Source organism: Sorangium sp. So ce726 (genome assembly GCF_051521405.1).
In the GTDB taxonomy this organism is placed as follows: domain Bacteria; phylum Myxococcota_A; class Polyangia; order Polyangiales; family Polyangiaceae; genus Sorangium.
In genome coordinates this window covers 5661170-5718102 of sequence record NZ_CP150349.1, presented here as the reverse complement: position 1 = coordinate 5718102, position 56933 = coordinate 5661170, and the positions used below count along the sequence as shown (strand labels likewise).

Below are 56933 nucleotides of genomic sequence, written 5' to 3'. Positions count from 1 at the left end.
GTGATCGAGCTCAGGGATCACCCGCTCTTCCTGCTCCCGGTGCGAGAGCGGCGGGCGCTCATCCTGAAGCTCTACCAGGACGCCGGCGCGACGGAGCCGCCGCCCGAGTGGCTGATGAGCGGCAAGCTGTCCCACAAGAACCAGCAGGTCTTCGAGGCGCTCCTCGTGGCGAGCGGCGGCTCGCTCGTCGAGACGTTGCGGCACGTCCAGGTCGAGCGCTACTTCATCTCGCGCCGCTACCGCGTCGGCGCCGTCACGATCGGCCCGGAGCTCTCGGTCGACGCCGGCGAGCGGCAGATCACGGCAGATCGTTCGCTCGCCTCGCTCCCGACCTCGCTCCAGGCGACGACGCTCTTCGAGGCGCACGGTGAGCTCATCGAGGCCGCCGGGGGCGTGCTCGAGTTCAGCGATCTCCTCAAGCGACCGCTCGACGCCTTCCGGTACCTCCAGCTCACGCTGGAGACGGGGGAGGTCAGCCTGCCGCAGCAGACGGTGCAGACGAACGTCGTGATGATCGGCAGCGCCAACGACGTGCACCTCAACGCCTTCCGGGAGCACCCGGAGTTCCCGAGCTTCCGCGGGCGGTTCGAGCTCCTGCGCGCGCCCTACCTCCGGAGCTACCCCGACGAGCAGGCGATCTACGACACCCAGATCGTCCCGTTCGTGACCCGCCACGTCGCCCCGCACGCGACGCGCGTCGCCGCGCAGTTCGCCGTGCTCACCCGGATGCGGCAGCCGGAGGCGAAGCGGTACCCCGACGCGCTCGCGCCGCTCGTCTCGAGCCTCACGGCCGTCGAGAAGATGGAGCTGTTCGCGACGGGCACGGCGCCGGAGCGGTTTGACGCTGAGGCGCAGAAGGTCCTGCGCGCGGGCATCGAGGCGATCTACCACGAGAGCGACGCATCCGTAGATTTCGAGGGGCGCCTCGGCGTCTCGCCGCGGGAGGTGCGGACGCTCCTGCTCGACGCGGCGCAGAGCGAGGATCACGCGTGCCTCTCTCCGTTCGCCGTGCTCTCGGAGCTCGACGCGCTCTGCAAGCGGCAGGCGGAGTACGACTGGCTCAAGGAGAAGCAGCTCGCGGGCGGCTACCACGATCACCGGCTCTTCCGCGAGGTCGTGCGCACGCGTCTGCTCGACACGACCGAGGAGGAGATGCGGACGGCCAGCGGCCTCGTCGACGAGACGCGCTACGCCGAGCTGTTCGATCGGTACGTCTCCCACGTCGGCGTCTGGGTGAAGGGGGAGAAGATCAGGAACCCGCACACGGGCGACTTCGAGAACCCAGACGAGCGCATGATGCGCGAGGTGGAGGCGCTCCTCGGGGTCCGCACGAAGCACGACGATCACCGGCGCGGCCTGATCTCGGCCATCGCGGCGTGGGCTATCGATCACCCTGGCCAGAAGATCGTCAACGCGGTCGTGTTCCCGCAGCAGATCCGCAAGCTGCGGGAGGCGGTCTTCACGGAGCGGCGCAAGGGCGTGGCGCTCCTGGTTCGCGATCTCGTCGCGCTCCTCCGCGACGCGCAGAGCGACGGCAAGTCCGAGAAGGGCTGGGGCGAGCTGCGCGAAGAGGAGCGCAGGAACGCGACGCGCGCGCTCGAGCGGCTGCGCGGGATGGGCTACTGCGACCGCTGCGCGCTCGACGCTGCGAGCGCGCTGCTCCGCGCGCGCTTCGCGGAGCTCGTCACCTGAAGCGAAGCATGCTCATCGACTCCCATTGCCACGTCGATCCGCGTCATTTCCGCGAGGGAGCGGACGTCGTTCTGGACCGCGCGCGGGCTGCCGGCGTGGACGCGTTCGTGGTCGTCGGCGTCGACGCGGATCTCTCCGCGGCGCGCTTCGCCGCGGAGCTCGCGGCGCGGCGCGCTGACGTGCACGCCGCGGTCGGCGTCCATCCGCACGATGCCTCCGCCTTGGACGACCGGATGCTCGCGGAGCTCGAGGTCCTCGCGCGCCGGCCCGAGGTCGTGGCCGTCGGCGAGATCGGCCTCGACTACCACTACATGCACTCGCCGAAGGACACACAGCAGCGCGTCTTCGCCGACCTCGTCGCCCTCGCTCGGAGGGTGGAGAAGCCCATCGTCATCCACACGCGCGAGGCGCCGGAGGACACGCTCGCGATCCTGGAGCGCGCCCAGGCGAGCGACGTGGGGGGCATCATCCATTGCTTCTCCGAGGATCGCGCGTTCGCCGAGCGGGCGCTCGCGCTCGATTTCGACCTCTCGTTCTCGGGCATCGTGACCTTCAAGACCGCGCGCGCGATCCAGGAGGTCGCCGCCTGGGCTCCGGGGGATCGGATCCTGGTTGAGACGGACAGCCCTTACCTCGCGCCGGTGCCGTTCCGGGGGAAACGGTGCGAGCCAGGGCACGTGCTGCACACAGCGCGCTTCGTCGCGGAGCTCCGGGGCGAGCCCTTCGAGGCGCTGGCCGCGCGCACCGCAGAGAACACCCGCAGGCGGCTGCGGCTTCCGCAGGACGGCGCGCTCACCGGCTGACACGAGCGCGCGCAGTCTGCGCCTGCGGGCTCGCCCCAGGCCCGTTTCGAGGCATAGTGACAGCACGATGGCGCAGAGGTCTCGCGACGGCCGCCGGATCGCATCCGCGTGGGTGCTCTCCGTCGCAGCCCACGCAGGGCTGGTGGGCGCAGGCGCGCTGGTCGTCGCACGCTCGCTGTCGGCACGGGAGGTAGCGCGCGCACGGACGGTCGGGTCGCCAGCCGCGATGAGCGCGCCGATCGAGATCGAGCTGCCCGTCGTCTCGGACGGCACGCTCGACCGCGCGGCGGCGATCGTGCCCGAGCTGACGGTCCGCCTTTCGCGCGGCGGAGGGGAAGACGCACCGCGGCCGGACACGGGGACGAGCGGGCGCGGCGGTACCGACGCGGCGGAGCTGCCGGCGTTGAACCTCGCCGACAGGGACGACGCGACCTTTCTGTCTCCAGAGATCCGCTCGCGCCTCGACAGGAGCCAGATCCAGCGCATCCGCTCGTCGTCCCAGCGCGCATCGCGCGAGGACTGGCGAGCCAGCCGAGAGCCCATGGAGCTCACGTTCCTCGCGGGGGGGCGGGTCGGCCGTCGGGCCGAGCGACGCACGTCGGCCGAGCGCGATCCATCGCTCGGGGCGCGCGACGGTGGTGCGCCCCAGCGTCGCGGCGGCGTGCTCGGCGCTGCGGCCCAGCCTCCAGGCATCGACGGCGCGAACGACGTGTCCGCTGCGCGGGACGCGACGATTTCCCTGGGGGCGAGCCCGCGCGCCGCCGGCGGCGCCGTCGAGGGAGTCGAGCGCGCATCCGCGGGGCTGGGCGTTCGCGACGGGCGGCCCGGCGAGGATCACCGCGAGAGCGCGGCGGTTCCGCTGGCGCGGCCGATGGTCGCGGTGGGCACGCCATCCGTCCCCGCCGACGCCGTGGGGCACCCGAACGACACGGTGGACAGCGAGCAGGAGGTGGCGACGGCCATCCAGTCGCTCGTTCACGCCAGCTCGGCCGGAGGGGTGCATGGGTTCGGGCCAGGCGGGCAAACAGGACCGGGTGCGACCGGCGCGGGTGGCGTGGCGGGCCGCGGTGCGCGTTCCAGCGCGCTCGGTTCAGGGCGCGGCCGGCTGCTCGACAACGATCCGCTCGATCGCAGGCGCAGCCACTACATGAGGCAGGTCATGGCCAAGCTGCACCCGCTGTGGGCCGACGCGTTTCCCAAGTGGGCCGCAGGCGAGGGGCTTCAGGGGACCGTGATCGTGACCTTCGTGATCCGCGCGGATGGGACCGTGGGGAGCGCGTCGGTGACGCGGCCGAGCGGCATCCCCGAGTTCGATGAGAACTGCCGGCGTGCCGTGCTGCGCGGTTCGCCGTACCCGCCGGTGCCGCACGAGCTCGGCGAGAGCTTCCGGTGGTCGATGCCGTTCGAGGCGAGGAACCCCGCGGTCCTGCCGAAGCACCGCGAGCGCGAACGGTGATCCTGAGCAATCGTCGGGGATGACTGTGATGAGCGGGATGACCGGGATGACCGAGAAGGCAGGATGAGCGTGACGATCGCGCATCGCAACGCGCACGACCTTGCTTGACAGAGCGGAGACGTGGCGGTACTAGTCCGCCCTCACTTTTGCCGAAGTAGCTCAGCTGGCTAGAGCAGGCGTTTCATACGCGCCGGGTCGGGGGTTCGATTCCCTCCTTCGGCACCAGCAGTGGTGACAGTCGGCCGCTGGCCTCCCTTGGAGGGCCAGCGGTGGCTGCGTGAACATCAAGGCCGCACGTGAACGAGGGTTCCTTCCTCCTCGTTGCTGTACACAGCGTGCCAGCCTTCGGGGAGCTCCGGCTCGGCCCACAGGAAGATGCGCCGCGCATCGATGGGCGTCAGCGCGATGTCGTGGAAGCCTTGCGCTTCGCCGACCCCGGCGCCCCAGTACATGCCGGTGATCGCCTGGCCCGGCGCGAGGTCCATCACCCACGGGGCGTCGGTGACGTCGAAGGTGTCGGCGACCTCGCGCGGATCGATGTTGCGCGTGACGTGCTTGCTCCGCACGCGGAAAGTGCCGCGCGCGGTGGACGCGCTCGATTCAGGGTCGCGCAGCTGGTCGCGTCCGGACGAGATCAGCGTCGCATAGATGGGCTTCTGCCCCTCGTAGGCCGTCAGCGTCTGGTTCACCAGGCTGACGTCGAGCCAGCGCTGCGAGCCTTTGGCGAAGTCGGGGAGCTTGGTGCGACGCACGACGACGACAAGGTCCTGCGCGCGCAGCCAGAAGCCGTCGCGCGCCTCCTCGAAGCGGACGCCGTCCACCGTCCTGAACCTGCCCGTGAGCGGCACGCCCGTGTGACGCTCGAGCTCCTCGTCGTTCGCGTTCGCCTTGCCCCGGCCGAGCGCCCACGTGTGAACGTCGTGGCGATGGACGAACGCCACAGGCAGCCCGAGCTTCTCGACATCGAGGCCGTGCCACGGTGATCCAAGCGCGGCCTGGAGCCGGTCGGTCGGGATGAGCCGTCCTTCCGGCGTCACGCCGAACCTGCGTCCGTCGGTCGCTCCCGCCGTGAACGTGCGGGTGATCGCGACCCCGCTGCCTTTGCGCAGCGCCACCGTCTTCAGCGCGGCGCGCAGATCGACGTGAGCGCCGTCCTTTCCGCCGATGTCGATGCCGAGCGCGGCGATGGGCGGGAGCGGCGCGATCGCATCGGCGAGCGGGAAGAGGAAGTATCCGGCCTGGGTCCTGCGCCCGTCCTCGCCGATACCGTCGCCGCGCGGCAGCAGCACCGGGGGCCCGGCGGCGACGCCGCGCGCGTCCAGCGGGACGTCGTTGGCTGACGCGCCGAGCTGCGCGTCGCTGCGCTGCACACGCTCGAGATGGCGATCGAGATCCGGCTCGGCGTGCTGCAGCTCCTCGCGGCTGGGCACCCCGAAATACACCGGGGAGCCCTGGGTTCGCGCGCGACCATAGCGATAGGGGAGGGGCCGCGACACGTCGGGCGGCGCCGGCAAGAGCGCGAGCACCTCGGTGTTCAGCGTCGCGCCGTCGCCTGCGCAGACGAACCCGCGGGGGCGGACCGCATACCATCCGCCGCTGCACCCCGCGCGTCCGTACGGCTCCGTGGACCTCACAACGGCGGCGCCAGGATAGAGCTCGCCGAGCTTGCGTGCGCCCGCCTGCGGACGCGCGAGCACGGGCGTCCCCGCGCGAAGCGCGACGAGCTTGGGGCCGTCCGCGGGCAGCGCGGCGACCTCGAGCGCACCGTCGCTCGCTCCCTCCTTCGACAGCTCCACCGCCGCGCCTGTCGGCTTGCATCCGCACACCGTCAGCGCGACGAGCAAGCTTGCGAGCCGCCCATCGACAAGTAGCGAGCGTGGGATGCCGTCAGGGCGCCGTGGCGCGCAGGGCAGCGGCGTCCGGAGGCGCGGAGGCGAGACCGAGCGGGTGAGATCCGTCGGCATGGAAGCGGGCGGCATCGGCCGACGCATGCCCGGTTCGCGCGCGCTGGGCCAAGTTCCGTGGCGTCGTCGGCGCATCGTCGGTGCGCTCGGTGCGCGTGTCATGGGCGCGCATCATCGGCGCGCGTGCCGCCCGGCCGCTGGCACGACGCCAGCGTCGACGCCATGAGGTGCGCGTGCGCCTTCGCCCTGCGCTGGTGTTCCTCCTGCTCGCGCCGTATGCCCTCGTTTTCTATGCATTCCTGGCGTTGCGCCGCGCCTCCGCGTCGCTCCGGCCGCGGCACCCGTGGCGCACGTGGGTGAGCCCGAACCTCCTGATCGGGGGGTTCCTTCTCCCAGGCGACGTCGTCGAGCTTCGTCGCCTCGGCGTCCGCGCCGTGATCAACGTGTCGCGCGAGCTGTACGATCCGGTGCTCGCGCTGCGCGCGGCGGGGGTCGAGTACCTGCGCATCCCCTGCTGGGACATGTGCGCTCCCACGCTCGAGGAGGCCGCGCGCGGCGTGGCGTTCCTCGAGCGGCATATCGTCGCTGGCCACCGTGTCCACGTCCACTGCGCGAGCGGCGTGGGCAGGAGCGTCACGCTCGCGCTCTGCTACCTCGCCACCCGCGGCGGCATCGAGGTGGGCGAGGCGCTCGCCCTGATCGCGCGACGGCGCCCGCGCGTCGCGCTGCGCCCCGTGCAGCGCGCGTTCGTCGAGCGCTACGTCGCGTGGCACCGGGCGCGCACGGAGGGCCGTGCGCGCGCGGCGCCGCCCATGATCATCTCCGACGGAGGAGGGACTTCAGGCTGAAGAGCCCGAGCGCGGGCGCAGCAACGGCGAAGGCGCCGCCGCACGCAGCGAGGATGAGCGCGGCGCCCCACGGCGCCGCGGCCACGGCCTCGGGCAGCGCCGCCTTCAACGCGGCGCCGCAGCCGACCGATATCGCGGCGAGCAACGCCACGCGGACGATCCGGATCTGATCCAGCCCGAGCCCGCCGATCTCGCGCCGCACGCGGTGCCCGAGGGCGATCGCCTCGACCCATCCTGCGATGACGGCGCCGAGCACCACGCCGAGCACGTCGAGCCACCGCATCAGGAGGAGCGCGACGGCGGTGCTGACGACCACGCGATAGAGCGCGTAGCGGGCCGGGGTCCTCGTGTCCCCCAGCGCGAACGAGGCGGTGATCAGCACGCGTCCGGCGGCGTTCCCGAGCAGCGCGAGCCCGTAGGCGCACACGAGCGGCTCGACCCGCGCAGTCGACGCCTGGTCGAACGTCCCGGTCTGCAGCAGCAGCGTGATGAGCTCCCGCCCGAGCACGATGAACACGGCCGCGGCCGGCACGGTCAGCACCGTGATCCGCGCGAGCGACGCCCCGAGTCGGCGCGACAGCGCCTCGTTGCGCCGCGCGACGTCCGCTTCGGCCGTGTCGCGCGCCATCTCGGGCAACGCGACCGCCGCCTCGCCGACGCCGAGGATGCTCATCGGCAGGAGGTAGACCGTCTGTGCGTAGTTGAAGGCCGCGTTCGCGCCGGCGCCGAGGAAGCTCACGAGGAGCGTGTCGACGAGCCCGGACACCTGGATGATCCCGCGGCCGAGCAGCGCGGCGGGCAGCTTCCGACCGGCCTCTCGGACGCTCGGGTCGCTCGTGTCGAGGCGCGGCGTGAGCCTGCCGAGCAGCGAGCGCGCCGATGGGAGCAAGAGCGAAAGCTGCAGCGCCGCGCCCACGAGCGCGCTCCACGCGAGCGCCTCGGCCAGCGGCTCCCCGCGCATGCCGAGCCACGCGCCGCACGCGAGCAGCCCCGCGATCTGGGCGGCGCTCCACGCGACCGGCGCGGCGTAGGGGAGGAAGAACCGCCGGTGCGCGTTCAGCACGCCGAGCCCCCACGCCGAGAGCACGAGCAGGCCGGTCATCGGGAAGATGATCCGGACGATCCGGGTCGTGCTGGCGAGCTTGTCGTCGTTGAAGCCTGCCGCGACCAGGAAGGACAGCCACGGGGCTGCGAGCACGCCGGCGAGCGACGCGACCGCCGCGGCGACGAGCAGTAGCCCGAGGGCGGAGAGCGCAAAGTGCGCCGCGCGTCGCGTGTCGCCGGCCGCGCGGAGGCGCGCGTAGACGGGGATGAAGGTCGCGGAGAGCGTCCCCTCGCCAAGCAGGTTCTGGGTGATGTTCCCCGCACGGAACGCCGCGGCGAGCACGTCAGCGAGCTCGGATGTCCCGAAGAAGTGCGCCGTCACCCGCTGGCGGAGCAGCCCGACGAGCCGCGAGAGGATGATCCCAGCGGTGACCATCGCCGACGAGCGCGCCGCGCTGGTCGCCGTCTCCTGCCCGGCCGCCGGCGGGCCTGCGCTGGCGGCCTGGGGCGCGCCCGGGGCTGCGCTCGCCGGCGTGGTCCCTGCCTGTAGGGCGGCGGGCGGATTGAGATCGGGCGGCACGGCGGCGCTTCTATCAGACCTCCCGCCCCCGGGCGACCTCGGCGCCGGCTGGCCGGCGCCTCAGTCCCTGAGCCTCGCGGCGCCGAGCCGCTCCGCGTGCGCCAGCACCCGCCGGGCGATGGCCGGACCCTCGCCCCGGCGGTCGAGGTGCCGCGGGATGAGCCCGCGCTCCGCGGCCTCCCACAGCTCCGGATGGGAGATCCCGGGCTCGGCGCGCGAGCGCAGCCGCGACAGGGAGACGTCCATCTCGGGCAGCAGGATCGGCTCCTGAGGATCGCTGAGGAGCGCCGGATCGATGCAGCACGAGAGATCGTTCGCGCCGGCGGAGCGCGCGTTCAGCGAGGGGAGATCGAAGCGCGCTTCCAGCGTACGGATCACCGACGCGTGGTCGAGCACGGTGCTCACCGCGCAGCCCCTCCGGACGAACGGGCCCGCGACGAGCGACGGCACCCGGAACCCGAGCTGGGTGAACAGGGGATCGCCGTCCGTCGTCGTCGGCGGCGCGACGTGGTCGAAGAAGCCCCCGTGCTCGTCGTAGGTGATCACGAGGAGGCACTGGCCCCACTGGGGGCTCTTCGCCAGCGCGTTGTAGATGCTGGCGATGAGCACCTGTCCGAGCTGCACGTCGTGGTCCGGGTGATCGTCGTTCGCGGTGGCGCCGAAGAACTGGGGATCGATGACGGAGAACGAGGGGAGGAGCCCCGCGGCCGCGTCCTCGAAGAAGCGCTCGATCCCGGAGACGCCCTTGAATTTGAAGTACGCACCCGAGCACCACGGGACGTCGTGGAAGTAGTTCCTGCTCGAGATCCCTGCGTCGCTCAGCAGCTCGAACACGCTCGTGAAGCCGGTGACCGGCACGTTCCGCGAGACGCCCCTCGACGTGGCGCCGTGCAGGAAGAACCGGTTCGGCCAGGTCGGGCCGAGCACCGAGGAGAACCAGCGCTCGCAGATCGCCGACGCGTCTGCGAGCGCGTAGAGGACCGGCAGCTGCTCCCGCACGTGATAGCCCATGACGTCGCGCTGGTCCGGCCCTGCGTGCGCGATGACGAACCCGTCGTTCCTCCCTTGATTCCACTGCGTGTGGGCTGCGTCCCAGCTGTGCGGCGGGTCGGCGGGCGTGAAGTTGTCGAGCTGGAAGGGCGAGATCTGCGTCCCATCGAGCGCTCGGTTCGACTCTGTGCCTGTCAGACCGTCGATCTGCCGGCCCTCTTTCAGCAGCAACGAGCCGAGATAGTGGTCGAAGGAGCGGTTTTCCATACAGAGAACGACGATGGTATTGATGGGCGCCAGCAGCTCCGCCGGGCTCAGACCTCCCGTCTCTGCGCAGCGATCCGGAGCGCCGCCGGCATCGCCACCTTCCGGCTGTCCCGAGCTGACTGCTTCTCCTGAGCCACCCGCACCACCGGCGCCTTCGCTCTCGTCCGCGCTGCCTGAGCTCGGCGGGGCGTCGCCGAGCAACATCGCGCCCTCTGGGGTGCTGCATCCGAAGGCCGAGGCGCCGAGCGCAGCGCCGAGCCCGGTCAGCACATGGCGGCGGGTCAGAGGATCACGCGTCGAACCATTCCGTTTGTTCATCACGCACAGGATTCCCACGAACGCGGTTCCGAGGAAGGAATTTTGGCCTCCTCCAGAGGTGACGAATCGTCCGCTGCGTAATCGATGTAGCGGACGTAGCGGACGTAACTGAAGCTGATGTAACCGCTGTAATGGACATAACTGATGTGATGGGCATAACAAGCGCAACGAATGTGAGCGGATGTGACGGATGTGGTCGACCTAAAGGGATCAGCCGATGAAGTCGAAGTAGCGGGAGCAGCCGGCGTAACGGGCGTAGCGGGCGTAACTGGCGTAACGAGCGTACCGGAGAAAACCATTCTTTTCGCGAGGTCGGCAGGGTGGTATGGGTAAAAAACGCGGGGGTCTACGTCTACAAACTGTCACCTTCCGATGAGCTCCAATCCACTTCCACCTACTCCCGGCCGGCAAGCTACCGTCGCGAACGGCCGGCCGCTGCGGTTGTGCATCGTGGACATGAACAATGGCCACGTGAACCAGGCGATGCGCTGTCTACGCGGGCTCGCCGCGGGCTTCTTCGAACGCGTTCAGGCGCGCAATCCGGGCCTATCCTGCGAGGTCGTCGAGGTGTCTCCCAGAGACACCAACGCACCCATCCCTACGGACTGCGATCTGTACCTCGCGTCAGGGGGGCCCGGCTCTCCCTTTGATGGGGAGGGCGAGCCCTGGACGCGAGATTTGGGGCGCTTCGTGGACGGCGTCGTCGAGTCGGCGATCCAGGGAGGCGCGCAGCGGCGTGCTCTCTTCGCGATCTGCTACTCGTTCGAGCTCGTCGTCCATCACTACAAGCTGGCCGACGTCGTGCCGCGCGCCGATCGCAAGTTCGGCGTCATGCCGATCTACACGACCCCCGTCGGCCAGCAACACCCGCTGCTGGCGCCGTTTGGGGACCGTCTCTTCGCGTTCGAGCACCGCAACTGGGAGGCGGTGAACCTCGACGAGCGCCGGCTGAGCTCCCTCGGCGGTCAGCTCCTCGCCCGCGAGAGCCGTGACGGCATCTCCAAGGGTCGGGCGATCCTCGGGCTGGAGGTCGCGCCCGGCGTCGAGGCGGTCCAGTTCCACCCAGAAGCGGATCGCGCCGGCGTCATGAGCTGGTTGGCGCGCCCTGAGCAGGCGGCTGCCTTCAAGGCGACCTATGGAGAAGTGACCTACCTTGCGATGCTGCGCACGCTGGACGATCCTCGACGGCTTGCGCGCACCTACGCGCTCGTCATTCCGGGCTGGCTCGGGCGCTGCTTCAACGAGATCGCCGGTCCCCGTGGCTATGCGGAGCTCCCATCGCTCGAGGACCTCCCGTGCTCGCGCTTCAACGCGCACTGCAGCGCCGAGGAGTCGTCCGCGCCGCCCGCGCGATCGCTCGGCTCTGGCGAGCGCGTTGTGCGCGAGATCTGAGCGGAGCGCTGAGGCAGCCTGCAGAAGTATGCGTCCGGGGACTACACCGTAGAAACGAGAGAGAAAGAACTGGGACGTAGAGGCAGCCGAGGCGAAGTCAACAGGACCGTGAGGGAGAGAGGAAGAGAGGGAGAGAAGAAAGGAGAGGAAACAAAGCGGTAAGAGGAAGAGAAGGGAGAGAAGGGGTGGAGAGCAGTGCGGCTCAGTGGGCCGCGTGCCGCATGATGCGATGCGATGCGATGCGATGCGTGCGCGTGGCGCGTGGCGCTAACCGTCGCAGCGCCGACGAAGTGCTGCTCGCGCCTTGCGCGCCGGGCAACCTCTGCCTTATGGTCATAGGATAACGGGACGAGCGCGAGCAGGGCTCGCGGGCCAACATTTGGAGCCGGAGGCTCCTCGGGCACGCATGAGAGAGAACGCATGAATCACTCGCGTCCGGCCGCTCCGACGAGTCTATCTTCGCCGGACGTCCGCCAGCCGGGCGCGTCTGAGGAAGGCCACGCTGGCGTCGACTTGCCTGTGGAGACCAAGGTCGCACGGCCATCCATGCAGCACGACGACCTCGGAGCACAGGACGTCCAGGTTGAGTCGCAGCTGGGCGTGACGGACCCGATCGCCATGTCGCAGGTCCGTGATGCGTTGACGCAACTGAGCCGCGAGCGCGGGACGCAGCCGCACGTGCTGCTCATCATCTACCACCGGCAGGGCGCCGAGACGGTGCGGCTGACGGAGGGGGTCGGCGTCGTCATCGGCCGCGATCCAAGCGCCGATGTCGCGATCCCCGAGCGCAGCCTGTCGCGACGCCACGCGCGCTTCACGTTCCAGCGCGGCGACGTGCTGATCCAGGATCTCGGCTCCACGAACGGCACCTTCCTGAGCGGGCAGCGCGTCGAGCACGGCGTCTTGAAGCCCGGCGACGAGGTGATGCTCGGGGAGATCACGGCGTCGCTGCGCGTGATCGCGAGCGCCGAATTGCCGGTGCTGAACCTCGACGCGCTGGACGGGCGTCGTGGCGTCCCGGAGCGGAGAAAGATGCCGAGCATCGAGAACCTCGTGGGCGGACCCACGCCGGTGGGCGGGTTGCGCACGGTCGGCGACGAGGGGCTCGTGATGCGCAGCCCCGCGATGCGCCCGGTGCTCGAGACCGCCATGCGCCTCGCGCGCTCGTCCGCGCCTGTGCTGCTCCAGGGCGAGACGGGGACCGGCAAGGACGTGCTCGCGCGGCTGATCCACGAGGCGGGCCCCCGTCACAAGATGCAGATGATCCGCGTCGGATGCAGCGGCGTGCCCGCCCAGCTCCTCGAGAGCACGCTCTTCGGTCACGAGGCCGACGCCTTCCCCGGCGCGAGCCACGCGCAAGAGGGCGTCTTCGAGGCGTGCGCGGGCGGCACCGTGGTGCTCGACGAGGTCGGCGACCTCCCGCCCTCCTGCCAGGCCGCGCTGCTGCACGTCCTCGACACCGGTCGCATGGTCCGCGTCGGCTCGACCAAGGAGATCGAGGTGGACGTGCGGATCGTCGCGACCACGTACCGCGATCTCGAGGCGATGTGCGAGGCGGGCACGTTCCGTTCGGATCTGCTCTACCGGCTCAACGCGGTGCCGCTGCGCATCCCGCCGCTCTGCGAGCGGCGCGAGGACATCGGACCGCTGGCGCAGCGCTTCCTCCGGCAGGCGAGCGAGGTGCACCGCAGAAACGTGCGCTCGCTCGATCCGGAGACGCTCGCGCTCCTGGAGCAGTACCCCTGGCCGGGCAACGTACGCGAGCTGCGTAGCGCCATCGAGCGCGCCGTCGTCATCGCGCGGGGGCATGTCATCACCCCGCTCGACCTGCCGGAGAGCATCCACTCCCTCTCGGCGCCCAAACGCTCCACGCCGCTGCCGGATCGGACTCCTGTCGAGCTCGCAGGGCCGCCCAGCTCGGCGCCGGCGATCGGGCTCAAGGCGCAGATGGACCGTCTGGAGACGGAGATCATCCTCGATGCCCTCCGCGGCACCAACGGCAACCTGGCGATGGCCGCCCGGCGGCTCAGGATGCCGCTGCGCACGCTCCAGGAGAAGATCGCGAGCCACGGCCTGAAGCGCTCCGACTACCGGGACGGCCCGTCGTCGCGGTCGAAGTAGCGAAGCGCGGCGCCTTTGGAGCGGGGTGCAGGTTCGTGTGATGCGGGCTCAGCCGCTAGGCAGGCGAGTGAGGCGTACAAAAGTACGCCGCAGCGAGCCGAACGACGCGGCTGAGCCCGCAGCGCACGAAGATGCGCCCCGCGCTAGCCTTCGTCCTCCAGCACCGCCAGGGCTGCATTGCGCCCGCACGCGCCGTGCACCCCGGCGCCGGGGTGCGCATAGGACGAGCCCAGGTAGAGGCCGCGGACCGGCGTGCGGTAGCGGAAATAGGGGAACACCGGCCGGAAGATGAGCTGGTGCCGGATGTCGGCCGAGCCTCCGCCGAGGTCGCCGCCGATGAGGTTTGCATCCATGGCCTCGAGATCGTCCGGCGCCCAGATGGTCCGGGCGATGATCCTCTGCCGGAAGCCGGGGGCGAGCTCCTCGATCCGCGCCTCGATGCGATCGGCGAAGCGCTCGCGCGAGTCCGCCCAGCCGCCCTCGATGGAGGAGGGGACGCGAGAGTAAGCCCACAGGGTGTGGCGGCCGGCCGGCGCGCGCGTCGGATCGACCAGCGACTGCTGCCCGATCACGAGATAGGGGTGCTCGGGGAGCGCCCCTGCGCGCACCTGCCGCGTGAAGGCAGAGAGATCGTCGAGGCTGTCGCCCGCGTGCACGACCGCCGCGCGCGCGGGGTCCTCGTGGGACCACGGCGTCGGGCCATCGAGCGCCCAGTCCATCTTGAAGGTGCCGAACCCTTGGCGAAACCGGCGCATGGCGCGCTGCACCCGCTCAGGAACCAGCTCAGACGCGAGCAGGCGGAGGTAGAGCGTCGGCGCGGCGAGGTCGGCGACGATCGCGCGGCGGGCGCGGATCTCCTGGCCGTCCTCGAGCCGGACCGCGACCGCCCGTCCCTGGCTGGCGATGATCTGGTCGACGCGGGCGCCGCAGCGGAGGACGCCCCCGCGCTCCTCGACGCGCCTGAGCAGGGCGCTCGTGATCGCGCCGGCGCCGCCCTCGGGCACCGCGAAGCCGCCGCTCGATGCGAGCACGGTGAGCATGAAGCCGACGATCGCTCCGCAGGGATCATCCGGGCCCACGTCGGTGTGGAGGGCGAGCCCGGGGACGACGCGCCGGGCCGCCTCTGTCCGGAAGGTGCGCGTCGCGAAGCCACGTCCGCTCGAGAGGGCCACCTGCGCGAGGCGGAGCAGGTTGAGGGGCCCGAGCCGGAGCAGCGGCCCGAGTGCGGGCGGCGTGGACAGGAGCGCGTTCAGCAGCCGCTCGCGGGTGGCCGCGTGCCAGCCGGCGATCCGGCGCCACGCAGGGCCGTCTTCGCCGAGCGACCGCGCCGTCGCCTCGACGTCCCGCGCGATCGAGGCGCACGTCCCGTCGGGCGCCGGGTGAGCGCTGTCGATCGGCGCGTGCCGCCACACGAGGCCGGCCCCCGGCAAATCGAGCGGCACCAGCGCCGGGCTCGTCTGCCCGAAGGGGAAGAACGCCGCGCCGAGATCGTGGCGGAACCCCGGGAGCGTCACCTCGCGCGTGCGGACCGCGCCTCCCGGCTCTCGCTCGGCTTCCAGCACGAGCACCGAGAAGCCCGCGCGGGCGAGGTACGCCGCCGCCGTGAGGCCGTTCGGCCCCGCGCCCACCACGATCGCATCAGGGTCTCCACTCTGCATCGTCGTCTGCGGCTCCTCAGCCCACGAGCTGCGCGCTTGCCATGGTGCGGTTCGAGGCGATCGCCTGGCCGCTCCGCCCCACCACGAGCACGCCGACGGCGAGCACGTCGGGGAACATCGCGACGCCGCGCTGCGCGGCGCGAGCGGGCGCGACGCCATCGGCGAGCCAGTCATAGACGGTCCGCGCGAGGAAGCGGCGCGCGATCTCCTCGCCCATGCCGGTCGCCGCCACGGCGCCGTGGGGGCCGGCGTAGATCCCTGCCCCCAGGAGCGGCACGTCCCCGACGCGGCCGCGGAGCGCGTAGGTCGACCCGCCCGTCGACGCCGCGGCGGCGAACCGGCCGTGCGTGTCGCGCACGACGGCCCCGACGGTGTCGCACTCGATCGGCTCGGCGTCGAAGTTCCAGAACCGCGTCGCCGTGAGCGCATGGAAGCGCGCCGCGTCGTTCGTGGTTTCGTCGTCACCGCCCTCGCCGCGCAGCGCCGCGAGGGCGCGGGCGTGCTTTCGGCGCGCCTCCTCGGTGACCGGATCGTGATCGGCGAACCCCAGCCGGCGAGCGAACGCCGTCGCGCCGGCGCCTGCGAGGAGCAGGTGCGGCGTCTCCATCACCTTTGCGGCGACCAGGACGGGGTTCTTCACCCGCTCGATGCACGCCACTGCGCCGAACCGTCCATCGCTGGCCATGACGGCCGCATCCATCTCGATCGTCCGCCCGTCGAGGCGGAGGTTCGAGCCCGTCCCGGCATTGAAGCGTGGGTCGTCCTCGAGGCGCGCGGTCGCCCCGATCGCCGCGGTGAGCGCATCTCCGCCCGCGTCCAGCGCGCGGCGCGCCTCGTCGGCGGCCCTGGCGCAGCTCTCCGAGCCGCTCTGCGGCGCGGTCACCCCGCCGTGCGTGAGGATGACGTAGTTCACGTCGTTCTCCTGCGCGTACCACGACGGCGCGCCCGCCGCGAAGGCAGCCTGGCGCGCGGCGGCCGGTGGGGCGAGCGGCTTCGCTCCAGCCAGCGGGAGGGCCGCGCAGCTCCGGAGCTGGGACCGCTGCGCTCGACACCCTGCCGCGCTCCTGATACGTCGCGCGCTCAGCCCGGAGCGGGGCCGGCGCCAGCCGACCGTCCGCAGCGGGACGAAGGCGGCCCGGTCGAAGGCCGCCGGCCAAGCCGCCCATCGAGGAGAGCAGAGACCGTGGCCAAGAACGAAGCGCCCAAGACCGCCATTACGCCCACCCGCAACGAGGACTACCCGGAGTGGTACCAGCAGGTCGTGCGCGCGGCCGACCTCGCGGAGAGCTCCCCGGTCCGCGGCTGCATGGTCATCAAGCCGTGGGGCTACGCGATCTGGGAGAACATCCAGCGCGAGCTCGACAGCATGTTCAAGGCGACCGGGCACAAGAACGCCTACTTCCCGCTGTTCATCCCGAAGTCGTTCCTCGAAAAGGAAGCGGAGCACGTCGAGGGGTTCGCGAAGGAGTGCGCCGTGGTCACCCACCACCGGCTCGTTCCTGGCCCTGGCGGCGGGCTCATTCCCGACCCTCAGGCCCGGCTGGAGGAGCCGCTCATCGTGCGCCCCACGTCCGAGACGATCATCGGCGCGGCGTTCGCGAGCTGGGTGCAGAGCTACCGGGATCTCCCCTTGCTGATCAACCAGTGGGCGAACGTCGTGCGCTGGGAGCTCCGGACGCGCCTGTTCCTGCGGACGGCGGAGTTCCTGTGGCAGGAGGGGCACACGGCGCACGCGAGCGAGGCCGAGGCGCGCGAGGAGACGCTGCGCATGCTCGGGGTCTACGCGACGTTTGCGCGCGACTTCATGGCGATGCCCGTCCTTGAGGGTCCGAAGACGGCGAGCGAGCGCTTCCCCGGGGCGGTCGATACCTATGCGATCGAGGCGATGATGCAGGACCGGAAGGCCCTGCAGGCCGGGACGAGCCACTTCCTGGGGCAGAATTTCGCGAAGGCGAGCGGCATCAAGTTCCAGACCAAGGAGGAGACCGAAGAGTACGCCTGGACGACGTCCTGGGGCGTATCGACGCGCCTCGTCGGTGGGCTGATCATGACCCACAGCGATGACGACGGCCTGGTGCTCCCCCCGCGCCTCGCGCCCGCGCACGTCGTGATCCTGCCCGTTTACCGGGGCGACGACACGCGCGCCAAGATCGACGAGTACATCGACGGGCTCGCGAAGGAGCTCCGGGCGCAGCGCTTCGGCGAGCGCCGCGTCGAGGTCGAGATCGATCGGCGCGACATCCGCGGCGGCGAGAAGCAGTGGGAGTGGGTGAAGAAGGGCGTCCCCCTGCGCATCGAGATCGGGCCGCGCGACGTTGACGCCGGCGTGGCCGTGGTGATGCGCAGGGACCGCTCGCCGAAGGACAAGTCGAGCCTGGCGCGCGGGGAGCTTGTGGGGCGCATCACGGAGATCCTTGGCGACATTCAGGCGACGCTCTATGCGCGCGCGCTCGCCGTGCGCGACGGCAACACACACGTGATCAACAGCCGCGCAGATTTCGACGCGTTCTTCGCGTCGACCGGGGGCAAGGAGGCGCAAGGCGGGTTCGCGCTGGCGCACTGGTCCGGCGATCCGGAGATCGAGACAGCGGTGAAGGATGCGCACAAGGTGACCATCCGCTGCATCCCGACCGGCGGGTTCGAAGGGGCGCCCTGGGCCGACGCGGTGACAGGTGAAGGGCAGTGCATCTTCACCGGCAAGCCCAGCCCGCGGCGCGTTGTGTTCGCGAGGTCGTACTGAGACGCGGCGGTTCGCCGAGCGCGCGTCGGCGCGTTCCCTCACCGAAAAGACGCCGCGCGCTTCCTCGCAGCAGCGGCGCCTCAACGGTGAAGGGCCGGGAGCACGTGCTCCGCCAGGATCGCAGGGAGCAGCCGTAGCTGCGCGCAGTGCTCCCCGGGGCCCGCTCCGGCGTAGCCGCGCACGTAGAGGCTGCCGCCGTCGTACATCCGGGTGAGCCGCAGCGCGTCTCCTGCCTCCTCTGCGCGGTCGCCGGGCGCAGCTGAGCGGGCGTCGTCCCCGCTCGAGCTCACCGCGATGGGGGTGGCTCCGAGCTCGCGAAGAAGGAACGTGGCCGCCTCTTTCGTGGACGCGTAACCGCTGGTCGGGATCTCGGTGTGCGTCAGGTAGAAGACCGGCGCGCCGCGCGCGGCGGCGTTGGCCAGCGCCACGTAGGGGGCGAGCTGCCCCTGCGCGAGCGACGTCTGCCCCGGCATGTAGGAGCCATAGAGGGAGTCGAGCAGGATCAGCGCATCCACGTGGCTGCTCCCGCGCTCGATGATCCTGCCGATCGCGCCGGACCCAGCGCTCCAGGACGACAGCACCAGGCGGCGCATGTGCGCCCCCGCGTTCCCGGATGCGCTCTCGACCTCGCGGTCGATCGCCTGGAGCAGCGCGTCCCAGCCGCCGCCCTCGAGGGCGCGCGCGTACTCGCTCGATCGGGTCCCCAGGTCGACCCCGGCGATGACCAGATCCATGCCCCTCGGAGCCAGCACCTTCCGGACAGGCTCGGCGCCGTGGAAGTGGATCAGAACATCGTAGCCGCCATCCGAGCGAATCGCGTGCGCCGGCGGGACGAGGAGCCTGCCCAGCGGAAGCGGGCGCCAGCGCTCGTAGACGCCGAAGCCATGGTCGGTAAAGCCGCACCCCGGTTGCGCTTCGTGCTCGTCGAGCGCTGCGCGCTCGGGCTCACCGCCCCTGGGCAAGGGCGACGGTTCCGCGGACGCGCTCGCCTGCGCCGGGGTCGGCGAGGCGCTGGACGCTCGGCTCCGCCGCAACAGCAGGGCGCCGCCGACGACGCCCAGGCTCGCTGCCAGGAGGAGCGCGTCGCGGAGCTGCCGCGCCCTGCGGCCGCTCAGAACCCGGGATTGGTCACGGTCGGTACCCACTTCGTCGAGGGACGCTTGCCCGGGGTTGTTCTGCGCGCGCTGGTGGCGCTCGATCCAGCGGCCGTCGCGCTCGGCGTCGCGGCGGCCGTTGCGCCCTTGGCCGTCGGGTCCGGAGCGCTCGCCTCGGGGGCGGATTGAGCAGCCACGCCGCCGTGGTCGGCCAGGAACGTGGGTGCGCTGTCCGGCCTTGGCGTTGCGCCCGTCGTGGCTGCGGTCGCCGCCGGGCCAGCGCCGTGAGCATGCACCACGAGCTGCTCGGACGCGCTCTGCTGCGGCGCGGGCCGCCGGAGCCACATCACCCCGGCGCCCAGCAACGTGATCAGCGCGAGCGCAGCCGCTGCCACCCGCGTCCCCGAGCGGCGGCGCGCCGCCGGGACCTCGATCGGGCCCAGCTGAGTCTCGTGGCCAGGCGAGCTCGGGATCAGCGACTCGGATGTCAGCGCCGGCCGCGAGGGCGCGGGGGTGCTCCGACGAGGCGCGGGGAGCTGGGCGCTCGGGTGACCAGGAGGGAGCTGCGTGAAGAAGAGCTCGCTGATGCTGTCACGAAGGAGCATCACCTCGGGCGGGTGGGAGGCGCGCTCGTCGAGCATGCGGACCGTGTCGCGCAGCGCTGCGCGCCGGCGCTGGTTGCGCTCTCCCAGGAGCCCGCGCACGAACGCTCCGACGTCGTGGTCCGTCACCGTCGGCTCCTTGGCCAGCACGGCCTCCAGCGCGCTCTCCAGCTCGAGCATCGTCTGGTATCGCCGCTCCGGCTCCTTCTGCAGGCACTTCATCAAGACCTGGTCCAGCTCGGGCGGGAAATCCGGGTTCTTCAGGCGAGGCGAGAGCGCCGGTCGCGAGGTGATGTACTTGAGCGTGAGAAGGTCGTTCTCTGCGGCGAAGGGGTGCTCTCCCGTCGTCAACTTGTAGAGCACGATCCCCATCGCGAAGACGTCGGTGCGCCGATCGACCCGCTCGCCTCGCGCCTGCTCCGGGGACATGTACGGCACCTTGCCCTTGATCTGTCCCGCGGTTGTGTCGTTGTGCGTGCGGTTGGTGGCCTTGGCGACCCCGAAGTCCACGAGCTTCACGTGGCCGTCGTACGTCACGAGGATGTTCTGGGGTGACACGTCGCGGTGCACGAGCCCGAGCAGCTGGTCGTCGTTCTGCGGGTCCCGGAGCTCGTGCGCGGCGTGCAAACCGAGGCAAGCGCGGCCGAGGACGCGGAGCGCGATGCGCAGCGGGATGGCCACGCCGCTCTTGTTCGCCGCCTTCGCGATGACCGACAGCGCCTCGCCGTCGACCCACTCCATCACGATGTAGAGGACGTCGTTCTGCTCGCCGAGGTCGAGGATCTCGGCGACGTTCGGGTGATGGATCCCCGAAGCGAGCCTCGCCTCCTCGAGGAACATCTTCTCGAACTGGGGATCATCCGAGAGCGACGGCAGCATCGTCTTGATGGCCACCGTCTTCTGGAAGCCACGACGACCCTTGTGGCGCGCGGCCCACACCGTGGCCATTCCCCCCTGCGCGATGGGCAGGAGGAGCTCGTAGTGCCCGAGCTCCTTTCCCGGCAACAGCTGGGGTTGGGGGATCATGACGTCGTGCGGCGCGCTCCTGACCGATACGCGTGGACCTCGGAAGCTCGATCAAGTCTAGCCATCCGGACCCTGCGGTCACGATGTGTGGTGCTGGTTACAAATTAGATCGGCGGAGCTCCTCGCCGCGGCACGGGATCACGCGCCGGGCGGGACCGACTGTCCCCAGAGCTGCTGGTAAATCTCGCTCAGCTTCTGGTGGGTCTCGGGCGAGAAGCCGTTGGTCGCGTAAGGCCAGCGGAAGCCGTCTCCCATGGCCTGGTTGCACGAGAAGGAGATGAGCAGGTCGACCGGCGTGGGGTTGTTCGGCCGCACCATCGAGATGCCCAGGCCGGGATAGAAGCAGTTGCCGCGGTCCGCGGTGAAGCTGCCCTCGTCGCCGAAGACGTCGAGGATCTGGTCCTTGAGCTCCTCGTCGGAATCGCTGGTCGTGAGCTGACGCTGCTGGAGGATGACGAAGTTCTTGAAGCGCGGCTGCGCGGGCAGGACCGGCGTGCTGGCGGTCTGCCCCGGGATGAGGTTGGGCGGGATGAGCCCGGGCAGCGCCTGCTGCAGCCCCTGAAGAGCTGCCTGCCCCATCTGCTGGAGCTCGGGCGGGATGCCCGGGATGAGGGTGGGGGCCCCGGTCGTCGCTACGGGCGTCGGGGCCAGCTCCTGCCCCTGGAGGCGGAGGACCGTGATCTGCGCCTTGTCCATCTCATCGAACGGCGCAGTACGGGCCGCGCAGCCGAAGACGAGGGGGGCCAGCAAGGCGATGCCTGCGAATGTACGGGTGGTGAGGTTCATGTTCACTTTGACGGTCGTCTAGCACGGCTATGCGCCGGAAGGTGAACAGCGACCGCACACGGCAGGCTCTCGCGCCAGCGCCGCCCCCAGGGCAGGCTGCTTCACATGGTGCTCGCGCCGAACTCGTACAGCGCTCGGATCTCGGTCAGTCGCGCCGCGATGTCGGCTCGAGTCACCGTCGCGATCCGCCGCGTGCCAACCGCTTCGACGCAGAACGACGCCGTCGCCGTCGCATGGAGCATGCCGCGCCGGAGCGCGAGCGGCGTGACCTCCGGCTGGCCTGCCAGATAGCCGATGAGCCCGCCGGCAAAGGCGTCGCCGGCGCCCGTGGGGTCGATGACGTCCTCGAGCGGGAAGCCGGGCGCGGCGAACACGCCCTCCTCGTCGAAGAGCAGCGCGCCGTGCTCTCCGCGCTTGATGATCAGCCGGCGCGGACCACGGGACAGGATCTCCTTCGCCGCGCGGCGGATGTTGTACTTGCCCGAGAGCTGGCGCGCCTCCTCGTCGTTGACGACGAGCGTGTCGATGCGGCGCAGCATCGCCGCGACCGCCTTCGGCTCCCCCTCGATCCAGAAATTCATCGTGTCGGCGAGGACGAAGCGCGGCGCTCGGACCTGCTCGAGGACGTCGAGCTGGAGCGCCGGATGGATGTTGCCGAGCAGGAGGAAGGGCGTGTCGCGGTAGGTCTCCGGCAGCTTCGGCGCGAACGACGCGAACACGTTGAGCTGCGTGTCCAGCGTCGTGCGATGGATGAGATCCACGTCGTAGCGCCCGGCCCAGCGGAACGTCTTCCCAGGAGCGCGCTCGACGCCCTCGATCGAGATCCCTCGGGATCGCATTGCCGCGAGGGTCTCTTCGGGGAAATCATCGCCCACCACGGCCACGGTGCGCACCGGAGCGAAGCACGAGGCAGCGAACGCCGAGTAGGTGGCCGAGCCACCGACGACGTCTCTTGCGTTGCCGGAGGGGAGCTCGAGGTCGTCGAAGGCCATCGAGCCGATGATGAGGATCGCGGATGAGGTCGTCACAGGACGCCTCTTAGCCAGGTTTGTGCGTAGCCGCTAGCCGCGCGTTTCGTTTCTGCGACGGCGCCGCTGCGCCACGGCCGCACCCGACACCAGCAGAGCCCGCTGCGCCCCTCCCGCCCGCCGCACCCCCTCCAGCCCGCTGCGCGGAGGAGCGGGGTGCAGCGCAGAGGAGCCCTGAGGTCAGCTCAGTCGGCCTTGCGCCGAGGGCCGATGAGCCACTCGAGCCGCGCCTCTGCGTCGGGCGATGACGCGCCAGCCGCGGTCATGATGCACTTCTCCAGCGCGTGACGGGCTGGGCTCTGCGACACGTCGGGGAGATTGCGGGCGAGGGACTTCGCGACGTCCCGCGCATACCCGATATTGCGGTTGAGCACGGTGATGACCGCTTCGACGCTCACCGCCTCCTCGCTGACGTGCCAGCAATCGAAGTCGGTGGTGAGCGCGAGCGTGGCGTAGGGGAGCTCCGCTTCGCGGGCGAGCTTCGCCTCGGGCAAGTTGGTCATCCCGATGACATGCGCGCCGAACGTCCGGAACATGCGGCTTTCGGCCCGCGTCGAGAACTGCGGGCCCTCGATGCAGACATAGGTGCCGCCGCGGTGGACGCGCGCGCCGGTGGCGAGCGCTGCGTCGTGGACCGCGCTCGCCAGGATCGGGCACACCGGATCGGCGAACGGCACGTGGGCGACGAGGCCTTCGTCGAAGAACGTCGAGATCCGGCGCTTCGTGAAATCGATGAACTGGTCGACGACAACGAGGTCGCCAGGCACGATGTCCTCGCGCAGGGAGCCGACGGCGCTCACGCTGAGCACGTGCGTGGCGCCGAGCATCTTCAGCGCGCAGATGTTCGCGCGGTAGTTGATCGTCGACGGCGAGAAGCGGTGCCCGCGGCCGTGGCGCGGCAGGAAGAGCACCGTCGCGTCGCCGCCCTTGACCCGACCGCGGAGCACCACGTCGCTCGGTAGCCCGAAGGGGGTGGAGACCGAGACCTCCTCGACGTCTTCCAGCCACCCCATCTCGTAGACGCCGCTGCCGCCGATGATCGCGAGCACGTCGCGCGTCGCGCCGCCGCTCATCGCTCGAACCTCCGCTCCGAGAGCAGCCGCTCGCAGAGGGCCGCGCGCCGCTGGCGGCGGCACCGCTCGGCGAAGACGAGCGACCGCAGCTGCTCGTAGGCACGGTTGATCTCGTCGTTCACGATCACGTAGTCGAAGAACCCGTAATGCTCGATCTCACCTTTCGCATTGCGGAGGCGGCGGAGCGTCGTGGGCTCGTCCTCGGTGCCGCGCCCGCGCAGGCGCCGCTCGAGCTCAGCGAGCGACGGGGGAAGGATGAACACGGCGACCGCCTCGGGCAGGCTCGCCTTGATCTGCCGCGCGCCCTGGTGGTCGATGTCGAAGAGGACGCCGCGCGCGGTGGCGCGGGCGATCTCGATCTCCTTCAGGCTCGTGCCGTAGAGATGATCGTGCACCCTGGCCCACTCGGCGAACGCGCCGATGCGGATCATCTGCTCGAACATGTTCGGGTCGACGAAGTGGTACTCCCGGCCATCGACCTCGTTCGGGCGCGGGCGCCGGGTCGTGTGGGAGACCGAGAAGCGCAGGTCGGGGAACTCGCTGCGCAGCCTCCCGCAGAGCGTCGTCTTCCCCGCGCCGGACGGGGACGACACGATGAGGAGGAGGAAGTCGTCACTGAGTGCTTCGGTCGACATGCTCTCCTGTCACTCGATGTTCTGGACCTGCTCCCGCAGGCGTTCGAGCTCCACCTTCATCGCCACGACGTGATGGGAGATGGCGGCGTCCTGCGCCTTGGAGCCCAGCGTGTTCGCCTCGCGTACCATCTCCTGAAGCAGGAAGTCGAGCCTCCTTCCACAAGGGTCGCCGCTCGGGGCCGCGAGCGCGCCGCCGAACTGGTCGAGGTGGCTCCGTAGGCGGGTGACCTCCTCGGTGATGTCGCTGCGCTCGGCGAGCAGCATCACCTCCGCCTCGATCCGCGTCGCCTCGAAGCCGGCCTCGACCCCCTGGAGCAGGCGCTCGACCCGCTCGCGCAGGCGGCGCCTGAGCGCCTCGCGCGCCTCGTCCGCGCGCGCCACGACCTCGGCCGAGAGCGCGCGCAACGTGGCCACCCGCCCGCGCATGTCGCTGGCGAGCGCCTCGCCTTCGCGCAGGCACATGCCCTCCATCGCGTCGATCGCGCGCTCGATGGCCAGCTTGAGCGCCCCGCGGACGGCCGCGATCTCGTGGCCGCCGGCGGGGGCGAAGAGGTCCGGCACGGCGCAGAGCAGCGAGAGCGGCACGTCGGCGCCCGGCGCGAGCTCGTCGCGGAGCTCCGCCAGGGCGCGGAACGCCGCGCGCGCCTTCGATTTGTCGAGCGTGCTCGGGGCCAGCACCGCGCCCTCGGTGCGCACGATGATCTCGATGCGCCCCCGCCGCAGGCGCTCGCGCGCCACCTGCTCGGCGAACATCGTCAGATCGACGAGCTCGCGCGGGAGCCGCGCGCGCACGTCGAGGAAGCGCTGGTTCACCGAGCGGATCTCGGCGACGACGCGCCCATCGGTGAGCGAAGCGTCACCGAGCCCGAAGCCGGTCATGCTCCGCACGAGCCGCCCCGCTCTACCTAGCTCGCCTTCTGTCCGATGTCCGAGGCCTCTTGGGCCTTGGGCAGCGGAACCTTGCCACAGGTGACCGTGGCCGACGCGGCCGCGGGACCCTTCTCACGGAGCGTCCGCAGGTACGTGACCGTGGGGACGATGCCGTCCTCCCAGCGCACGCGGGGCTCGTACCCGATGAGCTCGGCCGCGCGCGAGATGTCGGCGAGCGAGTGGCGGATGTCCCCGGCGCGGGCGGGGAGGTGCTCGATCGCGACGTCCCGCCCGAGGGCCCGCGAGATCTCCTTGCAGAGCTCATTCAGCCCGATCCGGCGTCCGCCGGCGATGTTGATGACCTCACCCTTGAACTTCTTCGACGACGTCGCGCCGAGCAGGTTCGCGAGGACGGTGTTCTCGATGAAGCAGAAGTCGCGCGTCTGCTCGCCGTCGCCGAAGATCGGGATCGGCCGGTTCTGCAGGGCGGCGTCGACGAACCGCGGGATCGCCGCGGCGTAGGCGCCGTCCGGCGTCTGGTTCGGCCCGAAGACGTTGAAGTAACGCAGGCTCAGGGTCTCGATGCCGTAGATGCCCGCGAAGACCTTCATGTAGTGCTCGCAGGCGAGCTTCGTGACCGCGTACGGCGACAGCGGCATCGGCTCCATGCCCTCGTGTTTCGGCAGGACAGGCGTCTCGCCGTACGCGCTGGACGACGCGGCGAAGAGCACGCGGCGCACGCCCTGACGGCGCGCCACATCGAGCACCGTGACTGTGCCGCCGACGTTGACGGCGTTCGACTCGATCGGCGACTCGACGCTGCGCGGGACCGAGCCGAGCGCGGCCTGGTGGAGAATGACCTCGACCCCCTTGGCCGCCGTCGCGACCGCCGCGGCATCCCGGATGTCCCCCGTGATGCGCTCGATCAGCGACTGGTGGGGGAGCCCGTCGAGGTTCTCCCATCGGCCGGTCGCGAGGTTATCGAGGACGCGGACCCGCTCGCCGGCGGCGGTCAGCGCCGCGACGAGGTTGCTTCCGATGAACCCGGCACCGCCGGTGATCAAGTAGCGAGGCGTGGACATGTGCGTGCTCCCCCAGCGGGCGCCTACTTCTTCTTGAAAAGGTTGTCGAGCTTGGAGCGAGAATCCGCGATGCGCTTCGAGTTGTCTTCCGGTACGCCGTTCTTGAACGTGAAGAAAGTACAATAATTCGCTCTCTCCCGATCCGGGATGTACTCGGCGATGTGCTCCTTGCACTGGTTGTGCGCGGCCGGGTCCCAGTTCTCGCAGTTCCTGCAGCAGTGGAGGTCGACACCGCAGTGGGGACAGGTGTCCGCGCGCTGGAGCTTCACCTCGAAGATGAGCTCGTTCTTGCATTTATGACAGAAGTGGCGCTTCGCCTCGACCTTCGGAATCCAGCTCATGATGTCCTCCGGTACCACGACGAAGCCCGATCTGGCAGAAGGAACGCTCCGCCGAAGGCATGGTCGCAGATGGTGCGCGCTTATCCCACAGGCGGTATCCCTGCGGATCGGCCGCCGAGCCATGGGGCGGACGGCGTCTCGCTGGACCGGCAAACGCCGCAGACGGTTCGCTTGCTCGGCTGAGAGCCCGCCTGCCTGGCAGCAGCGATTACAGCAGCCCCTTGCGCCGCTGGATCTCGCCCATGACCCGCTGGTATTCGATTTCCCAGGTGCGGGAGCCTTCCTGCACGTGGCGGAGCTTGCCGCGCACCTCGGTGTCGAGCGCCTCGTCCATCTCGAGGTACTTCCGCAGGATGGGCCTTATCCGGCGGCGCAGGTCGTGGTCCTCGACGAACACCTCCTCGACGTTGTTCGAGTGCATCAGCATCTCGAGCAGCTGGTCGAGGAGATAATCCATGGTTTCCTCGCCTGTCTTGATCCCTTTCTGCTCCGCGGCCAGGCGCTTGACCCGGTTGAACTCGCCCTGAGGCAGTCCGCGTGCCTGGAGGATCTCTTTCGCCCGCTCGGTCGCTTCCCGCTCTGCGTGCAGGTAGCTCGTGAAGACCGACTCGACGTCGAGCGCGACCTCTTTCTTCGATTCGCACTCGATATCGCGGTTGTCCACAAGCGCGCGGACGAGTTCTTCTGTGAGGGGAGTAATTTTGCCGCTAAAGAGGCGCATCCAACGTCCGTAGCTGGAGGAGCGGTCGAACTGGCTCCCCCGTGCAGGGGTTCATTCACGGGGCGTGCCCGGCTCGAACCGAAAGGTACGGGCCGGGTATCCAGGATGTCAACGCAAGTGGGAGGTTCCGGCACAAGTCGGGCCCCCCCCAGCCGGTGGGGGCCCCCCGGAACAGTAGGACCGCGACACCGCAAACCGCAGGAGCAGCCGCGATGATGATGGGTAAGGATGCGATGGCACGGAGCGTCAGGGTCCAGCCTGGCGCGCTCGGGAACGACGGTGGACTCGACCTGGACTCCCGCAAACGGCGGGTTGTCCGGCGCGGCGCGATCGGCAACGCGGCCTCTCCGGCCACGCAGTCGGCGCTGGCGGACGGAGGGACGATCCAACGCGTCGCGAAAGGGCGTCACCTGGTGACGCAGGGCGACGCAGCGACCGCGCTTGCCATGCTCAGCCTCGGCCGAGTCCGGCTGGTGCGTGGGATGAGCGACGGGCGCAGCCTGTCGCTCGGCTACAGAGGGGCCGGCGACGTGCTAGGCGAGGCGGCGCTCGGGGGCGTTACGGCCCACCGGGAGAGCGCGATCGCCACGGAGGACGTCGAGGCGCTCCTCGTCCCGCTCGCGACGGTGCGCAACCTGATGGCGAGCGACGCCAACTTCGCAGCCGCCATCGTGACCACGCTGGTCGAGCGGCACACGGACACCGAGGAGCGCCTGGCGTCCATGCTCTTCCGCAACGTGGAGGCCCGCCTCTGTGAGTTCCTGCTCAAGGCCGCGACGCGCTGGGGCATCCCCGATCCGCGCGGGGTGCTCATCTCCGCGCCGTTCACCCATCAGGAGATGGCGAGCATGATCGGCTCCACGCGCGAGACCGTCACGCTCACCCTGGGCGATCTCCGCCGCAAGGGGGTGATCGAGATCGATCGCCGTCGGATCGTCGTCCTCGATCGCGACGCGCTCAAGGGCCGCATCTGAGCCCGCTCGTCCGCCGGTGTCGTTGAGGGGCCCGCAGGCCTCCTCGATCGAGCGCCGTCGGTCACCGTCCAGGCTGTTCGCTCGGCGGCCTCTGCTCCGATAGCCCGACTGCTCCCGGCATCGCAGCGGCGTTCGCCGCGCTGCTCACGCGTTCCGCTCCGGGGACCCACCCCCCGGACATCCCGCGGATCTCTCCCGTCTGCCCGCTCGATTCGTCGCGGTGTTGCCCACGCATCCGCCGCGGCCGTGGCCGTTCTGTCCGTACGCTGTGCGGTCTGGGCTCGCCACGCGGTCCAGGCTTGCTGCACGGTCCAGGCTCGCTGCGCGGTCCAGGCTCGCTGCGCGCTGGCGGCCTCGTCGCCACGGCGCCTCGACGGTGTCCCGCGCCGACCGCGGCGCCTAGCGATCGCGCTTGGGTCCGCCGCTCGCCGGGTCACGGGTGGAGCGGACCCCGAGCTTGAGCCTGCGCATGACGGCCTGCTTCTGCCGTTCCTTGTACCTGGCGTGGCTCGCCTCGCCGACCTCGTTCGCCGCCTCGGTCTCGCGGTCGATCAGCTGGAACTCGCACAGGACGAAGATGATCGGCCCGAGCGCCCAGGCCGCGGGCGGCGCCATGTCGAGGATCTCGGCGGGGAGTCGCACCGGCAGATCGACGACGAAGTGGATCACGCGGTAGCTCCGATCGCTGAAGCTGTTGTCGCCTGCCGTGAGCCCATCGTCGACGTCGGTCTGCAACGCGTCGAGCATCGGCTGAAGGAAGGGCCGCGTCTCGCAGTAGCTCCGGAACCGCAGGATCGTGTTGGTGCTCTCGCCCGGCACGACGTAATTGAACGGAAACAGCCGCTCGGACAGGTACAGGAGCACCGGCAGCAGATCGTCCACGGTGCGGCAGACGATGCGGAAGCGGAGCTTGTCGTAGATGGCCGCCGCCGTCGTGTCGGTCTTCGACAGGAGCTTCGTGTAGAGCGAGTCCTTGTTCTTCCGCCCGCCGATGAACTCGGTGATCGGGAAGCCCGCCGCGAGCATGCCGCCGATCACCCGGTACACCTTCTCCTCGACGAGGTGGAAGACGTCCTGGTCCGACATGGGGATCGAGAAGAGGAGCTCGCGCCCGGCCAGGTGATGGATGATGTGCATCGCCTTGAGGATCGTGCAGGCGCAGAGCTGGCGGTGGCCCTTGCCCGAGGCGAGCAGCAGGATCTCCTCCACCGAGGCGCGAGCGACAGGGCTCGGGATCGGGAACTCGAAATGGCGGCGCAGGTACGCGATCGCTTCGTTCTTGACGCTCTCGAGGTGGGCGCGATCCCCCGGCTCGTCCGGGCGGAACTCCTGCGCCAGCAGGAGGTCCCGCGCCGCCTGCTCGCCCTGCAGGTTGAGCCTCCTCCAGTCGATGACCGAGTCGCCGCGCAGGATGAGGTGCACGGACTCCAGGTCCATGAGCGTGAACTCTTCGAGCCGCTTGAGCCGGCCGACCGAGGCGTCTTGCGTCATGACCTCACGCTCCCCGAGCGTAAGCGCCAGCGCTGTCGCGCGCTCGGGAAACCCTCGCGTCGAGGTGAAGCAGGCGGCGGCTGGGCGAGAAAGTCAGGAGACAGGGGCGTTCGGCGGGGCGGGGCTCGAGCTCGGGGTGCGGCCGAGCGAAAGGGTCCCGAGGAAGATGCCGATCGTCAATGCGACGACAGCGGCGTGGCCGAGGTACGCGCCACTGCAACCAATGGCGGCGAACGGGGCGAGCGCAGCCAGATACCACGGGGTGATCCTCATCGGTTCTCCTTCTCCGCCTCCAGCGGCACTGTACAGGCCGCATGGTCGCTCCCTCCGGGGGGGCACCACGATGCACCACGGTCGTCCCAGTCAGAGCGTGTAAGTGGTTGTAGGATAAGGTGCCACGCTCTGCTTCCGCGGGCCAAGAAGTAGCGGTTTCGGGGGGAACGCATCAAGGGAATTCGTTCTCACATTCCATTCCCACCCGAAACGTTGCCACTGGAAGCGCTAAAATATCAACAATAACAATGATTTATATTTAAGGATGAAGGTTTTGCATCAAGGGTTGCATGCGGCTCGCGGGACGCGAGGTGGTACCTCAGAGACACGCGTCCAACTCACGGCGCTGCCTTGCTTGTCGGTTTCCGGGCGTCAACGGTCTCGTGCGCCGCGCGAGCGCAATGACCGGCAGCAGGTCTCGGCGCATCCGGACGCTGTTGGGCTCGCTCCAGGAGCACCGGCCGAAGCGCGCTCCGCGAGGGCGGCGGGAGCGCATGGGGCGCCGTTCAGTGCACGAACAGCGTGATCCGGGACTCGTCCGCGAGCGTGACGGCCCGGCTCGTCACGTCGTGCCCGCCCTTCCTGCCGACCGTGATCTCCACCTGGTAGAGGCCGTCCGGGAGCGACACCTTCGTAAGGACAGCCCGTGGGGCCGTGCCCTCGGCGAACCGCCATGAGCTGTCGATGACCGTCGCTGCGTCGTCCGCACGGTCGCCCGACGAAGAATCCGTCCACGTCACGTCGAGCTGCACGACCGTCGCTGCGTCGTCGAGCCGCAGCTCGACCTCCCGCTCCTCGGGCAGGCGCTTGAAGAGGATGCTCCCCGCATACAGCGCACCCAGGAGGAGGAACGCTGGCGCGAGACGCCGGAGCCACGGCGGCCTGGCCTCCGGCTCCGCCGGCCTCTGCTCCGGCGCCTCATCGAGATCGTGCTGCGAGGTCGAGCTCATCGGGCTTCAGCGCGCTCGGTTGGTGCGGACGCGCTTCACGAGGCCCTCGATCACCGGCTGCGGCAGGTCGAACGCGGGCATCTTGTTCTTGCCCTTCCTGATCGTGTCGGCCATCTGGGCGTCGGTCACCCGATCCTGCCATGCCGCGTCGGTGAGGTCCGGGGCGCGGACCATCGGGCCTTGGGGGCCATCGCCGCGCCCGGCCCTGCCGTGGCAGGTGGAGCAGTTCCGCTGCCAGGCGAGCTCGATCAGCCCTGGATCGGTCTCATCGGACGCGACCGGCCGGGCGGCTACCTTGCCGCCCTGCCCCTCGCCGGGGTTTGGCGGATCGTGGTCGTCCCGCGTCCACGGGCGGACGTCGCCCGCCCCGGAGTTGCAGCCGAAGAGGCCGACCGAGAGGAGGGCGATGGAAAGGAGGCGACCCAGGGACCTGTCGTGACGTCTCCGCATGTCGTGGAGACGTACGGATAGTGAAGCTGGTGGGGGAGGCAAGAAAAGAAGGATCGCTAGGCGGCGTCGGCCGCCGGGGCGCGCGGAGAACGCAGCGGCGCCGGGGCCGGGGCGCGCGGAGAACGCAGCGGCGCCGGGGCCGGCGCGCGCCGGCCACTGGGCTCCGCCGTCAGCAGAAGGGGAGCGCCCCGACTTGCCCGGGCCCGCGGTGATCGCGGTGCGCGGCCCGAAGCGCGCCCGGGCGCAGCGGCGTCACTTGCAGGCGTCGCCGGCGACCTTGCCGCCGCCGTCCACGGGCTGCTTGTCGACCGCCTTGCCCTTGATGGCCGCGATGAAGAACCCGGTGCGGCGGTTCTGGGCCTTGCCCTCGGGCGTGTTGTTGTCGGCGACCGGCTTGGTCTCGCCGAACCCGACGGCGATGAGGCGCTTGCAGTCGTTCCCCTTCGCGACGAGCCAGCGAGCGACCGCCATCGCGCGCTTCTCGGACAGCGTCTGGTTCGCGGCGTCCTCACCGTCCGAGTCGGTATGGCCCTCGACGCGGAGCAGGCTGACATCCTCCCGCTGCTTCAGGAAGTCGTCGACGAGGTTGAGGACCTCGTCGCTCTCGGGCAGGAGCTTGTCGCTGTTCGTCTCGAAGACCACCGGGCCGGGGAGAGAGACCTCGTTGCCCTTGAGCTTGAACGTCAGCTTGAAGCGCGGGCGGGGCTTCTTCTCCTCCTTCGGCTCGGGCTTCGGCTCCGGCGGGGGCGGGGGCGGGGGCGCGGCCGCCGGCTCCTTGCCGGCGTTGAACGAGGCGCTGGCCGTGCAACCCGCCGTCGCGGCGGCAGCGCCAATCATCATCACGGCGCACAGAACGGAAGCGACGTATCTACGCATGGACCTTGTTCTCCTCTGAGGGGCACGAGCCAGAGCTCGCATCGGCGACCCGCCGGGCTGACGCCCTTGGACGGCAGCTCGCCATGAATCTTCACCGCCATCGGGTACTTGCGTGGTGGACGCTCGAAGCGATGCCGACTTCTAGCGAAAAGTCAGGACGAACGAAACCAGGAAGAGGGCGCCTCGTGGCCCGCCCACCAGCGGACGGACCGAGAGAGCGCGCTGGCAAGGCCTCCCTCGCCTGAGCGCGTACCCTGGACGGGTGGGGTCGCTCCTTGAGACGCTCGCAGGGGGCGCGATGGCTCAAGCGCGAGCACGATCTTCGCGGGTGGTCGGAGCCAGCGGAGCAGGTTGCACGTCGCAGGCTGTATGGATTCCGGCGGGCGCGGGCACCCGGGAGGTGCCCGCAGAACCCAGGAGGCGCGCTGCACGCAGCGGCCGCCGGTGGATCGGAGTCGCGCGGAGCTCAGCCTCCGTCGGCGGGCGCCGGCTGGCACGGCACGCCGGTCGTCACGGCAGGCGGCGCGATCTCGCCCAGCTGGACCGCTTTCGCGGTGAACCCGATGCCGATGGAGATGGCGTCGCACTCCTTGCTCGGGTCCTGGCCGCCATCCTTCATGATGTCCGAGGCGCGGCGCACCTGGTCGAGGATCGTCTCCAGCGCCGGGCCTTCGCAGAAATTCGGCTGTACGGCGCCGATGACGCCGCGGAGCTCCTCGACGAGGACAGCCGTCTCGAGCACGCCAGCGATGGTCCCTTTGACCACCGCTTTGTGATCGGGCGCGAGATCCATCGCGATCCTCACGTTGCGGATCGTGAGACCGATGATCGTGTTCGAGACCGTCAGGTTCAGCTGGAACGTGACCTGTGAATCCGGGCCCGAAACCCATGTGTCGTCGACGACGTAGCTGGCCGGGAACACCACCTTGGAGCTCTCGACGTCCTGAGCGTCGTCGAGGAGCTCCGGCACGACAGGCCACCGGTCGGTGCCATCCCAGGTGGGCGCCTCACCCAGCGTGGCGCCGCCGTAGAGCTTCGCGGTAAGGGGGTTGTAGGAAGACTGCTCGCCGAGCCCGTCGACCTTGAAGATCACCGTGAAATCGCCGTTGCCGATGGCGTCGCTGACGCGGGTCGACGGGTCGGTCAGGAGGTTGGAGATGAGGCCGACGAGCTTGCTGCCAAAGGCGTTGTCGATCCCGTCGGCGCCGTCCGGATAGACCTCCGAAGGGGCGGTGTCATCCACCGGCTTGCACAGGTCCTGTGATACGGTGCTGGACACCTTGCCGTCGAGGTTGAATCCGTACTGCTTCCAGCTGCCGGCCGCCTTCTTCCCGTCGCGATCCGTGTCGCCGAGGAAGAGCCGGTCGATCGCGAACGCGACGCCTCCGCCATCCCCTGCCTGCTCCGGCCCCGGCGCGGGCGGCTGACCGAGGTCGACGTCTTGAACGACAGGCGCCGCGGCCTCGGAGCCACAACCGGCAGCAGACACGAGCGCGGTCGCCAAATACACCGCGACGGCGATACGGGATTGACGCATCATCGACCTCACTTTCTGGAAACCCCACCCCAGATCAGGCAAGTGCTCTCAGACGGGCGCACATGCTAGCGCCGGCCTGCGCGGCTCATCAAGGGCGATCCCCGCTGCGCAATGCGCTATATGTGAGCCCGCCGGCAAGCGCTGGTGGATTGTCCCAGCGCCTCCCGATCTCGCTCTCCGCGCCCTCTCCCCGATTACCGGTCTTTCCCGACTACCACCACGATGAGAAGCCACCTGGAAGCCTGCTGTGACCGCTGAGTTCATCCACCTCCACGTGCATTCGCAGTACTCGCTCCTCGACGGCTCGCTGCGCGTCAAGGACCTGGCCGCGCGCGCCAAATCGCTGGGAATGCGCGCCGTCGCCCTGACCGATCACGGGAACATGTTCGGGGCCATTCAGCACTACAAGGCCTGCAAGGACCAGGGCATCGGCGCGATCATCGGCTGCGAGGTCAACGTCGCCCGCAGCTGGGGCGCGGCCGCGGGGCAGCTGTCGCGCTCGGGCGTGGACGAGACGCCCGTCGATCACCTCGTGCTGCTCGCCGCGTCCGAGGAGGGCTACAAGAACCTCGTCCGCATCGTCTCCAAGGGGCACGTCGATCCCGCGAGCGGGCTCGCGCCGAGCGTGCGGCTCGACACGGTGGCGCAGCACAACGCGGGGCTCATCGGCTTGACCGGCTGCATGGGCGGCGTGGTCGCTCAGCGGATCCTCGAGCAGGGCGAGGGGGAGGGGCGCGAGGCGCTCAGCCGGCTCAGGGACTGCTTCCAGCCGGGGAGCCTCTACGTCGAGCTGCAGGACCACGGGCTGGTCGAGCAGTCGGTGCTCAACGGCATCCTGGCGCGGGCGGCGGGCGATCTGGGGCTTCCGCTGGTCGCGACCAACGACGCGCACTTCGGCGCGCGCGAGGACGGCGAGGGGCAGCTCTACCTGTCGTGCATCGCGGCCAACCGTACGTTCGCGGACGCGAGCGCCGCGCACCACGGCAGCTTCGAGATGTTCCTCAAGCCCGCCGACGAGATGATGCACCTGTTCCGCGACCACCCGCAGGCGGTACGCTCGACGCTCGAGATCGCCGAGCGGTGCTCGACGCTCAAGCTCAAGCTCGGCAAGCCCATGCTCCCGACGTTCCCGCTGCCGAGCGGGTTCTCGGACTCGGCGTCGTACTTCCGGCACGTGGCGCACGACGGCCTCACGAAGCGGCTCGCCCAGATCGCGCAGACGGGCAGGAAGGTGGACGAGGCGACCTACCGCGCGCGGCTCGACGTCGAGCTCAACGTCATCGTCCAGATGGACTTCCCAGGCTACTTCCTCATCGTCTGGGACTTCATCAAGTACGCCAAGGACCACGGCATCCCGGTCGGGCCGGGCCGCGGGTCGGGCGCGGGCTCGCTCGTCGCCTATGCCATGGAGATCACCGATCTCGATCCGCTCCCGTACAACCTGCTGTTCGAGCGCTTCCTGAACCCGGAGCGCGTGAGCATGCCCGACTTCGACGTCGATTTCTGCATGGACCGGCGCGACGAGGTCATCTCCTACGTCACCAAGAAGTACAGCAAAGAGGCCGACAAACCCTCCGTCGGGCAGATCGCGACGTTCCACGAGCTCAAGGCGCGGAGCGTGATCAAGGACGTCGCGCGGGCGATGGCGTTCCCCGCGAACGAGGCGCAGAAGATCGCGAGCCTCATCCCGCAGAAGAGCCCGGGCATCATGTACACGATCCCCGAGGCGCTCGACATCGAGCCGAAGCTCAAGGCCCTCAAGGAGAGCGATCCCACGGTCGCGGAGCTCCTGAAGCAGGCGCAGAAGCTCGAGGGCCTGACGCGGCACGCGGGCATGCACGCCGCCGGCGTCGTGATCAGCGAGGGGCCGCTCTGGGACCACGTCCCCTGCTTCAAGAACGGCGAGCAGCTCGTCACGCAGTATTACAAGGACGACGCCGAGCTGGCCGGGCTCGTGAAGTTCGACTTTCTCGGGCTGAAGACGCTGACCGTCATCGACATCGCGGTGCGGCTCGTGAACGCGCGGCCGGACCTCGTGGGCAAGGAGGGCACGCGCTTCGACGTGAACACGGTGCCGCTCGACGACACCGCCACCTACGCGCTCCTCCAGTCGGGCGAGACCACCGGCGTGTTCCAGCTCGAGTCGAGCGGCATGCAGCAGCTCTTCAAGGACCTCAAGCCGGACGCCTTCGAGGACATCGTCGCCGCCGTGGCGCTCTACCGGCCCGGGCCGCTCGGCACCGGCATGGTGAAGGACTTCGTCGACTGCAAGCACGGCCGCAAGCCGATCGAGAAGATGCACCCGCTCGTCGACGAGCTCCTCCAGCCGACGTACGGCGTCATCGTCTACCAGGAGCAGGTCATGCAGATCGCGCAGAAGCTCGCGGGCTACACGCTCGGCGGCGCCGATCTGCTCCGGCGCGCCATGGGCAAGAAGAAGCCCGAAGAGATGGCGAAGCAGAAGGCGACGTTCGTCGACGGCTCGCTCAAGAACGGGGTGAAGGGCGAGGACGCCGAGCGCATCTTCGGGCTCCTGGAGTACTTCGCGGGTTACGGCTTCAACAAGAGCCACTCGGCGGCGTACGCGTTGCTCACCTACCAGACGGCCTACCTCAAGGCGCACTACCCGGTCGAGTTCCTCTGCGCGCTGATGACGGCTGACCGCGACAAGATCGAGAAGGTCGTGCGGATCATCGCGGAGGGGCGCGCGTGGGGGGTCGAGATCCTCCCGCCCGAGATCAATGAGTCCAAGACCGACTTCACCGTTGTCTACAGCGCAAAGCCCGCGACGAACGGCAAGCGCGTCGCCGGCACCCGGCGCGGAGGCTCGCGGGTGAAGGACCCGTACGATCCGAAGATCCGCTTCGGAATGGGCGCGATCCGCGGCGTCGGCGAGTCGGCGCTCGAGGCGATCCTCGAGGCGCGGGACGCGGGCGGCGCGTTCGCGGATCTGTTCGACTTCGCCGAGCGGGTCGATCCGCGGCGGGTCAACAAGGGAGTGTTCGAGGCGCTCGTGCAGTGCGGCGCGTTCGACGCGAGCCTCAACGCGCGGGGCATCTCGCGGGCGCGGGCGTTCGCCGGCATCGACAGGGCGCTCGAGCGCTCGCGCTCCGCGAGCAAGGAGCGAAACAGCGCGCAGATCGGCCTGTTCGCGGCGGTGGCGTCCAAGAGCGAGGTGAGGTTGGACGATTACCCGATGGCCGAGGACTGGGATCTGCGCGAGACGCTCTCGCGGGAGAAGCAGTCGCTCGGGTTCTACGTCTCAGGGCACCCGCTCGATCGGTACGGCGTGGATCTCAACCGCTTCGACGTGACCGCGGTCAGCGCGCTGGCCGGCATGGATGCCTGGGCCAGGGTGCGCGTCGGCGGGATGGTCGAGGGCTACCGCGAGCGCATCTTCAAGGGGGGCGGCGGCAAGATCGCGTTCTTCGTTCTCGAGGACACGACGGGCCGTGTCGAGGTCAAGGTGCGCGAGAAGCAGATCGAGAGCTATGCGGACCTCCTGAACCGGGGGGAGCCGGTCCTGATCTCAGGGAAGATCAGCTTCCCGATGGTGGACGAGGGGGCCGAGGAGGCCGAGGCCGCGCCGCGCGAGCCGACCCTGCTGCTCGACGAGGTGCAGCCGCTCGCCGACGCCATCCTCGCGCAGACCCGGAGCGTGGCGATCACGCTGAAGTCGCGCAGCGCCAGGCGAGAGCACATCGATCGGCTCGGGGCGCTCCTGCGGGCGAGCCCCGGGGTGTGCCCGGTGCAGCTCGTGATCCAGCTCGACGACGGGGCAGAGGCCGTGCTGGCGCTGGGGCGCGATCTCCGCGTCGAGCCGAACGACGCCATGCTCGGGCGGCTCGAGAAGCTGTTCGGCGAGAAGGTGGCCGAGCTCAGGTAGCCGGCTCGTCCGCGCCCGCGTGCTCGGCGGCCCGCACGAGGGCGCCGAGCTTCGCCTCCGCATCGCCACGGTCGCTCTGGTGCTTGAGCAGGACGCCGAGCGTGTCGCGCGCGACCTCCGGCGACACCGCGCGCTTGCCGAGCAGGAGCAGCGCGCGGGCCCAGTCGATCGTCTCGCTGATCGCGGGAGACTTCCGCAGATCCATGGCCCGCAGGGCGCCAACGAACGCCACGATCTGCGCCGCGAGGCGCGGCTCGATCCCCGGGAGGGCGACCTTCAGGATGGCGACCTCGCGCGACGGCGGCGGGTAGTCCAGGAACGCGTGCAGGCACCGGCGGCGCAGCGCCTCGGTCATCTCGCGCGTCGCGTTCGTCGTCAGCAGGACGAGCGGCGGGTGCGCGGCGCGGATCGTGCCAAGCTCGGGGATCGTGACCTGCATGTCGGAGAGCACCTCCAGCAGGAACGCCTCGAACTCAGGGTCCGCGCGATCGACTTCGTCGATGAGCAGGACGACCGGCGCGGCGCTCCGCAGGGCCGCGAGGAGCGGGCGCGCCATCAGGAAGTGCTCGCTGAAGAATGATGCCTCGCTCCCCGCGATCGCGCGCGCGGCCGCGGCGAGGCTCGCCGCGCCGGCGATCTCCTTCGCGACGGCGTCGCGCAGCAGCTGCGTGTAGAGCATCTGCTTCGCGTAGTCCCACTCGTAGAGCGCCTTTGCCTCGTCGAGGCCCTCGTAGCACTGGAGCCGGATGAGCCCTCGGCCGAGCGCCTCGGCGGCGGCGCGGGCGAGATCGGTCTTGCCGACGCCGGCCGGCCCCTCGAGCAGCAGCGGCCGATCCATCCGGAGGGCGAGCCAGAGCGCGAGCGAGGTCGCCGGATCGGAGATGTAGCGGGCCGCCGAGAGGAGGGCGTCGAGCTCGGCCGCGGTGGCCGGGGTGTCGTCGCGGGCGCCCCGATCGTTGAGCGCGCCGCCGTCGTGATCCGGAGGAGGCGTCACGGCGAGACGGTAGCACGCCGCGCGCGGGCTATCGGGCGGCGCAGCACGGCGTGGCGCGCCAGAGTCCGCTAGCCGCGCGGCTCGGCGAAGATCTCGGCGGCAAGGAGATCGAGGCGCGGCGCCGCGCGATCGGGGCAGGGGAGATCGGCCTCGCCGCGGAGCGGGCACAGCTCGCAGCGGCGTCTATCCATGACGAGGCCCGCCCGCATGCCCGCCGCGCGCGCCGCCGCCACATCGCTCGGCGCGTCGCCGATCATCCAGCTCGCCGCGACGTCGAGATCGAGGTCGCGCGCGAGCGCCCTGAGCATGCCCGGCTGCGGCTTCCTGCAATCGCACGGGCCGATGAGCGCCGGATCGCCGCCCGGCCCGCCCTCGGGGTGGTGCGGGCACACCGCGAGCGCCGCGATCGCGACGCCGGCCTCGCGGAGCCGATCGATGAGCGCGCGGTTCGTGCGCTCGATCGCCCCCCACGGGACCTGGCCCTTCGCCGCGCCCGGCTGGTTGGTGGCGATCGCCAGCAGGAAGCCGGCGTCCGCGAGGCGCCGCAGGCCCTCGACCGCGCCGGGGAGGAGGCGGATCTGATCCGGATGAAATGCGGTCACGACGACGCCGAGCTCGTGATCGCGCACCACGTCGATGAGCGTGCCGTCGCGGTCGAGCAGGATCCCGCGCCTCGCCACGCGGCGCTCAGCTCTCGGCCACGAGCTGGAGGAGCCGCTCGCAGATGAGGTGGTGGTAGACCTCGTGGAAGCCCTCCACGTGCGGCGTCGACGTGTAGCCCGCCCGCGTCCTCGGCACGACCACGCTGGCGTCGGCCATCTGGCGCAGGGCGCCGCCGTCGTAGCCGACGAGCGCGACCACCTTGGCCCCCGCCTTCTTCGCGAAGTCCGCGGCGGCGACGAGGTTCTGCGACCATGGGCCGGCGCGATCGGCGCCCGAGCCGCCGTGCACGCTCAGGCACACGAGCACGTCGCCCGCGACCATGCGGCCGTCGAGCTGCTCGAGGAAGATCCGATTGAAGCCGACGTCGTTGGTGAGGGCGCTGAGGAGCGCTGCGTTGTCGCAGAGCGAGGTGCACTTGAAGCGCCGCTTGCCATCGACCCACGTGAACTTGGCGATGTCGCAGGCAAGGTGGCTCGCGTTGGCCGCCGAGCCGCCGTTGCCGCACGTGTAGATGGTGCGATCGTTCCGGTACGCATCGAAGAGGATCTCGATGACGCGAGCCATGTCGTCGGGGCTCGTCGCGAGGGCGATCTCGGACGTCTCGCGGAGGTACTTGTCGACGAAGTCGTGCGTGCTCTGAGGCATGGCCGATCTATAGCCAGAGTCCCGCGGAAATGCCCAGCATGAGGGGTGCGCCGGCGCGCCCGCTCACGATCGGTGCAGGTTCGCGACGATGCGCGCGCCGTCGAGATCGAAGCGGAAGCGCAGCACGCGCAGGCCCTTCGCGGCGAGCGCCTCCAGCACCCGGCGCCGCTCCGCCGGCCGGACGTAGAACATGAAGAAGCCGCCGCCGCCGGCCCCCATCAGCTTGCCGCCGAGCGCCCCCGCGCCTCGAGCGATCTCGTAGATCTCGTCGAGGACCTCGTCGGTCATCTTGGACGCGAGCTTACGCTTCTGGGTCCAGTGGGCGTGGAGGAGCTCGCCGTAGTCGTCGAGCCTGCCCGTGACGAGGATGCGGTGCACGTCGCGGCCGATCTCCTTGATGCGGTGCATCCGCTCGACCACCGCGGGCTCCAGGTCTTGCAACCGCCGGCCCTGCTCTGAGAGCACGATCCTGGCCGGCCTTTCGACGCCGCTCCACACGATGAGAAGGTTGCTCTCGAGCTCGTCCAGCACCTCGTCGCGGACCGGGACGGGCTCGACGTGCACTGAGCCGTCCGGAGAGAACGTGAACGCCGTGACGTTGCCGTAAGCGGCGATGTACTGGTCCTGCTTGCCGATCGGCTCTCCGAGGCGCTCGATCTCGATGGAGCAGGCCTCGCGAGCGAGCTGCTCGGACGACACGAAGTCGCGCTTGTACGTGTGCAGGGCGTTGAGGAGGGCGACCGTGAACGAGCTCGACGAGCCGAGGCCCGAGTTCGCGGGGAGATCCGCGACGCTCGTGAGCTCGATCGAGTGCTCGATTCCCAGCATCCGGAGCGCTTCTCGGAAGATGGGGTGCTCGATCGCGTCGACCGAGGGGACGATCTCGGTCTTGGAGTACGCGAGGCGGATGTCCCGGTGGAAGCGCTTGTTGGCCGTCACGTAGATGTACTTGTCAATGGCGGCCGACACGAGATAGCCGCCGAAGCGGCCGGAGTACGCGGGCAGATCGGTCCCGCCGCCGCCGAGGGAGAAGCGGACCGGGGCGCGAGAGACGATCATCTTCGCTCCTCCGTCGCGGCCGCGGTCGTGAGGGCGGCCTCGAGATCGCGGAGGCCTTGCTCCGAGCCGATCTCGTAGAAGCGCGCCGCGACCGAGAAGGCCCGGAGGCGGCCGCGCGCCGCGAGGTCGCGCTGCACCACCTCGAAGCCGAGCGGCGCGTCGGCTGGCAGCGCCTCGACGACCTCGCGGCGGAGCGCGGTCGCGCCGTAATCGATGTGGTCGAGCGCTGGGTCGGGCGGCGCGCCCGCGCGCCGCTTCTCGTAACGCACCACCAGGTCGCCCGAGACCGCGGCGTTCGACGCGTCGAACCGATCCTTGTTCCGGTACACGGCCATCGTGCCGAGCGCGCCGGGGTGTGTGCAGAGGTCCCGGAGCGGGGTCAGGTAGTCAAAGGGGAGGTAGGAGTCGCCGTAAGTCATGAGGAACACAGGAGCCAGTTGCGGCAGCGCGCGGCGCAGCGCGCCGGCCGTGCCCAGGAGATCGGGGCCGTCGTCGGCATAACGGAGCGGCAGGCCCGCGAACCGGTCGCCCATGGCCCGTCGAACGGCGTCGCCGAGGTGACCCACGCAGAGGACCACCTCGCCGAAGCCCGCTGAGGCGAGCCGCTCGAGGAGCCACGCCCCGAACGGCCGTCCGGCCACGGGCAGCAGGAACTTCGGGGTGTGCTCGGTCCGAGGGTGCATCCGGGTGCCGAGCCCGCCGGCGAGGACCACGGCTTGAGGAGGTGAGGCGTCGGCGCGCACGGGGGAGGACCTACCATAGACGACGGCTGCTTTCGGGGCGCCTCCAGCGCTCCCCGCAGGCGGCCCGGAGAAAAACGTCGTCACAAACTGTACGGCCGTTCAGGCAGCGGTTACGGTGCGCGCCATGACCAACAAGGACCTCGCTCCGCATCTTCTCCGGACGCTGGTTGCCCTCCAGAGCGAGGGCAAGACGGTGACCCTCGAGACATTGACCACGGCCCTTCAGGTGCGTCGGACCGACGTCCGCCGGGCGATCACCGCCCTGCACCGCGAGGGATATCTCGACGTCCTCCACATGCGGCTGACGCTCCGCGGGCTCGCCCTCGGCGCGGCCTTTGCGGCGTCGCAGCTCCGCCCGTTGCGCCGCGCGTCGCTCCGCGCTGTCAAGGCTGCTTGAGCACACCCACAGGGCCGCCACCCTGGCGCGGCCGTGAGCGGCGAGTCGACCTCTGCCCGGGCGCGAGGCCCATGCGTGCGGACGGAGGCGCCCGACATGATCTCTCGATGCGTTTCAGATCTTGCCAGCATTTCATTTGATAAAACGGCAAATTCACACCGGACACGCGCGGCCCCAGCCACGGATCCGGCGCCCGGTCGCGAGCGCCGACCGGCGCAAGAACGCCTGGTTTCTCCGGCCTGTGCGGGCCACTGTGCGTGGAAGACGTTGACATTCCGAGGGATTCATGAGACGGCGGCTGCGTGATATCCGATGTCGAGATCGAGAATGAGATTCGTGCTTCCGTGGCCGAGTTCCTGGAGGGCATGAGAGCGGTGGTCCGCAAGGAGGTTCTCCGGACCGCTGCGCGGTACCTGCAAGTCGACATCAGCGCCGCTGGGATATCGACCGGGCCGGCCGCGACTCCCGCCAAGCCCGTCCGCAAGGGCGAGCGCGCTCCGGCGCCGAGCCGCCCGGCCGCGCCTCCCCGCAGCGCCCCGTCGCCCAAGACGCCGGCGCGCGCTGCGCCGCGTAAAAAGGCGGCCGCGCCGCGGACGACCGGAGGTGGCGCGCGCCCGGCCGTCGCTCCGCCGAAGTCGCGCGCCGCGCGCACCCCGGCGCCCGCCGTCGCGGCCCCCGTGAAAGCCGCCGAACAGGCTGCTCCGGCGAGCCCGGTGAACCCCGCGAGCCTGCCGTCCGGGAGCTCGGGGGACGAGATCGCTGAGGCGCTGCTCGCCCATGTGGAGATCGAGCCTGGGCAAGGGATCGACGACCTTGCGTTGGCGATGGGGACCCCTGCAGCCGAGCTCCAAGAGCCGCTCAAGAAGCTCCTCGCGGAGAACAAGATCACTGAGGAGCTGCGTCAAGGCCAGGCGTCGTACTACCCGGCCTGAGCGACATCGATGGGCCGGCCAGCCAGGCACGAGCGTTGCTTGGAGCCGGCCGTAGGCCGTCCGGTCGGCGCTGGCACGGGCCGGGCGACGCCCTGCGCGATGCTGGCGACCGACCGAGCGAGCCCTGCTGACGCTGTCCAGCCGGAGCTCGGCGGTTTCCGCGTCCCAGCTGGCGAACCCGGCGATGCCGTCGCCGCGCACTCGACGCGGACCCGGGGCCCCGGTACCCTGCCGGTCCAGGCGCTTTCCGGATGACTCCCGCGCACGAACAGATTCTCAACGTCCTGCTCGGCTATCTCTCGGCGATGAACGCAGAGGGAGTCCTGCTCCGGGCCATGCGGGAGGCGGAGATCCAGCCCGAGGAGTTCTCGCTCGAAGACCTCCCCGACATCCTTCCGAGCATCGAGCGCCGAGCCCGCCTTTATGTCGATCCGACGCGGCTCGGTCGGCTCAGGTCGGAAATTTCGGCGATTGGCGGCGATCGACCTTCGCGGCGCTCGAAGGTCATGGTCATCAACGTGGAGGCCGACATTAGCGAGGCGCGCCTGAGCGCGAAGGCCGTTTGCGATGCGGCCGGCGCAAAGAGCTTCACGTCGCACAAGGTCGCGACCATCGTCAGCGAGCTCGCGCGAAATATCGTCCATTATACCCCTGGCGGGACGATCGAGCTCGCGGTGCAGCGCGACACCCCGGTCCGCTTCCTCATCGTCGCCGTGGATGAGGGCGCAGGCATCCAGAACCTGCAGGAGATCCTCGCCGGGCGCTACAAGAGCAAGACCGGTATGGGCCGCGGCATCATCGGGGTCAAGCGGCTGGCCGATCGCTTTCATATCGACTCGGGGCCGAAGGGCACGCGGGTGGAGATCGAGGTCCATCTGTGAAGCTCTCCGTCGAGTACGCGATCCTCCCCAAGGACGGAGAGCTCGTGAGCGGCGACGCCGCGTTCGTGCGGGCCGGGGAAGACGGCGTCCTCTTCGCGGTCATCGACGCCCTCGGCCACGGCGAGCACGCGGCGGCCGCGGCGAACGTCGCGCTCAAGGCGCTCGCCGACGCGCCGAGCGGAGAGGACGTCCGCGCCCTCATCGATCGCCTCCACGTGCGGCTCCGCGGCACCCGCGGCGCCGCCGGCATGATCTGTCGCTTCCGGGAGGGGCGGCTCCAGGGCTGCGGCATCGGCAACGTCGAGCTGATGTCGCACGGCACGCGGGTGCAGTGGCTCCAGAGCCCGGGCATCCTCGGCGCATCGCTCAGCAAGGTCCGGATCTTCGATGCGCAGCTCGCGCGGGGCGACCGGCTCGTCGTGTTCTCCGACGGGGTCTCCCCTCGCTTCGATCTATCGCTGTTTCGTGGAATGAAGGCCGCGGATGCCTGCCGCGCCCTCATGAGCCGACACCGGCGCTCGCACGATGACTCAACGGTCTTGATCGCCGACATCGAACCTTAGGATGACCATGGAGCTCAAGCGCCTTCCGATCATCAACCTGTGGGACCGGATCCTGGTGCCCATCCAGGGGGACGTGACCGATGACCTCGCGGAGCAGCTGAACACCGAGGTGCTGCGGGCGATCCACGAGAGCGGCGCGAAGGGGCTGGTCATCGATCTCACGGCTGTCTGGATCATGGATAGCCACCTGTGCGCGGTGCTCTCGAACCTGGCCTCCGCCGCGCGGCTCATGGGCACACCGACCATCCTGTCCGGGCTGAGCCCCGAGATTGCGATGACGCTCCAGGCCATGGGGGTCGAGCTCGAGGCCGTGAAGACGGCGCTGACGCTCGAGCAGGCGCTCACGATGCTCGGGCTCGAGGTGCGCCGGGCCGAGGCGCGCGACGAGGATGACGACGAGGACGACGACGACCTGTTCGACGACGAGGACGAGGAGGACGAGGACGACGACGGGTGGGAGGCGGACGACCGCGGCGACTCCCGCCGATCGGCGACGAACGGGCGGTCCGCTCGGCCCGCGACGAGCATCGATCGGCGGCAGATCGCGAAGAGCCGGCTCAGGCGCCGCTGAGGCCGCGCGTGCGCGTGCGTGTGTCGACGACGACGTCGACACGCCGAACGCGCCCTCCTGACGGCGGGGTGACGGTGATTGTCCGGGTGGGCAACGCCGTGGGTCCCTGGTATGCCTCACGACCGCTCTCCGGGCGATCACCATGGACAAGCTGGATTGCCTCGCCGCCCCGCCGCCCAAGCAGCGGGGGATCTTCTGCAACCGGACGCTGAATCTCCGTTCGATCAAGGCGATCGGATACGACATGGATTACACGCTGATCCACTACCGGGTGGAGGCGTGGGAGCGTCGGGCCTATGAGCACCTCCGGCATCTTCTGGAGAGCGAGGGCTGGCCGGTCGGGGACCTGACGTTCGAGCCGGACCTCGTGATCCGAGGGCTCATCCTGGACACCGAGCTCGGCAATCTGCTCAAGGTGAATCGGTTCGGCTACGTGAAGCGAGCCTTCCACGGCACGAAGCCGATCGACTTCGAGACCCAGCGCGCGACCTACGCGCGGACGATCGTCGACCTCGCGGACGGGCGCTACGTCTTCCTGAACACGCTCTTCTCGCTCTCCGAGGGGTGCATGTACGCGAAGCTGGTCGATCTGCTCGATCAGCGTCGGCTGCCCGAGGTGCTCGGCTACAGCGACCTCTATCGCCGCGTGAAGGATCGCCTCGACGCGACGCACATGGAGGGGCAGCTGAAGGCCGAGATCATCGGGGATCCGGACCGGTTCGTGCTGCTCGATCCGGAGATCCCGCTCACGCTGCTCGACCAGCGGGAGGCGGGCAAGAAGCTCGTCCTGATCACGAACTCGGAGTGGGTCTACACGCGCGCGATGATGAGCTACGCGTTCGACCGCTTCCTGCCGGGCGGCATGACGTGGCGCGACCTGTTCGACGTGGTCATCGTCTCCGCGCGGAAGCCGGAGTTCTTCTCGAGCCGCAGCCCGCTCTTCGAGGTGGTCACGGAGGATGGCCTCCTGCGCCCGGCCGGCCGGTTGCGCGTGGGCGGGCACTACCTGGGCGGCAACGCGGGGCTCGTCGAGCACCACCTGGGGCTGTCCGGCGACGAGATCCTCTACATCGGCGATCACATCTATGGAGATGTGCATGTGTCGAAGAGCGTCTTGCGGTGGCGCACGGCGCTCATCATCCGGGAGCTCGAGGAGGAGATCCTCGCGATCGAGGAGGCGCGCGGGGCCGAGGCGCGCCTCGATCTCTGGATGCGCGAGAAGGAGGACGCGGAGCGCGTCTATGCCAGGCTGCGCCTGGAGCTCCAGCGGATGCGCGCCGGCTACGGGCCGGTCGCCGGGGCGACGGAGGTCGAGATCCAGGCGAAGATGAACGAGCTCAAGGCGAGCCTCGCGGCGCTCGACGCGCGGATCGCGCCGCTCGCGAAGGCGTCGGCCGAGACGTTGAACCCGAGGTGGGGGCTGCTCCTCCGCACGGGCAACGATAAGAGCCACCTGGCCCGGCAGATCGAGCGTTCGGCGGACATCTACACGTCCCGCGTCTCCAATTTCCTCCTGGCGACGCCGCACGTGCTGCTCCGCTCGCACCGCGGGAGCCTGCCGCATGATCCGATGGGCGCGCCGCCGGGCGCCGAGCGGCAGAACGGCGAGCCCGCCCCGGTCGACGACGCGACGCCCATGGGCATGTAGGCGGCGCCGCCGCTGGCCTGCCGCCGCGGTGGCCTCAGGCCGCGAGCCGCTGCGCGGCGCTGTCGAGGATGTCGAGGCACCCCGACAGGCTGTCGCAGAAGAGCAACTCGCGCCGGAGGGCCGACGCGCCGGGGAGGCCGCGGAGATAGCCGGTCAGGTGGCGCCGTGTCACGCGCACGCCGTGCGGCTCGCCGCGCTCCTCGGTGTTCGCGATGAGGTGCGCGCGGCACAGGGCGAGCCGCTCCTCGGCCGTCGGCGGCGGGAGGTGCACGCCATCGTCGAGGAGGGCCCGGGCCTCGCGGAAGATCCAGGGGTGGTCGATGGCGGCGCGGCCGACCATCACGCCGGCGCAGCCCGTCTCGCGGAGGGCGCGGGCCGCGTCGTCAGCGGTCTTGATGTCGCCGTTCACCACGACAGGGATGGACACGACCTCGCGCGCCCGGGCGGCCCAGCCCCAGTCGGCCGCGCCGCTGTGCCCCATCTGGGCCGTTCGGCAGTGGATCGTGAGCGCGGCGACGCCGGCGTCCTCGAGGCGGCGCGCGAGGTCGACGATCGGCATATGGGACTCCGGTCCCCAGCCGATGCGCGTCTTCACGGTGACCGGGAGCGCGACCGAGCTCGTCACGAGGCGGGCCATCGCCACCATCGCCTCCGGATCGCGGAGCCACCCCGCGCCCGCGCCGCGCCCGGCGATCTTCGGCACCCAGCAGCCGCAGTTGATATCCAGGAACGCCGGTCCGGCCTGCTCGGCGACGCGCGCAGCCTCGGCGAGGCGCTCCGGGTTGGCGCCGTAGATCTGGATCGCCGTCGGCTGATCGCCGTCGGCCAGGGCGAGCTTGCGCCGCGCGGTCTTGCACCCGCGCAGCAGCCCCTCGACGTTGACGAACTCCGTCACGCACAGCTCGGCGCCGAGCTCCCGGCCGATGCGGCGGAACACGGCGTCCGTCACGTCCTCCATGGGCGCGAGGACGACGGGGCGGCTTGCGAACAGCCGGCGAAAGCTTTCAGGCGAGAGCGGCACAGTGGCGAGCTTTCAAGCATGGATCCGGCCGGTTGACCAGGGCGACCGCCGCGGCCCGCGGCGTAAGGGCCCGCTGAGCTCGAGCCCGCGGCGTCGAGGCACGGGCGGCGCCGCGGCGGCTGACCGAGGCCGGGGGCCGGCGGCCAAGGCGACGAGCGAGACCCCAGGCGCCCCGGTCACCTCGCCGCGCCTCGGCGTCCCGCCACGCCGTTCCCCCGAGGCGCTGACAGGATTCATGACCTCGCGGGCGTGTGTGGGCACGGCGGACGAACACGGCATGTGGGGCGGCGAACGGTCATGTTGGTACGACATCCGGGGTGGGAGACGGCGGGCAGCGCAGCCTGGCATCGTGGCCGAGGAAACCTGCCGTACGAGAAGCCAACAACGCTCGCTTGACGTTCGGCGTGGCTCTGGCGACCCTCGAGATTGCCATGAAGCGTGCGCTGCTCCGAGAGGCTCTCCGCGCTGAGCGATCGGCCGCGGCGCGCATGCTCAGAGAGCGCGAAACGCGCCCGCTCGGCACGCGGCGAAGCGCGCCGTGCGCCCACGACACGGAGAGCGTCCGCCGCGCGGTCCGCCGCGCTTTCCGGGTCGCGCTCTGGATATGGCCCGCGTTCACGCTGGTCGACGTGTTCATGGCGACCGTGCTGTACCCCGCGGCGCCGGTGTGGCGCTGCATCGTCCTGCGCGTCGTCGAGCAGGCGCTCTCCCTCGCCGTGTACCGGCTCTCGGGGCGCCCGACGCTCTCGGGGCGCGTCGTGCTCCTCGGGTATGAGGCCGCGTTCCTCACCGCCGCGATCTTCATCTCGCTGATGGCGCTCGATTTCGGCGGCCTGACGAGCGCGTACATGCACGGGCTCTCCATCGTCGTGCTGCTCCGCACGGCGCTCGTGCCCGCGCCGTTCAGCAAGGCGCTCCTCGCCTCCGCGCCGATGTTCCTCGCCTTCCCGGCGACGATGGGCATCGCCGCGATCTTCTCCCCGTCGATCCACGCGGCGTGGCTCGATCCGACGACGCTGCTCACGGCCGCGAGCCATTACATCTTCGTCCCTGCCTCGGGGGTGATCGGGGCGCTGTCGAGCCACGTCGTGTGGGCCGCGCAGCAGCAGGTTTATCAGGCGCGCAAGCTGGGCAGGTACCGGCTCGAGGCGCCGATCGGCAAAGGGGGGATGAGCGAGGTCTGGCTCGCGTGGGACGAGACGCTCCACCGCGACGTCGCCCTCAAGCTCCTGAGGACGCGCGACGCGCCGGACCCGGCGGTGCCGAAGCGCTTCGAGCAAGAGGCGCACGCGGCGAGCAAGCTCAGCGATCCGCACACGATCCGGATCTTCGACTTCGGAGCGAGCGACGACGGCATCTACTACATCGCCATGGAGCACCTGCGCGGGGCCGATCTCGCCGCGATCGTGCGCAGCTACGGCCCCATGCCTGTGGCGCGCGCCCTGCGCTTCGCCCTGCAGGCCTGCCGCTCGCTCATCGAGGCGCACGAGGCCGGGATCATCCACCGGGACATCAAGCCGCAGAACCTCTTCGTCACCCGCGTGGGCGACGATCACGATTTCCTCAAGCTGCTCGACTTCGGCGTCGCGCGGATGGTCGAGGGCGGCCGCGACGCCGAGCTCACGAACAGCGGTATGCTCTGTGGGACGCCCGCCTACATGGCTCCGGAGGTGTGTCGTGGTGATCGGGCGGATGCGCGCAGCGACATCTACTCGCTCGGGGGCACGCTCTACTTCCTGCTCACCGGGGAGCTGCCGTTCGAGGGCTCGTCGTCGGGGCAGCTCTTCGTCGCCCACATGACGAAGGCGCCCCTCGCGCCGTCGGTGCGGCGCGGCCCGGCCGTCCCTCGCGCGGTCGACCGCCTCGTCCTGCGGTGCCTCGCCAAGGACCCGCGCCACCGTTTCCAGAGCGCGCGGGCGCTGTTCGATGCGCTCCTCCCGCTGCTCGACGAGTCTGCCTGGACCGCGGCCGACGCGGAGCGTTTCTGGGTGACCGAGCGCGCGGAGAAGCTCGGCCGCCCGGAAGCGCCGCCCGAGCGCTCCACCGCGGCGCGCGGGGGCTCGACGCGGACCGCCTCCGCTCGATAGAGCCAGCGCACCGTCGCGGCGCGCGCGCGGCCTCCGCCGTGCCGGCGACCGCGCGCGATATCGACGCCGCACGGTAGAAGCGCATCGAAGCGGGATCGGAAACACCAGAGAAGCTCCGATTTCGGATCATTCTCTATGTCGACGCCGCGCTGAAAAGGCGCGTTGAAACGGCTCCCAAACACGCGAAAAATTCCTATTGGGGGTAGCCGTTTTCATCGATGTCGCATGAAAAATGCATCGAGACGGCTCGGAAACACACGAGAAGCCCCTACAGGGCCATTCAATGTAGGAAGTGAGGACTTGTCTTGAGCGTGAGTTGATCGGGCCTCGGCCGCTTCGACTCGCCATGGTTCATGGCAGCAGCGCCCCGAGCTCGGTGAAGGAGGACAGATGTCGACGTTCCCGGTTCCCTTGCACGTTCGCCGTCCCGAAGTTCGGCGGCCGCAACTGGACGATCTATCTCACCTGCATGGGGGTCGCGTGGTGGTGCTACATGAGGACCCGCTTCCTCGTAAGCCGCATCCCGAGCCTCGCCAAGGCCGACGCCTGATCCCGGGGTACCCCGGACCGCTCGCAGACCCGTGCGGGCGATCCGGGGGCACCGCGGTGGCGGTCGAGGCCCCCCCGCGGCCGCGTGAGGGAGCCCCGACCCGTCAAGGGGGCCCGTTGCTTCTTCGTCCGCTCATGACCCCTTGCCGGCGCCCTGCCGTGGCGAGGACCGAGCCGCGGCGGCGCCGCACCAGGGGCGCGGAGCGAGCGTCAGCAGGGCTCCCCGTCATGCGGGTAGCCGTGATGGCGAGCGTGGCGCGCTACCAGCCGCAGCCGCCGCCCCAACCGCCGCAGCCGCCGCCCCAGCCGCCCCAGCCCCAGCCGCCCCAGGGCCGGAAGCCGCCCCAGCCCCAGCCGCCCCAGCCGCCCCAGGGCCGGAAGCCGCCCCAGCCCCAGCCGCCCCAGCCGCCCCAGGGCCGCCAGCCCCAGCCGCCGCCCCACCAGCGCGCCGCGTCGGGCTTCTCGCCGACGCCCTCCTCGCCAGTCGGGGTCGTCGAGCCGGGGTCCGCGGCGCCGAGATCGGGCGCGCCGGGGGCCGGCGCGCTGGCGCTTGCTGCGCTGGGGTCCGCCGCTCTCTCGTCCATCGCCGGATTCGCGCTCGACTCCTGATCAGCGGAATCCGTCTCTTCGGCCTGGAACGCCTGCTTCGCCTCGTCGGTCTCGCTCATCACGTCGTCGGTGGGCGCGTCCGACGTCGTCGCCTCGGCCATGCAACCGGCTGCAGAGAGGGCCGTCGAGAGGGCGATGAGCGATGCGAACTTCGTCAATTGGCTCATGTTCCCGTTCTCCTGTGCACATCAATCCATGTCGAATGGAGTCATCGCCCGTCATGGCGACGAGCGTTGACACGCGGGATCTGAGATCCCCCGTCGCACGATCATGTGTGGTGTTCGGGAGGTGATGTCGATTACCCCATAAAGGACACCTGAGACACCATGGACGCTTTCTGCGTGGCCGGCGCCGTGCGGAGAGGGAGGTGTCGCGCGCTCCTTCCGCGAGGGCGCGAGGCGCGGCCGCGCGGCGTTCACCGGCGCCCACGCCCTCCGGTGGGGCCGCGCGCTCTTCGCTGATCCCGCGCGCCGGGCGCAGCGTCATCGCTCTTGCTGGCCGGCGCAGAGGAAGGAGCGCGAGCTCGCCGAGCTGTGACGCTGGCGAGGACCGGCCGCGGGAAGGCCCATCCTCATCAGGCTGCCGCGGTGGTGTCCTGGAATGCGAACAGCTCGGTCAACGGAAATGGAGCGGATGGCAAGGAGCTGCCAGGCACCAGCCTCGAGCGACCTCCGCGCAGCAGGCGCGGCGCGCGGCGAAGGAGGCCTCATGAACGCTCGCGCGATCGTGACGTCCGCCCGGATCTCCAGCGTGAAGGCTGATGTGAAGATCCTCGTGATTGCGTTTCCGGAGCACATGCTCCCGCGGTTCGCACAGGAGATCGTCAGGACCACCATCGAACCCGTCCACGACACATGACGTCCCGTCCTGGTCGATGGTCGGGTGCGAAGAGCGATGGATTCGAGCGAGGAAAGCGGTGGACTGGACAGCGTGGGAGCAACGCGCAGGAGCGGCCCGCGAAGGGGCCTTGTGTCCAGGCGTCGATGGCTGTGCAGGGAAAGGGGGCGCGAAGAGCGCGAGCGCGCTGTCGATGCGCGCAGCGAGCCCCGGTGAGGGGCTCGCCCGTGGCCGCCTGGAGGGAGCGGCTCAGCCCGCGAGCTTCGCGCGGACCGCCTCGCCCATGCCCTGGGTCGACAGCTTGCCGCCGAGGTCCGCCGTTCGTGCGCCGCCGGCGATGGCCTGCGCCACCGCGCGCTCGAGCACGGCCGCCTCCTTGTCGAGCCGCAGCGAGTGCCGGAGCAGCATCGCGGCGCTCAGGATCGTCCCGATCGGGTTGGCGATCCCCTTGCCGGCGATGTCGGGCGCCGAGCCGTGGATCGGCTCGTAGACCCCGCGCGTGCCATCGCCCAGCGACGCGCTCGGACAGAGCCCCAGCGAGCCGGCGAGCACGGCGGCCTCGTCGGTCAGGATGTCGCCGAACATGTTCTCGGTGACGATGACGTCGAACGCCGCGGCCGAGGTGATGAGCCGCATCGCGCACGAGTCGACGAGCTGGTGCTCGATGCGGATCTCCGGGTGGCGGGCGGCGACCTCGGTCGCCACCGTGCGCCAGAGCCGCGACGACTCGAGGACGTTCGCCTTGTCGACGGACGTGACGAGGCGCCTGCGCGACGACGCGAGGCGGAACGCGAGCTCGACGACGCGCTGGATCTCCTCGTCGGTGTACTCGAGCGTGTCGACCGCGCGCCGGCGCCCGTTCACCTCCTCGCGGATGCGCGGTTTGCCGAAGTAGAGCCCGCCCGTCAGCTCACGGACGACGAGGATGTCGACGTCGGCGAGCCGCTCTGCCTTGAGGGGAGAGGCCTGGATGAGCTCCGGGAACAGGCGGATCGGCCGCAGGTTGGCGTACAGGCCGAGCCCCTGGCGCAGGGCGAGCAGCCCCTGCTCGGGGCGGACGCTCGCGCTCGGGTTGTCCCACTTGGGGCCGCCGACGGCGCCGAGCAGGACAGCATCCGCCGCGCGGCATGCGTCGAGCGTCTCCTGCGTCAGCGCCGTGCCGGTCGCGTCGATGGCGCACCCGCCGATGAGGTGCTCCGAGTAGCTGAAGCTGTGACCGAACTGGGCGGCGACAGCATCGAGTGTGGCGCGGGTTTCGGCGACCACTTCGACGCCGATGCCGTCGCCAGGCAAAAGAACGATATTGGCCTTCATGCGACCTCGCTGGCAGGCAACGTGGATGTGAACTGCTGCGGCTCTCTCGCTGCGAGCGTGAGCCCATACTCGATCCCGTCCGCGAGCGCATGCCAGGACGCATCGATGATGTTCGTCGACGCACCGACGGTGCTCCACTGGCGTTGCGCGTCGCGGCTGTTGATGAGCACGCGCGTCGTCGCCGAGGTGCCGTCGCGCCCATCGAGGATGCGCACCTTGTAGTCGACGAGCTGGATGTCACGCACGGCCGGGAACACGGGCGCGAGCGCCTTGCGGAGCGCGCCGTCCAGCGCGTTGACGGGGCCCGACCCCTCGGCCGCCGTGATCACCACCTCGTCGTCGACCGCGATCTTGATCATCGCCTCGGCGAAGGTGCCGACGCCCTCGCGCTGGCCCGCGATGACCTTGAAGTCGAGCAGTCGGAACGGCGGCTTGTAGCCCGGCGAGCTCCGCCGGAGCAGGAGCGCGACGGACGCCTCGGCCGCCTCGAACGACGAGCCGCGCGCCTCGCGCTCCTTGATCTGCTCGAGCACCTCGACCTCGGCGCCCGTCGGCACCTCGAGGCCGAACTCCTCGGCCTTGCTGAGGAGGTTGCCGCGGCCCGACAGCTCGCTGACCACGGTCCGCATCGCGTTGCCGACGAGCGCGGGATCGATGTGCTGGTAGGACGCAGGCTCGCGCCGCATCGCCGCGACGTGCACGCCGCCCTTGTGCGCGAAGGCGCTCCGCCCGACGTAGGCCATGTGATCGTCGGGGGAGAGGTTCGCCACGTCGGCGACGTAGTGCGAGAGCTCGGTGATCCCGCGGAGCGCCCCCTCCGGGAGCGCCCGGAGGCCGAGCTTCAGCTCCAGGTTCGGGATGATCGCGCAGAGGTTCGCGTTCCCACAGCGCTCGCCGTAGCCGTTGATCGTGCCCTGGACGTGGCGGGCGCCCGCGCGCACAGCGGCGATCGAGTTGGCGACCGCGCACTCGCCGTCGTTGTGGGCGTGGATGCCGAGCGGGTGGCCCAGCGCCGCCTTCATCTCGGCCACCACCGCCTCGATCTGCCAGGGCATCGAGCCGCCGTTCGTGTCGCAGAGCGTGAGCACCTCCGCCCCGCCGCGCACGGCGGCGCGCAGCGTCTCGGTCGCGTACGACCGGTCGAGCGCGAACCCGTCGAAGAAGTGCTCGGCGTCGTAGACCACGCGACGGCCGTGCGCGCGCAGGAAGGCGATGGTCTCCTCGATCATCCGGAGGTTCTCGTCGAGCGTCGTGCGCAGCACCGCCGTCACGTGCTGGACCGAGCTCTTGCCGAAGATCGTGCAGACGCTCGTCCCGGCGGCGAGGAGCGCGCGCAGCCCGGGGTCGTCCTCGGGGGCCAGCGAGGCCCGGCGCGTCGAGCCGAACGCGGCGATCTTCGCGTTCTTCCACTCGATGTCCTTCGCCCGCTCGAAGAACTGCGCGTCCTTCGGGTTCGAGCCGGGCCACCCGCCCTCGATGAAGGTCAGGCCGAACGCGTCGAGGTGGCGCGCGATCTGCAGCTTGTCCTCGCACGCGAGCGAGATGCCCTCGCGCTGGGTGCCGTCCCGTAGCGTTGTGTCGTAGACGTCGACGCGGTCCGAGGGGTGGGCGCCCTGCTCCGCGCCGTTATGAGGCGGATTCATAAGATTCGACTTCCTTGTGCAGCGAAGATCGGGTCGCCGAGCTCGTCGCCCCTCTGGGGGCCTCCTGCGCTCGGCGCACGGCCCTACCTCGCGGTCTCGACGGCGGCGCCGTGGCCGCTCTGGTTGCTCTCTGACGCCGCCGCGTCGTCCTTGGGCTCAACGCCGTAGGTCGCGAGGAGCCGGTTCAGGGCGGTGAGGTACGCCTTCGCGCTGGCCACCAGGATGTCGGTGTCAGCGCCGTGGCCGTGGAAGACCCGCGCCGCGGCGTCGTGCTGCGGGTGCCGCTTGCTCGACGTCGCGTCCGCTCGGACGCGGACGCTCACCTCGCCGAGCGCGTCGATGCCCTCGGTCACCGCGTGCACCGAGAACTCGAGGAGGCTGCTCGGCACGCGGACGATCTCGTCGATCGCCCGGTAGGCGGCGTCCACCGGCCCGGTGCCGATCGCGGCGCGGACGTGGAGTGTCCCGTCCGGCCCGCGGAGGCGGACCGTGGCGGTGGGCATGCCGGTGGTCCCGCAGGCGACCTGGAGCGCGTCGAGCGTGTAAAGATCGTCGGCTTGCGCCCGCGTTGTCGAGACGATCGCCTCGATGTCGGGATCGGTGACGTGCTTCTTCTTGTCCGCGAGCGCCTTGAAGCTGGCGAACGCCGCCGCGAGCTGGGCCTCGTCGAGGTGGTAGCCGAGCTCCTCCAGCCGGTTGCGGAGCGCGTGCCTGCCCGAGTGCTTGCCGAGGACGAGCCGGGTCTGCGTCACCCCGACCATCTCCGGCCGCATGATCTCGTACGTCTCCTGGTGCTTCAGCATCCCGTCCTGGTGGATGCCCGACTCGTGCGCGAAGGCGTTGGCGCCGACGATGGCCTTGTTCGGCTGGACGTTGAAGCCCGTGGCCGCGCTGACGAGGCGGCTCACGGTGGCGATCTGGGTCGTGTCGATCCCGGTGCGCAGCCCGAAGACGGCCCGGCGCGTCGCGAGCGCCATCACGATCTCCTCGAGCGCGGTGTTGCCGGCGCGCTCGCCGATGCCGTTGATGGTCACCTCGGCCTGGCGCGCGCCCGCGCGGATGCCCTCCAGCGCGTTGGCCGTCGCGAGCCCGAGGTCGTTGTGGCAGTGGACCGAGACGATGGCGCGGTCGATCCCCGCGACGTTCTTGCGGATCCCGGCGATGAGCGCGCCGAACTCGCTCGGGATGGTGTATCCGACGGTGTCCGGGATGTTGAGCGTGGTGGCCCCGGCCGCGATCGCGGCCTCGAGCACCTGGTAGAGGAACTCTGGCTCGCTCCGGCCGGCGTCCTCGGGGCTGAACTCCACGTCGGCGCACAGGTCGCGCGCGTACGCGACCATGGCCCGCACGCGGTCGAGCACCTCGGCCCGGGTCATCCGCAGCTTGTGCTTGAGGTGGATGTCGCTCGTGGCGAGGAAGGTGTGGATCCGCGGGTGCGCGGCCCGGGCGACGCCTTCCCACGCCTTGTCGATGTCGACCTTGGTGGCGCGGGCGAGGGCGCAGATGATCGGCGGGGTCGCGGCGGGGCGGCCGGAGACCGCGGCCGCGCCCACGCGCTCGGCGATCGTCTGGACGGCGAGCAGATCGTCGGGGGAAGCGGCGGGGAAGCCCGTCTCGATGACGTCGACGCCGAGCTTCGCCAGCGCGAGCGCGATCTCGAGCTTCTCCGACGACGTCATCGTCGCGCCCGGCGACTGCTCGCCGTCGCGCAGCGTCGTATCGAAGATGCGGACGTAATCGGACGGGGGCATCGCTTGATTCGCAATCATCTCAGGCATGGTGTTCTCCGCCGCCTCCCACGAGTGGAGAGGCTCAGTCGCCGGGCTTGATGGTGACGGGATCGATGAACGGCATCATCTTGCGCAGGTTGGCGCCCACGATCTCGAGCCGCTGCTCCCGCTCCTTCGCCCGCGTCGCCTCGAACTTCGGCCGGCCCGCCTCGTTCTCCGCGATCCACTTGCGCGCGAACTCGCCGCTCTGGATCTCGGCGAGGATGCGCTTCATCTCCTCGCGCGTCTTGTCGGTGATGACCCGCGGGCCCGACACGTAGTCGCCGTGCTCGGCGGTGTCGCTGATCGAGTACCGCATGTAGTTGAGGCCGCCGCGGTACATGAGGTCGACGATGAGCTTGAGCTCGTGCAGACACTCGAAGTACGCGATCTCCGGCTGGTAGCCGGCGTTGACGAGCGTCTCGAAGCCGGCCTTCACGAGCTCGCTCGCGCCGCCGCAGAGCACCGCTTGCTCGCCGAAGAGGTCGGTCTCGGTCTCC

At 70.2% G+C, this 56933-nt stretch carries 50 protein-coding genes and 1 tRNA gene (2 of these 51 running past the window's edge); 19 read left to right on the top strand and 32 right to left on the bottom strand.

Annotated features, from left to right (window positions below):
- The 4 genes from WME79_RS21325 to WME79_RS21310 form a co-directional block, all read left to right on the top strand.
- Positions 1-1692, top strand: the 3' portion of a protein-coding gene (locus tag WME79_RS21325) for a PrkA family serine protein kinase (RefSeq protein ID WP_437538476.1). Its footprint begins 582 nt before the window's first position; 1692 of the gene's 2274 nt are visible here — the last part of the coding sequence; the start codon falls outside the window, past its left edge; its stop codon occupies positions 1690-1692.
- A gap of 8 nt (positions 1693-1700) precedes the next feature.
- Positions 1701-2495 carry a TatD family hydrolase gene (locus tag WME79_RS21320; protein ID WP_437538475.1) on the top strand — a complete coding sequence of 265 codons (795 nt, stop codon included), beginning with the start codon at positions 1701-1703 and terminating at the stop codon, positions 2493-2495.
- Positions 2496-2721: 226 nt separating this feature from the next.
- Positions 2722-3951 carry a TonB family protein gene (locus WME79_RS21315; protein WP_437538474.1) on the top strand — a complete coding sequence of 410 codons (1230 nt, stop codon included), beginning with the start codon at positions 2722-2724 and terminating at the stop codon, positions 3949-3951.
- Positions 3952-4099: 148 nt separating this feature from the next.
- Positions 4100-4176: transfer RNA gene (locus tag WME79_RS21310), tRNA-Met, on the top strand.
- 59 nt (positions 4177-4235) lie between these two features.
- Here WME79_RS21310 and WME79_RS21305 read toward each other — a convergent pair.
- Entirely contained in the window at positions 4236-5795 is a 1560-nt protein-coding gene (locus WME79_RS21305; RefSeq protein WP_437538473.1) for a L,D-transpeptidase, read from the bottom strand.
- A gap of 293 nt (positions 5796-6088) precedes the next feature.
- Between WME79_RS21305 and WME79_RS21300 the strand changes: the two genes are divergently transcribed.
- Positions 6089-6703, top strand: a complete 615-nt coding sequence (locus WME79_RS21300) for a protein-tyrosine phosphatase family protein (RefSeq protein ID WP_437538472.1) — start codon at positions 6089-6091, stop codon at positions 6701-6703.
- On the opposite strand, the gene murJ is transcribed toward WME79_RS21300, so the two are convergent.
- Both murJ and WME79_RS21290 read right to left on the bottom strand, forming a co-directional pair.
- Entirely contained in the window at positions 6672-8327 is a 1656-nt protein-coding gene (murJ, locus tag WME79_RS21295; RefSeq protein WP_437538471.1) for a murein biosynthesis integral membrane protein MurJ, read from the bottom strand. The two genes, WME79_RS21300 and murJ, sit on opposite strands and share 32 nt — an antisense overlap.
- A gap of 60 nt (positions 8328-8387) precedes the next feature.
- The gene (locus WME79_RS21290; RefSeq protein WP_437538470.1) at positions 8388-9902 is read right to left on the bottom strand and encodes an alkaline phosphatase family protein; all 1515 of its coding nucleotides are present in this window, start codon (positions 9900-9902) and stop codon (positions 8388-8390) included.
- A gap of 456 nt (positions 9903-10358) precedes the next feature.
- Here WME79_RS21290 and WME79_RS21285 point away from each other — a divergent pair, with 456 nt between their 5' ends.
- Both WME79_RS21285 and WME79_RS21280 read left to right on the top strand, forming a co-directional pair.
- A complete protein-coding gene (locus tag WME79_RS21285; RefSeq protein WP_437538469.1) occupies positions 10359-11294 on the top strand; it encodes a hypothetical protein in 936 nt (311 codons plus the stop codon).
- A 546-nt stretch (positions 11295-11840) separates the two neighbouring features.
- Positions 11841-13415: a sigma 54-interacting transcriptional regulator gene (locus WME79_RS21280; RefSeq protein WP_437538468.1), complete on the top strand. Its 1575-nt coding sequence runs from the start codon at positions 11841-11843 to the stop codon at positions 13413-13415.
- 143 nt (positions 13416-13558) lie between these two features.
- On the opposite strand, the gene WME79_RS21275 is transcribed toward WME79_RS21280, so the two are convergent.
- Both WME79_RS21275 and WME79_RS21270 read right to left on the bottom strand, forming a co-directional pair.
- A complete protein-coding gene (locus tag WME79_RS21275; protein WP_437538467.1) occupies positions 13559-15073 on the bottom strand; it encodes a phytoene desaturase family protein in 1515 nt (504 codons plus the stop codon).
- 16 nt (positions 15074-15089) lie between these two features.
- Positions 15090-15986 (bottom strand): isoaspartyl peptidase/L-asparaginase, encoded by an 897-nt coding sequence (locus WME79_RS21270; protein WP_437538466.1) that lies wholly within the window; start codon positions 15984-15986, stop codon positions 15090-15092.
- Positions 15987-16256: 270 nt separating this feature from the next.
- Between WME79_RS21270 and proS the strand changes: the two genes are divergently transcribed.
- Positions 16257-17813 carry a proline--tRNA ligase gene (gene proS, locus WME79_RS21265; protein ID WP_437538465.1) on the top strand — a complete coding sequence of 519 codons (1557 nt, stop codon included), beginning with the start codon at positions 16257-16259 and terminating at the stop codon, positions 17811-17813.
- Positions 17814-17893: 80 nt separating this feature from the next.
- Here proS and WME79_RS21260 read toward each other — a convergent pair whose 3' ends face one another.
- The 10 genes from WME79_RS21260 to WME79_RS21215 all read right to left on the bottom strand — a co-directional run bounded on the left by WME79_RS21260 (position 17894) and on the right by WME79_RS21215 (position 27071).
- Positions 17894-18775: a hypothetical protein gene (locus tag WME79_RS21260; protein ID WP_437538464.1), complete on the bottom strand. Its 882-nt coding sequence runs from the start codon at positions 18773-18775 to the stop codon at positions 17894-17896.
- A 149-nt stretch (positions 18776-18924) separates the two neighbouring features.
- Positions 18925-20535 carry a serine/threonine protein kinase gene (locus tag WME79_RS21255; RefSeq protein WP_437538463.1) on the bottom strand — a complete coding sequence of 537 codons (1611 nt, stop codon included), beginning with the start codon at positions 20533-20535 and terminating at the stop codon, positions 18925-18927.
- 138 nt (positions 20536-20673) lie between these two features.
- Entirely contained in the window at positions 20674-21321 is a 648-nt protein-coding gene (locus WME79_RS21250; protein ID WP_437538462.1) for a hypothetical protein, read from the bottom strand.
- 101 nt (positions 21322-21422) lie between these two features.
- Positions 21423-22349 carry a PfkB family carbohydrate kinase gene (locus WME79_RS21245; RefSeq protein ID WP_437538461.1) on the bottom strand — a complete coding sequence of 309 codons (927 nt, stop codon included), beginning with the start codon at positions 22347-22349 and terminating at the stop codon, positions 21423-21425.
- A gap of 185 nt (positions 22350-22534) precedes the next feature.
- The gene (mtnP, locus tag WME79_RS21240; RefSeq protein WP_437538460.1) at positions 22535-23422 is read right to left on the bottom strand and encodes an S-methyl-5'-thioadenosine phosphorylase; all 888 of its coding nucleotides are present in this window, start codon (positions 23420-23422) and stop codon (positions 22535-22537) included.
- Positions 23419-24057: a guanylate kinase gene (gmk, locus tag WME79_RS21235; protein WP_437538459.1), complete on the bottom strand. Its 639-nt coding sequence runs from the start codon at positions 24055-24057 to the stop codon at positions 23419-23421. The genes mtnP and gmk overlap by 4 nt, the downstream gene beginning before the upstream one ends.
- A 9-nt stretch (positions 24058-24066) precedes the next feature.
- Complete coding sequence (locus tag WME79_RS21230) at positions 24067-24936, bottom strand: YicC/YloC family endoribonuclease (protein ID WP_437539893.1); 870 nt, start codon at positions 24934-24936, stop codon at positions 24067-24069.
- A gap of 26 nt (positions 24937-24962) precedes the next feature.
- Complete coding sequence (locus WME79_RS21225) at positions 24963-26009, bottom strand: SDR family oxidoreductase (protein ID WP_437538458.1); 1047 nt, start codon at positions 26007-26009, stop codon at positions 24963-24965.
- Between the two features lie 23 nt (positions 26010-26032).
- On the bottom strand, positions 26033-26350 hold the full coding sequence (locus WME79_RS21220; protein ID WP_012236389.1) for a hypothetical protein: 318 nt from the start codon (positions 26348-26350) through the stop codon (positions 26033-26035).
- Positions 26351-26558: 208 nt separating this feature from the next.
- Positions 26559-27071, bottom strand: coding sequence for a DUF507 family protein (locus tag WME79_RS21215; RefSeq protein WP_012236388.1), 513 nt, complete (start codon positions 27069-27071; stop codon positions 26559-26561).
- 233 nt (positions 27072-27304) lie between these two features.
- Here WME79_RS21215 and WME79_RS21210 point away from each other — a divergent pair, with 233 nt between their 5' ends.
- Positions 27305-28045 (top strand): Crp/Fnr family transcriptional regulator, encoded by a 741-nt coding sequence (locus tag WME79_RS21210; RefSeq protein WP_272099495.1) that lies wholly within the window; start codon positions 27305-27307, stop codon positions 28043-28045.
- A gap of 399 nt (positions 28046-28444) precedes the next feature.
- Here WME79_RS21210 and WME79_RS21205 read toward each other — a convergent pair whose 3' ends face one another.
- The 6 genes from WME79_RS21205 to WME79_RS21180 form a co-directional block, all read right to left on the bottom strand.
- Positions 28445-29536: a TIGR04552 family protein gene (locus tag WME79_RS21205; RefSeq protein WP_012236386.1), complete on the bottom strand. Its 1092-nt coding sequence runs from the start codon at positions 29534-29536 to the stop codon at positions 28445-28447.
- A 93-nt stretch (positions 29537-29629) separates the two neighbouring features.
- Positions 29630-29809, bottom strand: coding sequence for a hypothetical protein (locus WME79_RS21200; RefSeq protein WP_012236385.1), 180 nt, complete (start codon positions 29807-29809; stop codon positions 29630-29632).
- A 506-nt stretch (positions 29810-30315) separates the two neighbouring features.
- On the bottom strand, positions 30316-30759 hold the full coding sequence (locus WME79_RS21195) for a hypothetical protein (protein WP_437538457.1): 444 nt from the start codon (positions 30757-30759) through the stop codon (positions 30316-30318).
- Positions 30760-30765: 6 nt separating this feature from the next.
- Positions 30766-31209, bottom strand: a complete 444-nt coding sequence (locus WME79_RS21190; protein ID WP_437538456.1) for a c-type cytochrome — start codon at positions 31207-31209, stop codon at positions 30766-30768.
- Positions 31210-31461: 252 nt separating this feature from the next.
- A complete protein-coding gene (locus tag WME79_RS21185) occupies positions 31462-32085 on the bottom strand; it encodes an OmpA family protein (protein ID WP_437538455.1) in 624 nt (207 codons plus the stop codon).
- A gap of 466 nt (positions 32086-32551) precedes the next feature.
- Complete coding sequence (locus WME79_RS21180; protein WP_437538454.1) at positions 32552-33625, bottom strand: hypothetical protein; 1074 nt, start codon at positions 33623-33625, stop codon at positions 32552-32554.
- A gap of 244 nt (positions 33626-33869) precedes the next feature.
- Between WME79_RS21180 and dnaE the strand changes: the two genes are divergently transcribed.
- Positions 33870-37508, top strand: a complete 3639-nt coding sequence (gene dnaE / locus WME79_RS21175; protein ID WP_437538453.1) for a DNA polymerase III subunit alpha — start codon at positions 33870-33872, stop codon at positions 37506-37508.
- On the opposite strand, the gene WME79_RS21170 is transcribed toward dnaE, so the two are convergent.
- The 5 genes from WME79_RS21170 to WME79_RS21150 form a co-directional block, all read right to left on the bottom strand.
- A complete protein-coding gene (locus tag WME79_RS21170; RefSeq protein WP_437538452.1) occupies positions 37501-38502 on the bottom strand; it encodes an AAA family ATPase in 1002 nt (333 codons plus the stop codon). The genes dnaE and WME79_RS21170 overlap by 8 nt on opposite strands.
- Before the next feature lie 68 nt (positions 38503-38570).
- On the bottom strand, positions 38571-39182 hold the full coding sequence (locus tag WME79_RS21165) for a D-glycero-alpha-D-manno-heptose-1,7-bisphosphate 7-phosphatase (RefSeq protein WP_437538451.1): 612 nt from the start codon (positions 39180-39182) through the stop codon (positions 38571-38573).
- 7 nt (positions 39183-39189) lie between these two features.
- Complete coding sequence (locus tag WME79_RS21160) at positions 39190-39810, bottom strand: D-sedoheptulose-7-phosphate isomerase (protein ID WP_437538450.1); 621 nt, start codon at positions 39808-39810, stop codon at positions 39190-39192.
- 63 nt (positions 39811-39873) lie between these two features.
- The gene (locus WME79_RS21155) at positions 39874-40869 is read right to left on the bottom strand and encodes a GHMP family kinase ATP-binding protein (RefSeq protein WP_012236376.1); all 996 of its coding nucleotides are present in this window, start codon (positions 40867-40869) and stop codon (positions 39874-39876) included.
- Positions 40866-41612 carry a nucleotidyltransferase family protein gene (locus tag WME79_RS21150; protein ID WP_437538449.1) on the bottom strand — a complete coding sequence of 249 codons (747 nt, stop codon included), beginning with the start codon at positions 41610-41612 and terminating at the stop codon, positions 40866-40868. The genes WME79_RS21155 and WME79_RS21150 overlap by 4 nt, the downstream gene beginning before the upstream one ends.
- A gap of 124 nt (positions 41613-41736) precedes the next feature.
- On the opposite strand from WME79_RS21150, the gene WME79_RS21145 reads away from it, so the two are divergent.
- The 6 genes from WME79_RS21145 to WME79_RS21120 all read left to right on the top strand — a co-directional run bounded on the left by WME79_RS21145 (position 41737) and on the right by WME79_RS21120 (position 46604).
- On the top strand, positions 41737-42009 hold the full coding sequence (locus WME79_RS21145; protein WP_437538448.1) for a hypothetical protein: 273 nt from the start codon (positions 41737-41739) through the stop codon (positions 42007-42009).
- A gap of 344 nt (positions 42010-42353) precedes the next feature.
- On the top strand, positions 42354-42941 hold the full coding sequence (locus WME79_RS21140; RefSeq protein WP_437538447.1) for a hypothetical protein: 588 nt from the start codon (positions 42354-42356) through the stop codon (positions 42939-42941).
- 251 nt (positions 42942-43192) lie between these two features.
- Positions 43193-43822, top strand: coding sequence for an ATP-binding protein (locus tag WME79_RS21135; RefSeq protein WP_437538446.1), 630 nt, complete (start codon positions 43193-43195; stop codon positions 43820-43822).
- Positions 43819-44385, top strand: a complete 567-nt coding sequence (locus tag WME79_RS21130) for a SpoIIE family protein phosphatase (RefSeq protein WP_437538445.1) — start codon at positions 43819-43821, stop codon at positions 44383-44385. The genes WME79_RS21135 and WME79_RS21130 overlap by 4 nt, the downstream gene beginning before the upstream one ends.
- 7 nt (positions 44386-44392) lie before the next feature.
- A complete protein-coding gene (locus WME79_RS21125; protein ID WP_437538444.1) occupies positions 44393-44956 on the top strand; it encodes an STAS domain-containing protein in 564 nt (187 codons plus the stop codon).
- Positions 44957-45098: 142 nt separating this feature from the next.
- On the top strand, positions 45099-46604 hold the full coding sequence (locus tag WME79_RS21120) for an HAD-IG family 5'-nucleotidase (protein ID WP_437538443.1): 1506 nt from the start codon (positions 45099-45101) through the stop codon (positions 46602-46604).
- 34 nt (positions 46605-46638) lie between these two features.
- Here WME79_RS21120 and dusB read toward each other — a convergent pair whose 3' ends face one another.
- Positions 46639-47625: a tRNA dihydrouridine synthase DusB gene (gene dusB, locus WME79_RS21115; protein ID WP_437538442.1), complete on the bottom strand. Its 987-nt coding sequence runs from the start codon at positions 47623-47625 to the stop codon at positions 46639-46641.
- Positions 47626-48113: 488 nt separating this feature from the next.
- On the opposite strand from dusB, the gene WME79_RS21110 reads away from it, so the two are divergent.
- Positions 48114-49712, top strand: coding sequence for a serine/threonine-protein kinase (locus WME79_RS21110; RefSeq protein WP_437538441.1), 1599 nt, complete (start codon positions 48114-48116; stop codon positions 49710-49712).
- Positions 49713-50058: 346 nt separating this feature from the next.
- Positions 50059-50262, top strand: coding sequence for a hypothetical protein (locus WME79_RS21105; protein WP_437538440.1), 204 nt, complete (start codon positions 50059-50061; stop codon positions 50260-50262).
- Between the two features lie 259 nt (positions 50263-50521).
- Here the strand turns inward: WME79_RS21105 and WME79_RS21100 are convergent, their stop codons facing one another.
- Complete coding sequence (locus WME79_RS21100; RefSeq protein ID WP_437538439.1) at positions 50522-51037, bottom strand: hypothetical protein; 516 nt, start codon at positions 51035-51037, stop codon at positions 50522-50524.
- A gap of 541 nt (positions 51038-51578) precedes the next feature.
- Here WME79_RS21100 and WME79_RS21095 point away from each other — a divergent pair.
- On the top strand, positions 51579-51728 hold the full coding sequence (locus WME79_RS21095) for a hypothetical protein (RefSeq protein WP_437538438.1): 150 nt from the start codon (positions 51579-51581) through the stop codon (positions 51726-51728).
- Between the two features lie 228 nt (positions 51729-51956).
- Here the strand turns inward: WME79_RS21095 and leuB are convergent, their stop codons facing one another.
- The 4 genes from leuB to ilvC all read right to left on the bottom strand — a co-directional run.
- A complete protein-coding gene (gene leuB / locus WME79_RS21090) occupies positions 51957-53021 on the bottom strand; it encodes a 3-isopropylmalate dehydrogenase (RefSeq protein ID WP_437538437.1) in 1065 nt (354 codons plus the stop codon).
- Positions 53018-54664: a citramalate synthase gene (cimA, locus tag WME79_RS21085; protein ID WP_437538436.1), complete on the bottom strand. Its 1647-nt coding sequence runs from the start codon at positions 54662-54664 to the stop codon at positions 53018-53020. The genes leuB and cimA overlap by 4 nt, the downstream gene beginning before the upstream one ends.
- A gap of 83 nt (positions 54665-54747) precedes the next feature.
- The gene (locus WME79_RS21080) at positions 54748-56442 is read right to left on the bottom strand and encodes a 2-isopropylmalate synthase (protein WP_437538435.1); all 1695 of its coding nucleotides are present in this window, start codon (positions 56440-56442) and stop codon (positions 54748-54750) included.
- Positions 56443-56476: 34 nt separating this feature from the next.
- Positions 56477-56933 carry the 3' end of a ketol-acid reductoisomerase gene (ilvC, locus tag WME79_RS21075; protein WP_437538434.1) on the bottom strand. It continues 557 nt past the right edge of the window, so the window shows 457 of its 1014 coding nt (coding positions 558-1014); its start codon lies beyond the right edge, outside the window; the stop codon is at positions 56477-56479.

Coding starts and splice junctions, on each gene's coding strand:
- WME79_RS21320 (WP_437538475.1), top strand. CDS start 1,701: ATGCTCATCGACTCCCATTGCCACGTCGATCCGCGTCATTTCCGCGAG.
- WME79_RS21315 (WP_437538474.1), top strand. CDS start 2,722: ATGAGCGCGCCGATCGAGATCGAGCTGCCCGTCGTCTCGGACGGCACG.
- WME79_RS21290 (WP_437538470.1), bottom strand. CDS start 9,902: ATGAACAAACGGAATGGTTCGACGCGTGATCCTCTGACCCGCCGCCAT.
- WME79_RS21285 (WP_437538469.1), top strand. CDS start 10,359: ATGAACAATGGCCACGTGAACCAGGCGATGCGCTGTCTACGCGGGCTC.
- WME79_RS21280 (WP_437538468.1), top strand. CDS start 11,841: ATGCAGCACGACGACCTCGGAGCACAGGACGTCCAGGTTGAGTCGCAG.
- WME79_RS21275 (WP_437538467.1), bottom strand. CDS start 15,073: ATGCAGAGTGGAGACCCTGATGCGATCGTGGTGGGCGCGGGGCCGAAC.
- WME79_RS21255 (WP_437538463.1), bottom strand. CDS start 20,535: ATGATCCCCCAACCCCAGCTGTTGCCGGGAAAGGAGCTCGGGCACTAC.
- WME79_RS21250 (WP_437538462.1), bottom strand. CDS start 21,321: ATGAACCTCACCACCCGTACATTCGCAGGCATCGCCTTGCTGGCCCCC.
- mtnP (WP_437538460.1), bottom strand. CDS start 23,422: ATGAGCGGCGGCGCGACGCGCGACGTGCTCGCGATCATCGGCGGCAGC.
- gmk (WP_437538459.1), bottom strand. CDS start 24,057: ATGTCGACCGAAGCACTCAGTGACGACTTCCTCCTCCTCATCGTGTCG.
- WME79_RS21230 (WP_437539893.1), bottom strand. CDS start 24,936: ATGACCGGCTTCGGGCTCGGTGACGCTTCGCTCACCGATGGGCGCGTC.
- WME79_RS21225 (WP_437538458.1), bottom strand. CDS start 26,009: ATGTCCACGCCTCGCTACTTGATCACCGGCGGTGCCGGGTTCATCGGA.
- WME79_RS21220 (WP_012236389.1), bottom strand. CDS start 26,350: ATGAGCTGGATTCCGAAGGTCGAGGCGAAGCGCCACTTCTGTCATAAA.
- WME79_RS21215 (WP_012236388.1), bottom strand. CDS start 27,071: ATGCGCCTCTTTAGCGGCAAAATTACTCCCCTCACAGAAGAACTCGTC.
- WME79_RS21210 (WP_272099495.1), top strand. CDS start 27,305: ATGGCACGGAGCGTCAGGGTCCAGCCTGGCGCGCTCGGGAACGACGGT.
- WME79_RS21205 (WP_012236386.1), bottom strand. CDS start 29,536: ATGACGCAAGACGCCTCGGTCGGCCGGCTCAAGCGGCTCGAAGAGTTC.
- WME79_RS21200 (WP_012236385.1), bottom strand. CDS start 29,809: ATGAGGATCACCCCGTGGTATCTGGCTGCGCTCGCCCCGTTCGCCGCC.
- WME79_RS21195 (WP_437538457.1), bottom strand. CDS start 30,759: ATGAGCTCGACCTCGCAGCACGATCTCGATGAGGCGCCGGAGCAGAGG.
- WME79_RS21190 (WP_437538456.1), bottom strand. CDS start 31,209: ATGCGGAGACGTCACGACAGGTCCCTGGGTCGCCTCCTTTCCATCGCC.
- WME79_RS21185 (WP_437538455.1), bottom strand. CDS start 32,085: ATGCGTAGATACGTCGCTTCCGTTCTGTGCGCCGTGATGATGATTGGC.
- WME79_RS21180 (WP_437538454.1), bottom strand. CDS start 33,625: ATGATGCGTCAATCCCGTATCGCCGTCGCGGTGTATTTGGCGACCGCG.
- WME79_RS21160 (WP_437538450.1), bottom strand. CDS start 39,810: ATGCCTCAGAGCACGCACGACTTCGTCGACAAGTACCTCCGCGAGACG.
- WME79_RS21155 (WP_012236376.1), bottom strand. CDS start 40,869: ATGATCGTCTCTCGCGCCCCGGTCCGCTTCTCCCTCGGCGGCGGCGGG.
- WME79_RS21145 (WP_437538448.1), top strand. CDS start 41,737: ATGACCAACAAGGACCTCGCTCCGCATCTTCTCCGGACGCTGGTTGCC.
- WME79_RS21135 (WP_437538446.1), top strand. CDS start 43,193: ATGACTCCCGCGCACGAACAGATTCTCAACGTCCTGCTCGGCTATCTC.
- WME79_RS21125 (WP_437538444.1), top strand. CDS start 44,393: ATGGAGCTCAAGCGCCTTCCGATCATCAACCTGTGGGACCGGATCCTG.
- WME79_RS21120 (WP_437538443.1), top strand. CDS start 45,099: ATGGACAAGCTGGATTGCCTCGCCGCCCCGCCGCCCAAGCAGCGGGGG.
- WME79_RS21110 (WP_437538441.1), top strand. CDS start 48,114: ATGCTCAGAGAGCGCGAAACGCGCCCGCTCGGCACGCGGCGAAGCGCG.
- WME79_RS21105 (WP_437538440.1), top strand. CDS start 50,059: ATGGTTCATGGCAGCAGCGCCCCGAGCTCGGTGAAGGAGGACAGATGT.
- WME79_RS21100 (WP_437538439.1), bottom strand. CDS start 51,037: ATGAGCCAATTGACGAAGTTCGCATCGCTCATCGCCCTCTCGACGGCC.
- WME79_RS21095 (WP_437538438.1), top strand. CDS start 51,579: ATGAACGCTCGCGCGATCGTGACGTCCGCCCGGATCTCCAGCGTGAAG.
- leuB (WP_437538437.1), bottom strand. CDS start 53,021: ATGAAGGCCAATATCGTTCTTTTGCCTGGCGACGGCATCGGCGTCGAA.
- cimA (WP_437538436.1), bottom strand. CDS start 54,664: ATGAATCCGCCTCATAACGGCGCGGAGCAGGGCGCCCACCCCTCGGAC.
- WME79_RS21080 (WP_437538435.1), bottom strand. CDS start 56,442: ATGCCTGAGATGATTGCGAATCAAGCGATGCCCCCGTCCGATTACGTC.